Source organism: Pyrococcus woesei (assembly GCF_050496105.1).
Lineage (GTDB): Archaea > Methanobacteriota_B > Thermococci > Thermococcales > Thermococcaceae > Pyrococcus > Pyrococcus furiosus.
Genome location: NZ_CP179867.1, coordinates 1,453,462 through 1,511,132, shown reverse-complemented (window position 1 = coordinate 1,511,132; position 57,671 = coordinate 1,453,462). Strand labels below are relative to the sequence as shown.

53 protein-coding genes, 1 tRNA gene and 2 CRISPR repeat arrays (2 of these 56 only partly in view) are annotated in these 57,671 nt (G+C 40.8%); of the genes, 35 read left to right on the top strand and 19 right to left on the bottom strand.

What is annotated here, in order from left to right; all coding sequences use genetic code 11:
* A CRISPR array of direct repeats spans positions 1-991; the repeat unit is 30 nt; unit sequence GTTCCAATAAGACTACAAAAGAATTGAAGA (it extends 115 nt beyond the left edge of the window).
* A 132-nt stretch (positions 992-1,123) separates the two neighbouring features.
* Positions 1,124-4,078, top strand: a complete 2,955-nt coding sequence (gene infB, locus ACMFNG_RS08330) for an intein-containing translation initiation factor aIF-2 (protein WP_011012277.1) — start codon at positions 1,124-1,126, stop codon at positions 4,076-4,078.
* A gap of 33 nt (positions 4,079-4,111) precedes the next feature.
* Here infB and ACMFNG_RS08325 read toward each other — a convergent pair whose 3' ends face one another.
* The 3 genes from ACMFNG_RS08325 to ACMFNG_RS08315 form a co-directional block, all read right to left on the bottom strand.
* Positions 4,112-6,235 carry a restriction endonuclease gene (locus ACMFNG_RS08325; RefSeq protein ID WP_011012276.1) on the bottom strand — a complete coding sequence of 708 codons (2,124 nt, stop codon included), beginning with the start codon at positions 6,233-6,235 and terminating at the stop codon, positions 4,112-4,114.
* Positions 6,236-6,307: 72 nt separating this feature from the next.
* Positions 6,308-7,177, bottom strand: coding sequence for a zinc metalloprotease HtpX (htpX, locus tag ACMFNG_RS08320; protein ID WP_011012275.1), 870 nt, complete (start codon positions 7,175-7,177; stop codon positions 6,308-6,310).
* Between the two features lie 2 nt (positions 7,178-7,179).
* The gene (locus ACMFNG_RS08315; RefSeq protein WP_011012274.1) at positions 7,180-7,722 is read right to left on the bottom strand and encodes an adenylate kinase family protein; all 543 of its coding nucleotides are present in this window, start codon (positions 7,720-7,722) and stop codon (positions 7,180-7,182) included.
* A gap of 134 nt (positions 7,723-7,856) precedes the next feature.
* On the opposite strand from ACMFNG_RS08315, the gene ACMFNG_RS08310 reads away from it, so the two are divergent.
* The 16 genes from ACMFNG_RS08310 to cas1b all read left to right on the top strand — a co-directional run bounded on the left by ACMFNG_RS08310 (position 7,857) and on the right by cas1b (position 25,798).
* Positions 7,857-8,063 (top strand): hypothetical protein, encoded by a 207-nt coding sequence (locus ACMFNG_RS08310; RefSeq protein ID WP_011012273.1) that lies wholly within the window; start codon positions 7,857-7,859, stop codon positions 8,061-8,063.
* Positions 8,064-8,095: 32 nt separating this feature from the next.
* A complete protein-coding gene (locus tag ACMFNG_RS08305) occupies positions 8,096-9,706 on the top strand; it encodes a carbamoyltransferase family protein (protein WP_011012272.1) in 1,611 nt (536 codons plus the stop codon).
* 108 nt (positions 9,707-9,814) lie between these two features.
* Complete coding sequence (gene cas6 / locus ACMFNG_RS08300; protein WP_014835338.1) at positions 9,815-10,609, top strand: CRISPR-associated endoribonuclease Cas6; 795 nt, start codon at positions 9,815-9,817, stop codon at positions 10,607-10,609.
* 117 nt (positions 10,610-10,726) lie between these two features.
* Entirely contained in the window at positions 10,727-11,740 is a 1,014-nt protein-coding gene (cmr1, locus tag ACMFNG_RS08295) for a type III-B CRISPR module RAMP protein Cmr1 (protein WP_014835337.1), read from the top strand.
* Positions 11,733-14,348 (top strand): type III-B CRISPR-associated protein Cas10/Cmr2, encoded by a 2,616-nt coding sequence (gene cas10, locus ACMFNG_RS08290; protein WP_011012269.1) that lies wholly within the window; start codon positions 11,733-11,735, stop codon positions 14,346-14,348. The genes cmr1 and cas10 overlap by 8 nt, the downstream gene beginning before the upstream one ends.
* Positions 14,345-15,313, top strand: a complete 969-nt coding sequence (gene cmr3, locus ACMFNG_RS08285) for a type III-B CRISPR module-associated protein Cmr3 (RefSeq protein WP_011012268.1) — start codon at positions 14,345-14,347, stop codon at positions 15,311-15,313. Before cas10 ends, cmr3 begins: the two co-directional genes overlap by 4 nt.
* On the top strand, positions 15,310-16,746 hold the full coding sequence (gene csx1 / locus ACMFNG_RS08280) for a CRISPR-associated CARF protein Csx1 (protein WP_288073065.1): 1,437 nt from the start codon (positions 15,310-15,312) through the stop codon (positions 16,744-16,746). The genes cmr3 and csx1 overlap by 4 nt, the downstream gene beginning before the upstream one ends.
* A complete protein-coding gene (gene cmr4 / locus ACMFNG_RS08275; protein WP_011012266.1) occupies positions 16,743-17,630 on the top strand; it encodes a type III-B CRISPR module RAMP protein Cmr4 in 888 nt (295 codons plus the stop codon). Before csx1 ends, cmr4 begins: the two co-directional genes overlap by 4 nt.
* Positions 17,608-18,117 carry a type III-B CRISPR module-associated protein Cmr5 gene (cmr5, locus tag ACMFNG_RS08270; RefSeq protein ID WP_011012265.1) on the top strand — a complete coding sequence of 170 codons (510 nt, stop codon included), beginning with the start codon at positions 17,608-17,610 and terminating at the stop codon, positions 18,115-18,117. The genes cmr4 and cmr5 overlap by 23 nt, the downstream gene beginning before the upstream one ends.
* On the top strand, positions 18,101-19,123 hold the full coding sequence (gene cmr6 / locus ACMFNG_RS08265; protein ID WP_011012264.1) for a type III-B CRISPR module RAMP protein Cmr6: 1,023 nt from the start codon (positions 18,101-18,103) through the stop codon (positions 19,121-19,123). The genes cmr5 and cmr6 overlap by 17 nt, the downstream gene beginning before the upstream one ends.
* Positions 19,116-20,453, top strand: a complete 1,338-nt coding sequence (cas8a1, locus tag ACMFNG_RS08260; protein ID WP_014835335.1) for a type I-B CRISPR-associated protein Cas8b1/Cst1 — start codon at positions 19,116-19,118, stop codon at positions 20,451-20,453. Before cmr6 ends, cas8a1 begins: the two co-directional genes overlap by 8 nt.
* Complete coding sequence (gene cas7i, locus ACMFNG_RS08255; protein ID WP_011012262.1) at positions 20,450-21,505, top strand: type I-B CRISPR-associated protein Cas7/Cst2/DevR; 1,056 nt, start codon at positions 20,450-20,452, stop codon at positions 21,503-21,505. The genes cas8a1 and cas7i overlap by 4 nt, the downstream gene beginning before the upstream one ends.
* 10 nt (positions 21,506-21,515) lie before the next feature.
* Positions 21,516-22,145, top strand: a complete 630-nt coding sequence (cas5b, locus tag ACMFNG_RS08250; RefSeq protein WP_014835334.1) for a type I-B CRISPR-associated protein Cas5b — start codon at positions 21,516-21,518, stop codon at positions 22,143-22,145.
* Complete coding sequence (locus tag ACMFNG_RS08245; RefSeq protein ID WP_014835333.1) at positions 22,142-24,316, top strand: CRISPR-associated helicase/endonuclease Cas3; 2,175 nt, start codon at positions 22,142-22,144, stop codon at positions 24,314-24,316. Before cas5b ends, ACMFNG_RS08245 begins: the two co-directional genes overlap by 4 nt.
* On the top strand, positions 24,316-24,825 hold the full coding sequence (gene cas4, locus ACMFNG_RS08240) for a CRISPR-associated protein Cas4 (protein WP_011012259.1): 510 nt from the start codon (positions 24,316-24,318) through the stop codon (positions 24,823-24,825). The genes ACMFNG_RS08245 and cas4 overlap by 1 nt, the downstream gene beginning before the upstream one ends.
* Before the next feature lie 4 nt (positions 24,826-24,829).
* Entirely contained in the window at positions 24,830-25,798 is a 969-nt protein-coding gene (gene cas1b, locus ACMFNG_RS08235; RefSeq protein ID WP_011012258.1) for a type I-B CRISPR-associated endonuclease Cas1b, read from the top strand.
* Here the strand turns inward: cas1b and cas2 are convergent.
* The 5 genes from cas2 to ACMFNG_RS08210 form a co-directional block, all read right to left on the bottom strand.
* Positions 25,795-26,052: a CRISPR-associated endonuclease Cas2 gene (gene cas2 / locus ACMFNG_RS08230; RefSeq protein ID WP_014835332.1), complete on the bottom strand. Its 258-nt coding sequence runs from the start codon at positions 26,050-26,052 to the stop codon at positions 25,795-25,797. The two genes, cas1b and cas2, sit on opposite strands and share 4 nt — an antisense overlap.
* Before the next feature lie 480 nt (positions 26,053-26,532).
* Positions 26,533-28,903: direct repeats of the CRISPR family, unit length 30 nt; unit sequence GTTCCAATAAGACTACAAAAGAATTGAAAG.
* Between the two features lie 8 nt (positions 28,904-28,911).
* Entirely contained in the window at positions 28,912-29,358 is a 447-nt protein-coding gene (locus ACMFNG_RS08225) for an adenylyltransferase/cytidyltransferase family protein (protein WP_011012256.1), read from the bottom strand.
* On the bottom strand, positions 29,337-29,855 hold the full coding sequence (locus tag ACMFNG_RS08220) for an RNA-binding protein (protein ID WP_011012255.1): 519 nt from the start codon (positions 29,853-29,855) through the stop codon (positions 29,337-29,339). The genes ACMFNG_RS08225 and ACMFNG_RS08220 overlap by 22 nt, the downstream gene beginning before the upstream one ends.
* A complete protein-coding gene (pyrF, locus tag ACMFNG_RS08215; RefSeq protein WP_011012254.1) occupies positions 29,840-30,475 on the bottom strand; it encodes an orotidine-5'-phosphate decarboxylase in 636 nt (211 codons plus the stop codon). Before pyrF ends, ACMFNG_RS08220 begins: the two co-directional genes overlap by 16 nt.
* On the bottom strand, positions 30,472-31,074 hold the full coding sequence (locus ACMFNG_RS08210) for a DUF4443 domain-containing protein (protein WP_430515135.1): 603 nt from the start codon (positions 31,072-31,074) through the stop codon (positions 30,472-30,474). Before ACMFNG_RS08210 ends, pyrF begins: the two co-directional genes overlap by 4 nt.
* A 350-nt stretch (positions 31,075-31,424) precedes the next feature.
* Here ACMFNG_RS08210 and ACMFNG_RS08205 point away from each other — a divergent pair, with 350 nt between their 5' ends.
* The 3 genes from ACMFNG_RS08205 (at position 31,425) to bpsA (ending at position 33,593) form a co-directional block, all read left to right on the top strand.
* Entirely contained in the window at positions 31,425-31,568 is a 144-nt protein-coding gene (locus tag ACMFNG_RS08205; protein ID WP_223208968.1) for a hypothetical protein, read from the top strand.
* Positions 31,569-31,574: 6 nt separating this feature from the next.
* Positions 31,575-32,399 (top strand): hypothetical protein, encoded by an 825-nt coding sequence (locus ACMFNG_RS08200; RefSeq protein ID WP_011012251.1) that lies wholly within the window; start codon positions 31,575-31,577, stop codon positions 32,397-32,399.
* A 144-nt stretch (positions 32,400-32,543) separates the two neighbouring features.
* Positions 32,544-33,593 (top strand): N(4)-bis(aminopropyl)spermidine synthase, encoded by a 1,050-nt coding sequence (bpsA, locus tag ACMFNG_RS08195; RefSeq protein WP_011012250.1) that lies wholly within the window; start codon positions 32,544-32,546, stop codon positions 33,591-33,593.
* A gap of 38 nt (positions 33,594-33,631) precedes the next feature.
* Here the strand turns inward: bpsA and ACMFNG_RS08190 are convergent, their stop codons facing one another.
* The 3 genes from ACMFNG_RS08190 to ACMFNG_RS08180 all read right to left on the bottom strand — a co-directional run bounded on the left by ACMFNG_RS08190 (position 33,632) and on the right by ACMFNG_RS08180 (position 38,419).
* On the bottom strand, positions 33,632-37,030 hold the full coding sequence (locus ACMFNG_RS08190) for a CARDB domain-containing protein (protein ID WP_014835329.1): 3,399 nt from the start codon (positions 37,028-37,030) through the stop codon (positions 33,632-33,634).
* 73 nt (positions 37,031-37,103) lie between these two features.
* A complete protein-coding gene (locus tag ACMFNG_RS08185; RefSeq protein WP_011012247.1) occupies positions 37,104-38,318 on the bottom strand; it encodes an alpha/beta hydrolase-fold protein in 1,215 nt (404 codons plus the stop codon).
* A 23-nt stretch (positions 38,319-38,341) separates the two neighbouring features.
* Positions 38,342-38,419, bottom strand: a tRNA-Tyr gene (locus tag ACMFNG_RS08180).
* A 92-nt stretch (positions 38,420-38,511) separates the two neighbouring features.
* Between ACMFNG_RS08180 and ACMFNG_RS08175 the strand changes: the two genes are divergently transcribed.
* Together ACMFNG_RS08175 and ACMFNG_RS08170 are read left to right on the top strand one after the other, a co-directional pair.
* On the top strand, positions 38,512-38,952 hold the full coding sequence (locus tag ACMFNG_RS08175) for an HIT family protein (RefSeq protein ID WP_011012246.1): 441 nt from the start codon (positions 38,512-38,514) through the stop codon (positions 38,950-38,952).
* Complete coding sequence (locus ACMFNG_RS08170) at positions 38,942-39,922, top strand: AI-2E family transporter (protein WP_011012245.1); 981 nt, start codon at positions 38,942-38,944, stop codon at positions 39,920-39,922. The genes ACMFNG_RS08175 and ACMFNG_RS08170 overlap by 11 nt, the downstream gene beginning before the upstream one ends.
* Here ACMFNG_RS08170 and ACMFNG_RS08165 read toward each other — a convergent pair.
* The gene (locus tag ACMFNG_RS08165) at positions 39,909-40,445 is read right to left on the bottom strand and encodes a nicotinamidase (protein ID WP_011012244.1); all 537 of its coding nucleotides are present in this window, start codon (positions 40,443-40,445) and stop codon (positions 39,909-39,911) included. The genes ACMFNG_RS08170 and ACMFNG_RS08165 overlap by 14 nt on opposite strands.
* A 107-nt stretch (positions 40,446-40,552) precedes the next feature.
* Here ACMFNG_RS08165 and ACMFNG_RS08160 point away from each other — a divergent pair, with 107 nt between their 5' ends.
* Positions 40,553-41,515 (top strand): homoserine dehydrogenase, encoded by a 963-nt coding sequence (locus ACMFNG_RS08160; RefSeq protein WP_011012243.1) that lies wholly within the window; start codon positions 40,553-40,555, stop codon positions 41,513-41,515.
* Here the strand turns inward: ACMFNG_RS08160 and ACMFNG_RS08155 are convergent, their stop codons facing one another.
* The 5 genes from ACMFNG_RS08155 to ACMFNG_RS08135 all read right to left on the bottom strand — a co-directional run bounded on the left by ACMFNG_RS08155 (position 41,516) and on the right by ACMFNG_RS08135 (position 47,166).
* Positions 41,516-42,349: an NAD(+) kinase gene (locus tag ACMFNG_RS08155; RefSeq protein WP_011012242.1), complete on the bottom strand. Its 834-nt coding sequence runs from the start codon at positions 42,347-42,349 to the stop codon at positions 41,516-41,518.
* Positions 42,350-42,412: 63 nt separating this feature from the next.
* On the bottom strand, positions 42,413-43,435 hold the full coding sequence (locus ACMFNG_RS08150) for a polyprenyl synthetase family protein (protein WP_011012241.1): 1,023 nt from the start codon (positions 43,433-43,435) through the stop codon (positions 42,413-42,415).
* Between the two features lie 13 nt (positions 43,436-43,448).
* Complete coding sequence (locus ACMFNG_RS08145; protein ID WP_011012240.1) at positions 43,449-44,768, bottom strand: RNase J family beta-CASP ribonuclease; 1,320 nt, start codon at positions 44,766-44,768, stop codon at positions 43,449-43,451.
* Between the two features lie 96 nt (positions 44,769-44,864).
* The gene (locus tag ACMFNG_RS08140; RefSeq protein WP_223208967.1) at positions 44,865-45,791 is read right to left on the bottom strand and encodes a hypothetical protein; all 927 of its coding nucleotides are present in this window, start codon (positions 45,789-45,791) and stop codon (positions 44,865-44,867) included.
* Positions 45,792-46,284: 493 nt separating this feature from the next.
* Positions 46,285-47,166, bottom strand: a complete 882-nt coding sequence (locus ACMFNG_RS08135; RefSeq protein ID WP_048059052.1) for an acetamidase/formamidase family protein — start codon at positions 47,164-47,166, stop codon at positions 46,285-46,287.
* 49 nt (positions 47,167-47,215) lie between these two features.
* Between ACMFNG_RS08135 and taw3 the strand changes: the two genes are divergently transcribed.
* From taw3 to ileS, 3 genes are all read left to right on the top strand, one after another.
* Positions 47,216-47,818, top strand: a complete 603-nt coding sequence (gene taw3, locus ACMFNG_RS08130; RefSeq protein WP_011012237.1) for a tRNA(Phe) 7-((3-amino-3-carboxypropyl)-4-demethylwyosine(37)-N(4))-methyltransferase Taw3 — start codon at positions 47,216-47,218, stop codon at positions 47,816-47,818.
* Positions 47,819-47,860: 42 nt separating this feature from the next.
* Positions 47,861-48,925: an AAA family ATPase gene (locus ACMFNG_RS08125; RefSeq protein WP_011012236.1), complete on the top strand. Its 1,065-nt coding sequence runs from the start codon at positions 47,861-47,863 to the stop codon at positions 48,923-48,925.
* A gap of 129 nt (positions 48,926-49,054) precedes the next feature.
* The gene (gene ileS / locus ACMFNG_RS08120; RefSeq protein ID WP_011012235.1) at positions 49,055-52,255 is read left to right on the top strand and encodes an isoleucine--tRNA ligase; all 3,201 of its coding nucleotides are present in this window, start codon (positions 49,055-49,057) and stop codon (positions 52,253-52,255) included.
* Between the two features lie 193 nt (positions 52,256-52,448).
* Here the strand turns inward: ileS and ACMFNG_RS08115 are convergent, their stop codons facing one another.
* On the bottom strand, positions 52,449-52,760 hold the full coding sequence (locus tag ACMFNG_RS08115) for a hypothetical protein (protein ID WP_011012234.1): 312 nt from the start codon (positions 52,758-52,760) through the stop codon (positions 52,449-52,451).
* Positions 52,757-53,038, bottom strand: a complete 282-nt coding sequence (locus tag ACMFNG_RS08110) for a hypothetical protein (protein WP_011012233.1) — start codon at positions 53,036-53,038, stop codon at positions 52,757-52,759. The genes ACMFNG_RS08115 and ACMFNG_RS08110 overlap by 4 nt, the downstream gene beginning before the upstream one ends.
* 216 nt (positions 53,039-53,254) lie before the next feature.
* Here ACMFNG_RS08110 and ACMFNG_RS08105 point away from each other — a divergent pair, with 216 nt between their 5' ends.
* From ACMFNG_RS08105 to ACMFNG_RS08065, 9 genes are all read left to right on the top strand, one after another.
* Positions 53,255-53,530 carry a hypothetical protein gene (locus tag ACMFNG_RS08105; protein ID WP_011012231.1) on the top strand — a complete coding sequence of 92 codons (276 nt, stop codon included), beginning with the start codon at positions 53,255-53,257 and terminating at the stop codon, positions 53,528-53,530.
* Positions 53,527-54,657: a hypothetical protein gene (locus ACMFNG_RS08100; RefSeq protein WP_048059051.1), complete on the top strand. Its 1,131-nt coding sequence runs from the start codon at positions 53,527-53,529 to the stop codon at positions 54,655-54,657. The genes ACMFNG_RS08105 and ACMFNG_RS08100 overlap by 4 nt, the downstream gene beginning before the upstream one ends.
* Position 54,658: 1 nt before the next feature.
* The gene (locus ACMFNG_RS08095; protein WP_011012229.1) at positions 54,659-55,087 is read left to right on the top strand and encodes a hypothetical protein; all 429 of its coding nucleotides are present in this window, start codon (positions 54,659-54,661) and stop codon (positions 55,085-55,087) included.
* On the top strand, positions 55,084-55,692 hold the full coding sequence (locus ACMFNG_RS08090; RefSeq protein WP_014835326.1) for an ABC transporter ATP-binding protein: 609 nt from the start codon (positions 55,084-55,086) through the stop codon (positions 55,690-55,692). Before ACMFNG_RS08095 ends, ACMFNG_RS08090 begins: the two co-directional genes overlap by 4 nt.
* A 60-nt stretch (positions 55,693-55,752) precedes the next feature.
* Positions 55,753-56,259 (top strand): hypothetical protein, encoded by a 507-nt coding sequence (locus ACMFNG_RS08085; RefSeq protein WP_014835325.1) that lies wholly within the window; start codon positions 55,753-55,755, stop codon positions 56,257-56,259.
* Positions 56,259-56,561, top strand: a complete 303-nt coding sequence (locus tag ACMFNG_RS08080) for a transcriptional regulator (RefSeq protein ID WP_011012226.1) — start codon at positions 56,259-56,261, stop codon at positions 56,559-56,561. The genes ACMFNG_RS08085 and ACMFNG_RS08080 overlap by 1 nt, the downstream gene beginning before the upstream one ends.
* A gap of 33 nt (positions 56,562-56,594) precedes the next feature.
* Positions 56,595-56,933, top strand: coding sequence for a DNA-binding protein (locus ACMFNG_RS08075; protein ID WP_011012225.1), 339 nt, complete (start codon positions 56,595-56,597; stop codon positions 56,931-56,933).
* A gap of 23 nt (positions 56,934-56,956) precedes the next feature.
* The gene (locus tag ACMFNG_RS08070; RefSeq protein WP_014835324.1) at positions 56,957-57,379 is read left to right on the top strand and encodes a DUF371 domain-containing protein; all 423 of its coding nucleotides are present in this window, start codon (positions 56,957-56,959) and stop codon (positions 57,377-57,379) included.
* Positions 57,380-57,512: 133 nt separating this feature from the next.
* Positions 57,513-57,671 carry the 5' portion of a hypothetical protein gene (locus tag ACMFNG_RS08065; protein ID WP_394295153.1) on the top strand. It continues 39 nt past the right edge of the window, so 159 of the gene's 198 nt are visible here — the first part of the coding sequence; the start codon lies at positions 57,513-57,515; the stop codon falls past the right edge of the window.

The window sequence follows — 57,671 nt, the reverse complement described above, 5'->3', positions numbered from 1 at the left end:
ACAAGCCTCTGCTTAGGCAGTTCCAATAAGACTACAAAAGAATTGAAGATTCTTTCCTTTGAAACAACCAACTCCGCATCGAGCCAGTTCCAATAAGACTACAAAAGAATTGAAGACTGAACAAGAGCCTGTTATATTTCTTGTTAGGTGAGAGTTCCAATAAGACTACAAAAGAATTGAAGAAGTCACTAACGAGGGCTGGCGCCTTCTCAAGGGCTTGTTCCAATAAGACTACAAAAGAATTGAAGATTCTTCAGCTTGATGATAACGCTTGCAGTCGGCCTTGTCTGTTCCAATAAGACTACAAAAGAATTGAAGACGGTGGAACTCGTGCACTAAGGCACCATACGCCCAAACGTTCCAATAAGACTACAAAAGAATTGAAGATGAGCTTCAACCTTCCATTGAACTCTATGAGCTTCCGGTTCCAATAAGACTACAAAAGAATTGAAGAGGACCTCTTTCATAATCCTCAGGGCGTCCTCGTAGCCCGTTCCAATAAGACTACAAAAGAATTGAAGCAGATGAGACGGGAGTGTTTGGGTAGCTTGTACCTAAGTTCCAATAAGACTACAAAAGAATTGAAGCTTGCCCAACCTCTCTAGAAACGCCCACCTTTGTTACGTTCCAATAAGACTACAAAAGAATTGAAGCGCAAATCTCTTTTTAAATCTTTGAGAACGTCTTCGGGGTTACAATAAGACTACAAAAGAATTGAAGTAAAGATACAAGAAACGCCTTCTCCGTCTCAACCTTAAGTTACAATAAGACTACAAAAGAATTGAAGCGAGAATACTGCACCCACTCGTCGTGAACTCTACTGGGTTACAATAAGACTACAAAAGAATTGAAGGGGGACTATGCTGGGAGAATCTGCAGGGTTTTTAACCGTAGGTTTCAATAAGACTACAAAAGAATTGAAAGAACATAGGGAAGGGATTTTATTACATTGAGCTTTCAAGTTCCAACAAGACTAAAAAAGAATTGAGGACTTATTTCATTAAACCTTGGCCCTTAAATGTTTTACTTTGAAACTTCAATTTTTTGGAAAGTTTCTTGTAAGAACGTGTAGATAAGGTTTATAATTTCCCCTACCTTTGGGTTAGCTTGAGAGGTGAGGCATATGAAGAAAATAAGACAACCCATCATTGCAGTTCTAGGTCACGTTGACCACGGAAAATGTCTTCTTCCAGAAGAAAAAGTTGTTTTACCAGAGATTGGACTTGTTACACTGAGAGAACTCTTCGAGCTGGCAAATGAAGTTGTGGTGAAGGATGAGGAGAAGGAAGTTAGAAAGCTGGGGAAGATGTTAACAGGTGTAGATGAAAGAGGAAATGTCAAGCTTCTCAATGCCCTCTACGTGTGGAGAGTTGCACACAAAGGTGAGATGATTAGGGTTAAGGTCAATGGATGGTATTCAGTTACCGTAACTCCTGAGCATCCATTCTTAACTAATAGGGGGTGGGTAAAAGCTGGTGAGCTCAAGGAAGGGGACTACATTGCTATTCCCAGGAGGGTGTATGGGAATGAGGATTTGATGAAGTTCTCAAAAATTGCAAAGGAACTTGGCATAAAGGGTGATGAAAAAGAGTTCTACTTAGCTGGGGCATCATTGGATATCCCCATTAAGGTTCTTTTTTTAGCTCCTTCAAAACTTGTCTCGGCATTCCTAAGGGGTTACTTTGATGCCAAAGGCGTTGTTAGAGAAAACTATATTGAAGTGCCCCTCTTTGAGGATCTCCCATTATTATTGCTTAGGTTTGGAATAGTATCGAGGATTGAAAAATCTACACTCAAGATTTCCGGTAAGAGAAATCTTGAGCTCTTCAGAAAGCACGTTGGGTTTACAGATTCAGAAAAAGCTAAAGCGCTAGACGAACTAATATCAAAAGCAAAGGAGAGCGAGAGATACCCAATATTGGAGGAGCTTAGAAGATTAGGCCTACTCTTTGGGTTCACGAGAAATGAACTTAGAATTGAGGAAAATCCAACTTATGAAGTCTTGATGGAAATTTTAGAGAGAATAGAGAGAGGTTCCCCAAACCTTGCGGAGAAGATAGCTGTCCTAGAAGGAAGAATAAAGGAGGAAAACTACTTAAGAATTCTGGAAGAGGAAGGGCTAATAGAGAATGGAAAGCTTACAGAGCTAGGAAAAGAGCTTCTGGAGGTTTGGCGCAATAGAGAGTTTGATTCAAAGGATGTAGATTATGTAAGGAACATTGTCGAAAACTTAGTCTTCCTTCCAGTTGAAAAAGTTGAGAGAATTGAATACGAGGGGTATGTATACGATGTAACTACTGAAACCCACAACTTCGTGGCCAATGGAATTTTGGTTCACAACACCACTCTTTTGGACAGAATAAGGAAGACAAACGTTGCAGCTAAAGAGGCGGGAGGAATAACTCAGCATATCGGAGCTACGGAAGTCCCAATTGATGTAGTTAAGGAGATAGCGGGTCCTCTAATAAAACTCTGGAAGGCAGAGATAAAGCTTCCAGGTCTTCTCTTCATAGATACACCTGGGCACGAGGCATTTACAAGCTTAAGAGCCAGAGGTGGAAGCTTAGCAGACTTAGCAGTTTTGGTAGTTGACATAAATGAGGGGTTCCAACCCCAGACAATAGAGAGCATAGAGATCCTAAGGAGGTACAAGACCCCATTCGTCGTTGCTGCAAACAAGATAGACAGAATAAAGGGATGGGTGATTCAGGAAGATGAACCCTTCTTGCTAAACAGTAAGAGGCAAGATCAGAGGGCAATTCAAGAACTGGAAACGAAACTTTGGGAGTTAATAGGTAAGTTTTATGAATTTGGATTCCAGGCTAATCGTTTTGATAGGGTTCAGAACTTCACTAGAGAGTTGGCAATAGTCCCAATATCAGCCAAATACGGAATTGGAATAGCTGAACTATTGGTTTTAATCGCTGGATTGAGTCAAAAATACCTGGAAGAGAGGCTCAAGATAGAGGTTGAGGGGCCTGCAAGAGGAACGATTTTAGAGGTTAGAGAAGAGCCTGGGCTGGGGCATACCATCGACGTGATAATCTACGAGGGAACACTACACAAGGACGACACGATAGTTGTTGGAGGAAAAGATAAGGCGATAGTAACAAAGGTTAGAGCTCTACTTAAGCCAAAGCCCTTAGATGAGATTAGGGATCCAAGATTTAGGTTTGATTATGTTGATGAAGTTACCGCGGCGGCTGGTGTGAAGATAGCAGCTCCGGGACTTGAGGAGGCCTTAGCCGGATCTCCAGTGATAGCAGCTCCAACGCCAGAGGCCGTTGAGAAGGCTAAAGAGGAAATTATGAGGCAAATCCAAAGCGTAGTTATAAGCACTGACAAGATGGGAGTTATAATAAAAGCAGACACCCTGGGAAGCCTAGAAGCTTTAAGCAAGGAGTTGCAGGAGAAGGGGATACCAATAAGAAAGGCTGACGTGGGTAATATAAGCAAGACTGATGTAATGGAGGCTCTAAGCGTTAGGGAGGAGGATCCAAAGTACGGTGTCATCATAGGGTTTAACGTGAAGGTCAACGAGGATGCTCAAGAGATAGCGAAGGCCAAGGGCGTTCCAATATTTGTTGGTAACATAATATACAAGCTGATAGAGGATTATGAGGCCTGGGTAAAGGAAGAAGAAGAAAAGAAGAAGAGAGAACTTCTTGCGAAAGTGACATTCCCAGGAGTAATAAGGCTATATCCGGATGAGAGGTATGTATTTAGAAGGAGCAACCCTGCAATAGTTGGAATTGAGGTCATAGAGGGAAGGATAAAGCCAGGAGTTACACTAATAAAGCAGAACGGTCAAAAGGTTGGAACTATTAAGTCAATAAAGAGTAGGGATGAATTCCTTCAGGAAGCTAAGAAGGGCCAGGCAGTGGCGGTTGCAATAGAAGGGGCCATAGTTGGGAGGCACATTCATCCCGGGGAAACCCTTTACGTTGATATCAGTAGGGATGACGCAATAACACTTCTGAAATATCTGAGGGATGTACTTGAGGATAGTGATATAAAGGCTCTTAAGATTATTGCCCAGATAAAAGCAAAGGAAGATCCATTCTGGAGGGCTATTTGAGAGCTTTCTTTTTTTTAAAAATATTAAAAAGGGTTACTTGTACTTAGCATCTAGCTGAAGTTGTTTAATTTTTGCAAGCACACCCTTCTTCGGTGCCTTGTCTTCTTCAATTATTTCTCCTGTCTTTACATCTATTTTTCCATAGTAGATTCCATTGTCTCCAGTAACTTTTATCGTAACTTGCCCTTTATCTTTGTGATGAATTAGCCACTCTGTCTTTAGATTTGACTCTCCATACTTCCTCTTTAGATGCTCATAGAATGTCTTCTCTATCCATAGCTCTGTAAATCTGACATCTCTATTAATGACTTCTCCAGTTGCCCTATGGAGAATTAACGTACCAACTTTATTTGGGCCCGAGAACTTGACTATCCAATTGTCATTTAGCTCTAGACTCTCTAGAACTCCTTCGCTTTCAACTTTCTTTACTGCCTCAATGGCTTTTTCTTTAGCAACTTCTTCTTTCAGAACTCTATCTATTTCCTCCAAAATCTTTCCGTCTTTGCTGACTTTTATCTTGACTTTGTGATTTTCCAAGCTTCCCGTTATTATATATGAACTTTCGTCCTTCTCTACTTTCTCTACCTCAATTTTCCCCGCGTATTTATTCCTTACAAGTTCGCTAGCAACTTTTTCTGAGATCTCAACACTATAATCAAGAACTTCTCCTCTTTCTCCTTCGAGTTTTACTATGGCTTTTCCGTCTTCTCCTTCCAGCGTTATTTCGAGGTATTGATGGTTGAGAATTCTGTACGATTTAAATTCGATGTTCTTAATTGGAAAGTTCTCAATAACGACATTCCTTGCGATTTCAGCACCTTTTTCGGGAGTTGGCAACTTCTTAGCCTCTTTTATTTTTCCAGTTCCAAGATCAACCTCGACTATTAATATTCCATCTTGAGTTAGTAGATCAACTATTGCTGTATTTTTGCCCCTCTCTATCCCTATTATCTCTCCCAGATAGTTTTCCTTGATTATCTCCACTATTGCCTCATCAGTCAGTACTATCTCTTCAGAAAGAACTTCCCCGGTATAGACATTAACAACGAATTCGAACTTGAACCTTTCCGTGCTTCCGTAAACTCTAATTTTCCCTTTTCTCTCCTCTGTTCTAACTCCTTTGACCTCTTCCCCTGTTTTCTCAACAACTATTTCCTTTACTTTCCCTACAAGATACTCCTGGGAAAGTGGAGTTATTTCAACGTTGATTTCTCCAGATTTTAGGTCAATAGTTGCCTTTCCTTCATTATCTCCAATTTTTAACTTAAAATAAGCCTCAACAGGGAGGTAAACTCTCTTTCTATCCACTATTGATATGTCACTCTCAAGGAGGCCTAAATTCTTTGCTGCAAATTCTTTGAAGAGAACAACAGCTTCTGTCAATGTCATTGTCACGTCAATCTCCTTGTCAGTTGCCGTAATTACAGAATAATCATTAAGTAAGGCTTTGGAAACGTTGTTCTTAAGTTTTTCATCCTCCGTGGCGTCAAGGACTATCTCCTCCTTAGAGAGAACTACACCCTTTCCTTTCCTCTCGTTTGCACTCCAAGATAGAATGTACCCCACGGAGAGCTTAACTTTGAGCTCTTCTATACTAACAACTTCTCTCTTTATAGGATATCTAGAACTTAGAAATCCCATAAGTTTTCTAAAGAGATCTTCGGCAGAGACGTCAAATAAGAGGGGAGCATCTAGCTTTATTGGTTTCAACTTTGGCTCTTCTTTTTTTGGTTCTTCCTCCCTCTTTTGTAGGAGTTCTTCTGGAGGCTCTATTCCATATCTTTCAAAGAGAGAAATGAGTTTTTTCCTATCCCAAGTTACTATAAGTCCTTTGTAGTCTCTAGATATTAGAATTCTTGCATCTCTAGTGACTCCATAGGGAACAACTATAATCCCCTTGTCTGCCTTATGCGTTCTAAGGACATCTGCAAAAACGTTCACATCTTTAGAGCTAAGCATTCCACTCGTGTGAATTTTTAAGAGCACTTTTTCAGTTCCGCTCAGGGGATCGTCTCTGATTCCCACTATGTCAAAGCCCCATTCTTCAGAAACCTTTTCGCTTTCTCTGAACCCTGTTCTCTTAAGTAATTCTAGAATCAGGGGTATGAGACTCTCCTTCGATGCATTAATTAAAATATCATCGCTCCACTTACCCATTTAATCACCCTACAAATTATCATCACGAAATAAAAGTATTTAATATTTTAGCTGAAAGAAGAAATCAAAAGATCAAAAGATTATACCCATCTCCATAGCTATCTTCCTTAGCCTTTCAATTCTCTTTTCAGTTGGTGGGTGAGTAGAAAATAGCTCTACAAAGTCCACTCCTCTGAATGGGTTTACTATGAACATGTGGGCTGTGGCTGGATTTCCATTCTTTAGGGGCCTGTACCTCACGGCTTCTTCGATCTTCATTAACGCACTCGCTAGAGCGTGAGGCTTTCCGCTTATCTTGGCTCCCGTTTCATCAGCTAAGTATTCCCTTGATCTGCTTATAGCGAGCTGAATTAGTGTTGCTGCAATTGGAGCAAGGATTATTGCCAAGATTAGAGCTACTATGTTTCCACCATCTCTATCTTCATCGTAAGCCCCGAACCATAAAGACCACCTCGCAAAGTTAACGAGAACCATTATTGCGCCCGCAAGAACAGCTGCTATCGTTTGAATTAGAGTGTCTCTGTTCTTTATATGGCTTATCTCGTGTGCAATAACTCCTTCCAATTCATCCCTATTCAAAATTCTCAGTAATCCCTCAGTCACGGCAACTACCGCATGCTCTGGACTTCTTCCGGTTGCAAATGCATTTGGCACTAATGTTGGGACTATAGCAACTCTGGGCTTGGGAATTCCCGCCTGCATGGCAAGCTTTTCAACTATCCTGTGGAGTTCTGGCGCTTCCTCTTCACTAACTATTCTGGCATTGTACCAACTCAAGACTATTGAGTCACTGAACCAGTAGCTGAAGAAGTTCATGAAAAGGGCTATGGTGAAGGCTATTATCATACCACCTTGACCGCCTATTAGATATCCAATACCCACCAATAGGCCAGTAAGAAATGCCATCAATAATCCAGTTCTCACCCATAATCCAATGCCCACTCTCAATCACCCCCTAACCTTAAATATGGGATAATCTCTTCATAAACTTTAGTCCAATCCACGATACCAACTCTCCTCTTAATCCCTGAGTTTATAAGGTTCAAAATTTCGTTCACAACTTCTTCAGGAGTCTTTCCCGTCGTGTCAACCTCTATGACATTTTCGTGCTCGTCTAAAGCCTCTATTAAGATTACATCAACAAGCTCGGCCTCGACGTTCTCTCCGATTTTATCCTTGGAATAACCCCTCTCTTTAAGCCTTTCTGCGATAGTTTTTGGATGAGCCCTGAGAACAATGACTAGATCAGCGGGCATTAAGTGGCTCAAATGCCCATCTAAAACAACGTTCTTGCCTTTAAACTCCTTCTCAACAAAGTAAGCTAGCTCGTCAACCTCAACTTCAAGCTCATCTCCTTTAACTTCCCCAATACCCTTTTCTAGAGCAAAATCTCTCAAATTTACATACTTACACCCAAGTTTTTCGGCCAATTTCCTAGCAACTGTTGTTTTTCCAACTCCTGGGGTTCCAGTAATAGCTATTATCATCCTCTTCTCCCTCTCTTTAACTTTCCAAGTAAAGTTTAAAAAGATGAATCTCTTCGTCGAAAGTCGAGATTAAGTTCAACATTTACCGAAATACTTTTATATCTAAAAATCCAATAAATTTCCCAGGTGATTATATGGAGGTAAAGTTGCTACTTCAGAGGTTAAATGTTGTAAGAAGGAGGAAAGAGATTCTTTTGCTTGAAGAGGCTAGACTTACAAGGCTTATGAGGCAGAAAAAGCTCCCAAATCCGAATGTTATAAGGATATTAAAGAAGGAGAAGGAACTTATTCTTCGGGAAGAGGCGAAGATTATAAGGGCTCTTAAACAAGCGGGCAGCTAACTTTTTAACCCTATTGTCTTTATTTTTCTCCGATGATAATCCTGGGAATTCATGACGGTCATGATGCAGGGGCTGTTTTGTTTAAAGACGACGAGATCTATGCGGTTAATGAGGAGAGACTTAACAGGATCAAGAAGTACAGAGGATTTCCAGAGCTAAGCTTGAGAAAAGTTTTGGAGATGGGAGAAGTTTACCCTGAAGAAGTTGACATTATAGCAGTTGCTGGACTTTTTAGAAAACAAAAAAGGTTAATTGAGCTTGAAAAGAATCTTAAATCTGTTTTTGGCCCAGGTTTTAAAAGCAAGGTAATATTTGTTGAGCACCATTTGGCTCACGCTGCCTCAGCTTATTATTCTTCAGGATTGAAGGATTCATTAGTTTTAACAATAGATGCTGCAGGAGATGGGTTAAGCTCTACGATAAACATTGGGAGAGAAGGAGAGATTATTAGAATTGCCCAATCAACGTATCTTGACTCCTTGGGAGATTTTTATGCTTCAATAACGGAGTTATTAGGGTTTAAACCAATGAGACACGAAGGAAAAGTCATGAGCCTGGCCGCCTATGGAAAACCGAGCTATGATCTTTCATCAATTATAGAACTCGATGGCCTCAGCTTTGAAAATCATCTAAAGGTCGTGGGTGTAGAGACAACTAAAAAGCTGGCCGAATTCTTTTCATTTCCATTAGAAAAGAGCAAAGAAGTGTCATCTAACTTGAAGAAAGGAATTTTAGGTGGGGAGCTAGAGAAGAAGGCAATTGAGATAGCGGCAAGTGCTCAAGCACACTTGGAAAAGCTTATGGAGGAGTTGGGGATTAGGTTGAAGTCTTATAACCTTCCAATTTCTTACGCTGGAGGAGTTGCTCAAAATGTAAAGGCCAACGCAGTTTTAAGACGAATATTTGGAGATATCTGGGTCTTTCCTGCTATGGACGATGCTGGTTTGGCTTTTGGTGCAGCTGTCTATGTAAAGGCCCAGGTGGAGAGGTTGGAAGGGAAGTGGAAGCCATTTAAAATGGAACATGTATATCTTGGACCTAGTTACTCTAAGTCTGAAGTTGAAGAGGAAGTCAACAAAGAAGGGTTAGAATGGGAAGAAGTCGATGACGTTCCATCTTTCGTTGCTGATATGCTTGAGGAAGGAAAAATCGTTGGATTTTTCCAAGGAAAAATGGAATATGGACCGAGAGCATTGGGAAATAGGTCAATACTTGCCGATCCCAGGGATGAAAATGTTAAGGAAAAGCTTAACATTGCGCTAAAAAGAGATGTCTTTCAGCCATTTGCCCCGTCCATACTTGAGGAGCGAGCGGAAGAATACCTGGCAGACCTTACGGGCGAGCCCAACAGGTTCATGACAATGAGTTATTTAGCCTCTGATGAATTCAAGAGCTTAGCTCCAGCTGTTGTTCATGTCGATGGAAGTACAAGACCTCAGGCCGTAAATTACATGCACAATCCGGTCTATTACAAAATTATAAAGGAATTTGAGAAGAGAACTGGAGTAGGGGCTGTTTTGAATACATCCTTCAACATGCATGGGGAGCCAATTGTTTGCTCTCCAAAAGATGCAATAAAAACCTTCAAATTAGCAAAGCTAGACTTGCTGGTAGCTGAAGGATTGGTTGTGTGGCAAACTTAACCTCTTAGTAATTATGTTTATTTTGAATTAGTATCATTGTTCTTTCCATAAACTTTATAAAAATTAAGTGACTAAAGTTCTTGGAGGTAGGTTCACGTGGTGGTATAAATGAGGTTTTTAATAAGACTAGTTCCAGAGGATAAGGATAGGGCATTTAAAGTACCCTACAATCATCAATACTACCTCCAGGGTTTAATATACAACGCTATTAAATCTTCCAATCCGAAGCTTGCAACATATCTCCATGAAGTTAAGGGCCCTAAACTCTTTACGTATTCACTTTTTATGGCCGAAAAAAGAGAACATCCCAAAGGCTTGCCATATTTCCTAGGATATAAAAAAGGATTTTTCTACTTTTCTACTTGCGTCCCTGAGATAGCTGAGGCCTTGGTGAATGGATTGTTAATGAACCCAGAAGTTAGGCTGTGGGATGAGAGGTTTTATCTTCATGAAATTAAGGTTTTAAGAGAGCCCAAGAAGTTCAACGGTTCAACCTTTGTAACGCTCTCCCCAATAGCCGTTACAGTAGTAAGAAACGGCAAGTCATATGACGTTCCCCCAATGGAAAAAGAGTTCTACTCTATTATAAAAGACGACCTGCAGGATAAGTACGTTATGGCCTATGGAGATAAACCTCCCAGTGAATTTGAAATGGAGGTTTTAATTGCAAAACCAAAGCGATTTAGAATAAAACCGGGGATTTACCAGACTGCGTGGCATTTGGTGTTTAGGGCTTATGGAAATGATGACCTCCTAAAAGTTGGATACGAAGTAGGGTTCGGAGAAAAGAATTCCCTGGGCTTCGGAATGGTTAAGGTTGAGGGCAATAAAACGACGAAGGAGGCTGAAGAGCAAGAAAAGATAACATTCAACAGTAGAGAGGAATTAAAAACTGGAGTATAATTACTTTGTTAAGGTTTAAAAAATTCTAATTTTTTCTTTCAGCTTTTTCTCTGGTTATATTAATAGAAATTTTTAAAAACTTTTGTAGATACACTTTATTTGGCTCGGTGAGGTAGCATGTTTATTGAAGAATTTGAAATTGAGTTCATAACTCCAGCATTTATTAGAGGTGCTGACCAGAGAATACCAGAAGTGAGAAGTCCTTCAATAAAGGGAGCAATGAGATGGTGGTTCAGAGCTTTGGCTGGCTCATATTTTGGAGACGATGCTCAAAAACTTAAAGAAATAGAAAACCAAGTTTTTGGGAGCACAAAGGAAAGAAGCAGAGTAAAAATTTCTGTTACACCGCTTAGTTCTCCAAAAAGATTAAACCTTAAAGAGTTTAAGGATAAAAATGTTGGGTACATCTGGTTTTCAATAAATCTGCTCGGAAAAAGAGGGACTATAACTCACTATTATCCTCCTGGGAGCAGATTTAGAGTAGTTCTAGAATCACCTAGCGAAAGGGTTATTAAGCTGGCAACTTTATCTCTCTGGGCTCTTGTGAGCTTAGGTAGTGTTGGATTTAGAAGTAGACGGGGAACAGGTTCAATGAAAATCGTTAGGGCAAGTAGCGAAGTTCTGGAGGATTTGGGACTCACAACAGAATTCAATTCTATAGATGAATTTAAAGATTCTTTGAAAAGGGTGTTAGATGTCACAGGCGAAATTTTAGGAGTAAAAAATAGCGAAACTAATAAGTCCCTCCCTTCTTACGCTACTTTAAAGTTTTCAGACGTTGAAGTATTTGGGCCAGGGAAGAATACTTGGGAGGTATTAGCTCAGTTCAACAACTCTTACAAGGAATACCTAAGGAGGAGAATTAAGAAGTATCAAAGGATAATATTTGGATTGCCTCGATTTAAGCTTAGAGGCGTGAGGAAAGACCTAAGGAGAGCTTCTCCCCTTTGGTTTGGCGTTGTAGAGATAGGCGGAAAGCCATATGGAAGGATAATCAAGTTCTTCCAATCTACATTTCATCCAGAAGTAAGAAGCAAACATATAGTTGATTGGAACGTTCTTTCAAATTTTGATTGGTTTATATCCTCTAGACTTCCTGTGACTAAGGTGTGGGGTGGTTGGAGTGGTTAACATCAAAGAGAAACTTTTTGTATACCTTCATGATCCACCAGACAAGGCTCTAAAAATTGAAAATCATGAGGAAAGGTCAAAAAAGATATTAAGTTCTGGCAATATCCAGTACTCGAGAACGGACAAAGTTAAACAAGCAGATGCACTTTCTTCTAAGACTCAGAGATTTATAATTCGAACAAAGGAAAATAAAGAGCCAGTAATAGATTTTTTGGGTAGATCTTCAGGAAAGTACTTCCATGTTGGATATCCTGTTTTTATACACCCCATATCCACAGAAATTAAGAGGTATGAAACACTTGAAAAGTACATAGACCTTGGCAGGAGTAATAGAGGGGAAAGATTTGTTAACGAGTTTTTGGAAAGGGTTTCAAAGCTTGAAGGCGATGTTCTCAAAGAGGTCTTTGAAGATGCTAGTAACAAATTTAAAGGAGAAGAGAGTAAACAGTGGGCCTACATCTGGCAGTTTTATCCCGTAAAACTCAAAGAAGGAGTCAAGGAATTTGCCAAGTCAGAGTTAAAACTTAAAGAGGAAGAAGCAGAAAAGTTTGCAGAGGAATTTGTTAACCTCCCAGCTGATACAAGATTTCCAGATCATGCAATTTGGACCCATTTAGACTTAACTTCCGCATTATCCGTTAAGGATCCCACTTTGCTCAGGATCAAAATAGTTCCAGTTCAACCTTTTATTGCCAATTCAAGAAAGCAGTTAGATCTCTGGGCCTCCAGTCATCTCCTTTCAATGCTTATGTATAAAGCTTTAGAGGTGATAGTGGACAAGTTCGGGCCAGAACATGTAATCTATCCATCTCTAAGGGATCAACCCTTCTTCTTGAAGTTCTACCTGGGGGAAAACATAGGTGATGAAATCTTAGTTGCAAACTTGCCTAACAAAGCGCTTGCAATAGTCTCAGGAAAGGAGGCTGAAAAGATTGAAGAAGAAATCAAGAAAAGAATTAGGGATTTCCTACTCCAACTGTACAGAGAAGCTGTTGATTGGGCAGTTGAAAATGGAGTAGTAAAAGTGGATAGAAGTGAAAAGGATAGCATGCTCAAGGAAGCATATCTTAAAATTGTGAGGGAGTACTTCACCGTCTCGATAACCTGGGTATCTCTTTCCGAAAAGGAGGATATCTATCAAGTAACAGAGAACGCGGGTCTCTCGGATGAAGATGTTAAGAAGTGGCTAAAGTTTGCAGAAAAGAAAGAAAATAGTAGAGTTCTCGAGAGGATTGCAATATACCCACTTTTGGTAAAGATATTGGATAGCCTGGGAGAGAGAAAAGTTACAGAAGAAAGGTTCGAAAAAAGCGAACAACTCAAAGGATGGAAGTGCCACGTTTGTGGTGAGAATCTTGCAATTTTTGGAGACATGTACGATCACGATAATCTTAAGAGTTTGTGGCTTGATGAGGAACCATTATGTCCCATGTGTTTGATAAAAAGGTATTATCCAGTGTGGATTAGGAGTAAAACTGGACAGAAAATAAGGTTTGAGTCGGTGGTAGATGTTGCACTTCTGTACAAGAACTGGAGGAAGATATTTGACGAGAAGTATGGAAAAGACCTAGTCTCAAAGGCTAGGGAAGTTAGTGAAGACTTCGTAAAGGACAATATGCTAGTAGATTCGGATCTATACTATTCTTCAACCTGGGAATCTGGACTTTCTAAAAAGCTCAAAAATAAGAAAGAGATTGATGAGGAAAAAGTTAAGGAAGTTGTTGACTTCTTAAATGCGGCTTATAAAGAAATCGGTAATCCACCAAAGTACTATGCTATTCTAGTTATGGATGGCGACGATATGGGGAAAGTTATTTCAGGAGAGGTGCTTGGAGAAATATCAACTAGAATTCATCCAAATATTAGGGATTACGTTGAAATTCCAGAAGCAAAATATTACTCCACCCCGCAGGTTCACGTGGCTATAAGCCAAGCATTGGCTAACTTTTCGATAAGGGAAGTTAGATCCGTAGTTAAAGACGAGGGATTGCTAATATACGCTGGAGGGGATGATGTCCTAGCAATTTTGCCAGTCGACAAAGCTTTAGAAGTTGCATATAAGATAAGGAAAGAATTTGGCAAGAGCTTTGAAAATGGTTCTCTTCTCCCAGGTTGGAAGTTGAGTGCTGGAATTTTGATAGTCCATTATAAGCATCCATTGTATGACGCCCTAGAAAAGGCAAGAGATCTTCTCAATAATAAAGCAAAAAACGTTCCAGGAAAAGATACACTAGCTATAGGCCTACTTAAGAGGAGTGGTTCCTACTATATCTCCCTAGTGGGATGGGAATTAATTAGGGTCTTCTACAACTCAGAGCTGAGGAAAAAGCTATTGGAAGAGAAAGGTGGAGTGGGAAAGAGGTTCATTTATCATGTGCTCAGAGAAGTTGATACTTGGCCAAAAGTTGGAATAGACGAGATGCTTAAGTTTGAGGTGATTAGACATATCAGGGGAAGGAACAAAGAAGAAACTAAAGAGCTCAGAGAAAAGATCTATGGAGAAATAAAGGATCTTCTTGAGCATGTAAGAGGGAACAATGAAGTTGAAAAAGTTAGAGGCTTATTCACATTTCTAAAAATAATCACGGACGCGGAGGTGTTTCCATGATTGAGGTTACTTTTACTCCTTATGATGTCCTCTTATTTAGAGAAAGTAGGCCTTTTGATGCAGGAAGTGAAAGTGTGGCAAGATCAATTATTCCTCTTCCCCAAACAGTCGCTGGCGCTATAAGGACTCTTTTATTCTACAAAGGCCTCAAGAATTGTGTTGGAGTGGGTGAGGAGGAACCCGAATTTACGTTAGTTGGGATTGCAATTGGAACAGAGAAAGGCAGAATTTACCCCCTTCCCTTCAATATCATAAAAAGCGAGAAATTCTACAAAGTTGTCAACCCAGGTAGATTTTTAGGGAAGTTAATTCTTCCTCCAAAAGGAAAGTACAAGAGTGGCTATGTAACTGAAAGCATATTGGAAAAGTATTTGAAGGGAGAATTAAAAGAAGTAGAAGAAAATAAAGTAATAAGGATTGAAAAGGAAAAAAGGATTGGCATTAAGCTTTCTAGAGAGAAGAAAGTAGTTGAAGAGGGAATGCTATATACTGTTGAATTCCTAAGAATTGAGAAAATTTACGCTTGGATAGAAGACCCAGGATGCGGAATCAAAGATATTTTGTCATCATATGAGTTCTTAACGTTAGGAGGAGAAAGTAGAGTTGCTTTTGTGGAAGTGGACGACAAAACACCCGATATATTTAATAGAGAATTAGGATCAACAAAGAAAGCCCTCTTCTATTTCTCAACTCCCACAATAGGGAAAGTTGGAGAAATAGTACAAGAACTTGAGAAAAGATTGAATGCAAAAATTGATGATTATCTTCTTGTTTCCTCTAGACCTACAGCAATTTCTGGGTGGGATATGCATGAAAAGAAGCCAAAAGGTACTAAATTTGCGATACCTCCTGGTTCAGTTCTCTTTGTAGAGTTTAAGGAGGAAGTAGAAGTTCCCCCCTACATTAAGCTTGGTAAGTTAAAGAAACTTGGCTATGGGCTTGCTTTAGGAGGGATATGGGAATGAGAGTTTTGGTAACTACATGGGGTAATCCCTTCCAGTGGGAACCAATAACATATGAATACAGAGGAATCAAAGTTAAAAGCAGAAATACCTTGCCAATTCTAGTCAAGACTCTTGAGCCAGAGAGGATTCTAATCCTTGTGGCTGATACAATGGCCAACTACTATGATTCAGGAAAAAATAAGCCAGAAATAGAAGAAAAATCGTTTTCGTCTTATTCGGAAGTTGTGGAAGATACAAAAGAAAGGATACTATGGCACATAAAAGAGGAGGTCATTGAAGAACTCCGTGAGGAAGATCCTGAGCTTGCTAAGAAAATTGAGAATATGTTAAAAGATGAAAGAATTACAATTGAAGTTCTTCCCGGCGTTGGAGTCTTTGGCAACATTACAGTAGAGGGAGAAATGCTTGACTTCTATTATTATGCCACATACAAGTTGGCCGAATGGTTGCCAGTTCAGAACAATTTAGAGGTTTACTTAGACCTAACTCATGGGATAAATTTCATGCCCACCTTTACTTACAGAGCCCTAAGAAACTTGCTTGGATTGTTGGCCTACTTGTACAATGTAAAGTTTGAGATAGTTAATTCAGAACCTTATCCCCTGGGGGTTTCACAAGAAATAAGGGAGAACACAATTCTCCATATTAGGGAAATTGGAGAGGGAGTAGTTCGTCCTAGACCACAGTATTCTCCAGTAGAAGGAAAGCTTTACTGGAATGCATTTATAAGCTCTGTAGCCAATGGCTTCCCGTTAGTCTTTGCCAGCTTTTATCCAAATATTCGGGACGTAGAAGATTACCTTAACAAAAAGCTTGAGGAATTCCTGGTGGGAATTGAGGTTGGGGAGAGAGAAGATGGAAAACCTTATGTTAAAAGAGAGAAAGCTCTTGACAGGAGCTTTAAGAATGCTTCTAAGCTCTACTATGCTTTAAGAGTGTTCAATACAAAATTCCAAAACTATCCAAAAAAAGAAGTTCCTATTGAAGAAATAATGGAGATATCAAAGATATTCGAGTCTCTTCCCAGGATTGGAATTATTTTAGAGAGGCAAGTAGAGTGGCTAAGAAATTTAGTATATGGAAGATTATGGTATGAAAATGGAGAACAGAAAATAAAGAAGGGTCTTTTAGAGATTATCAAGGATAAGAAGGATAAAAGGAAAGAGGCCGAAGCTCTTAAAAAAGGGAAGACAATATCTTTAGCCGAAGCTGCAAAGCTTACAAGAATATTTTCTCCGAGTGGAGAAAGAATAGAGACAATAGAATCTCCAAATGTTGTTCGTAACTTTATAGCACATTCTGGATTTGAGTATAACATTGTCTATGTGAAATATGATAGACTAAGTGATAGGCTGTACTTTTTCTATAAGGATAAAGAAAAAGCTGCAAATCTCGCTTATGAAGCCCTTTTATATAGGGGTGAAAAAGAATGAAGGCATATTTAGTTGGGTTATATACCTTAACTCCAACCCACCCGGGAAGTGGAACTGAGCTTGGAGTGGTAGACCAACCAATTCAGAGAGAAAGACACACAGGATTTCCAGTAATTTGGGGCCAGAGTCTCAAGGGTGTATTAAGGAGCTACCTTAAATTGGTAGAAAAGGTTGATGAGGAGAAGATAAACAAAATATTTGGCCCACCGACAGAAAAAGCTCATGAGCAGGCTGGGCTAATAAGTGTCGGAGATGCAAAGATACTATTCTTCCCTGTTAGAAGTCTAAAAGGTGTTTACGCATACGTAACTTCTCCACTAGTTCTTAACAGGTTCAAAAGAGACTTAGAGCTAGCTGGGGTTAAGAATTTTCAGACAGAAATTCCCGAGTTAACAGATACCGCAATTGCAAGTGAAGAAATTACAGTTGATAACAAGGTGATTCTTGAAGAATTTGCAATTCTCATTCAAAAGGATGACAAAGGAATTTTGGAAAGTGTAGTTAAAGCTATTGAACAAGCCTTTGGAAATGAAATGGCAGAGAAAATAAAGGGTAGAATTGCCATAATCCCAGATGACGTGTTTAGAGATTTAGTGGAGCTGTCGACAGAAATAGTAGCTAGGATAAGAATTAATGCTGAGACAGGAACTGTAGAAACTGGAGGACTGTGGTATGAGGAGTATATTCCTTCGGACACATTGTTCTACTCACTAATACTTGTAACTCCCAGGGCAAAGGATAATGATATGGCCCTAATCAAAGAAGTTCTAGGAAAGATTAACGGCAAATATCTCCAGATTGGAGGTAATGAAACCGTTGGGAAGGGCTTCGTCAAAGTTACTCTTAAAGAGGTGACCAACAATGGAGGTACACATGCTAAGTAAAGATAACAAGAAAAGCATAAGAAAAACTCTAGAACAGCGGAGGGGCGAGTATGCTTACTATGTGATAAAAGAAGTGGCAGATCTTAATGACAAGCAACTTGAGGAAAAGTATGCCTCCCTAGTTAAGAAAGCCCCAGTCATGATATTGTCCAATGGTCTCCTTCAGACGCTTGCATTTTTACTTGCAAAGGCCGAGACTTCACCAGAAAAAGCTAATCAGATCTTGAGTAGAGTCAATGAATACCCACCTAGGTTCATCGAAAAGCTTGGGAATGACAAAGACGAGCACCTTCTCCTGTACCTTCACATAGTCTACTGGTTGAGGGAAAATGTAGACAGAAACATCGATGTGAAAACTCTATTATCCCAGGATTATTCAAAAGTTCTGTGGGCAACAAAAGAAGCAATAGCGCTCCTGAACTGGATGAGGAGATTCGCTGTTGCAATGCTCAAGGAAGAGGGGAAAGAGAATGAAGGAAGTAGTTAAATTGGTTCTCCTGGGGGAGAGACAGAACTCCCTTAACCTCTCACTATACTTCAACAAATATCCTCCAACCATAATCTATCCAGAGGTACTGGAAGATAGGAACAAGAAACTTGCTTCACCCTCAGGATCACAGAGAAAGATATCCCTCTTGGTCTTAAATCAAGGGGTTCTTCAGTTTAACAAAATAAAAGAGACAATAGAAAAGTCGTTGCCAATTGAAACTAAGGTAAAACTTCCTCAAAAAGCATATGAATTGTACAAGAAATACTACCAGGATTACACTGACATGCTTAACTCATTACACGCCATTACTGGAAAGTTTAAGACTCAATCAAGGCTCGTAGTTGGGCTTGGTGATGAAAGCGTTTATGAGACAAGCATAAGGCTTCTTAGAAACTATGGAGTGCCTTACATTCCTGGGTCCGCAATTAAGGGAGTTACTAGGCACTTAACTTACTACGTTCTAGCAGAATTTATCAATGAAGGAAATGATTTCTATAAGAGGGCAAAGACTGTTCAGGATGCATTTATGAAAGGTGATCCTAAAGAAATTCTTTCCAATGCTAAGGTACCGGAAAGGTGTAGTAGGCTTTGTAAAGAATTTCTCAGAATATTTGGAGAGAAAAAGGTTCCAGAGATTATAGATGAACTCATAAGAATCTTCGGAACCCAGAAAAAAGAAGGAGAAGTTGTATTCTTTGATGCAATACCCATAGCTGAAGAGATAGCAGATAAGCCGATCTTGGAGTTAGACATAATGAATCCTCACTATGGGCCGTATTATCAAAGTGGAGAGAAAAATGTCCCACCTCCTGGGGACTGGTATGATCCCATCCCAATATTCTTCCTCACAGTACCAAAGGATGTCCCCTTCCTAGTTGCCGTTGGTGGCAGAGATAGAGAACTTACAGAAAAGGCCTTTAGCCTCGTTAAGTTGGCCCTTAGAGACCTTGGTGTTGGTGCAAAAACTTCTCTTGGCTATGGGAGGCTTGTTGAATATGTTTAGCTGGACGGGACACCCCTTTGTTGACGGGGGCTTAGCAGCTCTTCTTTTATATTCCGAAAAAACTAGACCGGAAGAGTTAACCCAGGAAGACATTGAAAAAGCCATAAAATTTGCATCTGAACTATACGCCAGAAAAGATTGGAGTTCAAGTTATCTCCACGCCCTCCTCTTTCCAAATAGTGGTCTTTTAATGGCTAACCCAAGCATGGCAAAGAAAAGAACTCCTGAAAATATAGCAAAAAACTTAGAAAGCCTACTTAATGAAAAGGAAGACCCCAATGCACCAATTTGTGAAATCTGTGGGAGGAGACACTCACGTAGCAAGCCCGTTTATCGCTCTGAATTCCCTCTCATTGGGAGTGGAGGAGTTCCAAACTATTTCCCCTCAGGAAAAGAGGGTGCGAACATCTGCTCTCATTGTTTGTTCCTTGTACAATTCTTACCACTAATTCTCTACCGCCTTCGTAGATTACTTCTCATCCACACATATCCCCCAGAGCTGATGTTGGAACTTCACAGAGAAGCGTTAAAAGATGTTCGTCTTACCAAGTTAGTTTCCTCTGGGAGAGGGTACCAAAGGCCCGAAAATTTCTTGTTTACCCTTCTCACTGAGGTTACCATTAAAACAGAAAGAGAGGAACTTTGGGAAAATGCATCAATTACCCTTTACTACTTCACAAATCCAAACAGAGAAAGACCGAAAATGATGATAATTCACGTTCCTTCTTCTGTGACTAGATTTGTGGCTCACGCGGCTAGGCATGATTTAAGTGGATGGAAGAGAATAGTGGCCATGGGATGGAAAAAAGGTAGTGATGAGAAAAGCAGTCCAAACGAGGTCTATCTGAAGCTTTTGAATGGCGAAAGCATTCTACCCTACTTCATTAATGTTGCTAAAAGGAGAACAAATGCTAGCTGGGATCTTCTCTCCTTTTATTGTACGGAGGTGTTAGGATTGGATGAAAAGGCCCTCGAATTTATTAAAGAGGTAGGGGATAGGATAGTTGAAACTCTAAAAGAGCTCCCAGACAATAAGCTGTCTGCAAGGGTTAGAGAGCTCGAAAGGGCAGAAAAGCTCTATCAGTTTGAGGCATTTTTTGTAAACTTAGAAAAACTTCGCCAGAGGTTGGGCCTTAAAGATCCACTATTGACGTTTGATGAGTTTGCAAGAGTACTAACAATTTATGGAGAAGATTTGGAAATTTCTTGGAGAACTGTCCGGAACCTTTTGCTTTTTAGGATTTATGAAAAGCTCCACGACAGACTTGCTAAGATTGAAGCTTCTGAAGAAGCTGAATTTTATGGAGCTGGAGAGGAGGTGGAAGAATGAAGTTTGCTGCAGGTTTTGTCTTGATTGACGCCCCCCACTCTGCCCTGAACATGTTGGGGATTGACGAAAATCTGCCCGACAGAAACGTTACGAGAGTAAAAACCCTCAGAAGGGGAGGAAACAGATACGTATATGTCTCTCCACAGGCATGGAGATACTGGTGGAGAACCACACTTAAAGAGTATTTCAAGTGGGAACTCTCTCCGCTGTTTAGGGAAGAGAAACAAGTGTTTACAGCGGCAAATCCAATTAAATACCCAGATGATGATGTTTTTGGATATATGAGGGCTTATAAGAAAAACAACGTAAATGTCACTGTTACGAGGGTTTCTCCACTAAAAAACACGCCTCTAATTTCAGTACTTCCTGACAGGAGCTCTCTAACAATAGATGAAGGCTACGCCTCTAGGCATGAGGGGGATCCCGTTCCCTACAGCCAAGAATTTTATTCAACAGTTCTCAAGGGAGCATTTTCACTTGACTTGGATTTGGTGGGTAGATTTACAACTAAGAACAAGGCTGGATATAAGAACCTACTTACAAGAAGCGACATTCCAAAGAAGGGAAAGGCCGGAGAGATAGTTAAAGAAATTGAAGAATTAGAAAAGTTGGCTAGGGAGATTGGAGTGGAGATTAAGGAAGAGGAGTGGATAATGCCTAAAGAGGTTAGAAAAAAGAGAGCAGTAGAAACTATAAAGGCCCTTCGCTACTTGACTGGAGGGGCAAAACAGACTCAATATCACACTGACGTTACTCCAAAGTTCTTCCTGGGGATAATTGTCAACGGTGGCATAAACCCATTCATTAGTGGAATTGTCAGGGAAGAAAAAGGAGAAATAATTTTAGATGCTGAAGCGTTAGCTACAAGGTTGGAAGACTTCTCGGAGATAATAGATTCTGAGCTGTTTCTAGGATACGACAAGGGATTTGTAAAAGAGCTAGGACTGGACATAGAGGCATTGAAGTCTGCTGTTAGCATTGAAGTAATGGAAGGAAAAGTTGGAGAGGTTATTGAGAGTTTTGCGGAAGAAGCTGGGAAGTATTATTTGTAAAGGTGAGGCAATGATAAGGGTAAAACTGAAGTCCTGGACGGCTTCATTTCGTTATCCCACCTTTCAAGCTGGAAATCAACCTACCCTTCCAGTTCCCCCTCCCTCCACTATTCAGGGAATACTTTCCGCTGCAAAGGGCGAGCCTGTATATCTCTCTGAACTCCCTTACGTTGGCTATGTTTTCAAAAGTGAAGGTAGGGGAGTTGACTTAGAGAGGATATATTCCCTCTCTAAGGAAGAAACAGATGTTATTGCAAGAGAAGTTCTTTATAATGCGGAACTCAACCTCTACCTTCCAGATGAGTGGGAGAGGTATTTCAGAAAGCCTAGATACCAGCTTCTCCTGGGAAGATCAAGCGATCTAGCAACCGTGGAGGAAATTAAGAAAGTGGAGCTTGAGGAGAAAAAAGCTCCAATAGGAGGGACAGTTGTGCCAATAGACCTGGGCATACCTGGGATAGTTCACGCACTGGTTGTTGAGTATGACTATTCAACGATTCCCAGGAAGCCAAGACTAATTAAACCCTTTGTAATTCTTCCCTTCCCTAGAAATATGGGAGAAAGGAAAAGACAAACGGCAAAGGCCTTATATGATCCTGATTTAGACATAGGAGTTTATCTGCATAGGTGGAGGCCATGAAACCGTGCTTTGCAAAATTTCTTCCACATGACTTCCTAGAGTGTCACGTCATGGACATAATAAATGTTCTCAAAAGCATGAAAGTAGCTTTCCCCTGGTTGGAGGGTATATTCCCAGAAGTCTGGACGCTGGCATTTTACGCAATTGTTCTCCACGACCTGGGAAAGTGTGCTTTAGGTTTCCAAAAGAACCCAAAAAAGTGGGGATATAGGCATGAGATTCTCTCCACCCCATTTATTCAATTTTTGGACTTCAAGGACGAGCACAAAATGTTGATAGGCTTGTCTATTCTAACCCACCATAGACCGATAAGCGAGGTAAAGAATTACATTCCGATTGAAGGGTACAGGGAAGCATATGAAGAAAAAGTTGAAGAGCTACTTGAAAATAGAGAGTACATCGAACTGTACTTCTCAAGAGTTCCTCTTTGGGAAATATACGTGTTTGGAGAAAGGAAGGATTTCTTTGTATTGCCAAAGAATTGGGAGGAGAAGATAAGAAACTTTCGGTTTGAGGAGTTATTGGATTGGTACGAGGATAAAGTAAATGAGTTTAAGGATTATATGACAGTTTTAAAGGGCCTATTAAATGCTTGTGACCATCTAGCCTCTGCAGGAGAAACCACAATAAGATTCCTTCCAGACATAGAGGAACTTGTAGAGATGAAAATCCCAAGGGGAAAGTGGAGACCTCTCCAACTTTTATCCTCTACAACAGAGGGGAACGCAATTCTTTATGCTCCAACAGGTTATGGAAAGACTGAAGCGGCCCTTCTATGGGCAAATAAAAATGCTCACAAAGTTAAGAAGGGGATATCAAGCAGAATATTCTACATTCTTCCCTATAAGGCCAGCATAAATGCCATGCATAGAAGGTTGTTGGAGATGTTTAAAGACCCAGGATTAGTTGGCCTTCTCCACAGCTCATCAGGGATTTATCTTTATTCATCTTCATTGGAACACAAAAGGTTGCAATCTCTCTATGGAAAGATCTACTCCCCACTGAAGATCACAACACCTTTCCAAATAATGAAGGCATTTTTTGGAGTTGGATTCTTTGAAATAACATTAGTGGAGCTAATGAACTCTCTATTAATTTTTGACGAGATTCACGCATATGAGCCCAACATCCTGGGAATTATACTAGCTATGCTAGAACTGCTAAAGGATAAAAACGTGAAAGTTCTCGTAATGACGGCTACTTTTCCAAAATTTTTGGAAGAGCTAATAAAATCGGTCTTAAATCCTAAAGAGCTCAAAACACCTCCAGAAGAGGCCGATAAATTCACGAGACATAGGGTGAACATAATTGAAGGAGATATACAGAGTCTAGACTCGGAGGAATTTTCTGGGCCAAGGCCTACATTGATTGCTTGTAACACCGTTAACACTGCCATAGATGTGTATTCAAGACTCAAAGAGAGCGGAGCAAACGTCATGCTAATCCATGGGAGATTTACATACGGTGATAGAGAAGAGAAAGAAAAAAGGCTAATGAGCTCTCTAAATAATTATGACTTCGTAGTTGCTACTCAAGTGATAGAGGTTTCTCTCGACATAGACTTTGGAAGCATCATTACAGAACCGGCCCCACTTGACGCTCTAATTCAAAGGTTTGGAAGGGTAAACAGAAGAGGATTTGGGAATCCTAGAGATGTTTATGTGTTGACGAAGGGGAGTGAGGATGATAAGAAAGTGTACAAACCCTACGAAGTTGTTGAGGAGACCGTAAAGATACTTAGAGATTTAGATGGGAAGGAGCTTAAAGAGTCCTTAATTCCATCATTGATAACTGAAGCATACGAGAAAGAAGAGAAGAAAATAGTCAGTAAAGTCCTTGAGTACAAAGAAGATGCTCTAAATCTGTTTAAGGATATAAGACCTATGGATAGTTATATAAAGGGAGAAACCGCATTCTACGAACTATTTGGTGGACTTGAAGCAATTCCAGGAGCTTATCAGCATAAGGCAGATGAACTCCTAAAGAAGGGATATTACATGGAAGTTCACAAGTATCTGGTCCCTATTCCATATTGGCTATTCTTTTCTGAGCAGGAAAACTTTCATAGACTCTCAGATAGAGGGCCTGGGAGATATTTACTTGTTGCTGAATTAGATTATTCACCCGAAATGGGTTTATTAAGAAAACCCCGTGAGGGGGATATTCTCTAATGGAAGAGTACGCCTTAGAGGAGCTGTTTGTTAGGGGAATTGAGATCAACTATCTCTATGTTTGTCCAACTAAGCTATGGTTTTTTACACATGGGATAACTATGGAGCAAGAGAGCGAGTGGGTAGACTTGGGCAAGTTTCTTCATGAGCAGAGGTACGAAAATGAAGAAAAAGAAGTTCTAATAGGCCCAATAAGAATTGATTTTATCAGCAGGGGAGATGTTATTGAGGTTCATGAAGTAAAGCTTGGAAAGAGAATGGAGAGAGCTCATGAGATGCAGGCTCTCTACTATCTCTATTACCTTAAGAAGCACGGTATAAAAGCAAAGGCAATACTCCATTATCCAAAGCTGAACGAGAAAAGGGAAGTTACACTGGAGGGGAGAGAAAGAGAGGTTGAGGAAGCTATAGTGGAAGTCGAGGTAATAAAATCCTCTTCTAAGCCTCCCAAGCCCAGGAAGAGTAAGATTTGTAGAAAATGTGCGTATAAGGAACTTTGTTGGGGGTAGAGAAATGAGAAAAAAGTCTTTAACAATTTTTTCTGACGGAACGCTGTTGAGAAGGGAAAATACATTGTACTTTGAAAATGTGAATGGGAGAAAGCCCCTGGCAATAGAGGGAATATATGATATTTATATATACGGACACGTGAACATAACTTCCCAGGCCCTACATTACATAGCTCAAAAGGGAATACTTATTCACTTCTTCAACCACTATGGCTACTATGACGGAACTTTTTACCCTAGGGAAACCCTTCTCTCTGGAGATTTAATCATAAAACAGGCTGAGCACTATTTAGATAAGAACAAAAGACTTTTTCTCGCAAAATCCTTTGTGGTTGGAGGAGCCAAGAACATGGAGAAGAACTTGAAAAATTGGGGCATTAGTTCAGACTTTAGTAACCATCTAAAGGAACTTCAAGGGGCTAAGAAAGTAACTGAAATTATGAATGTTGAGGGAAGAATTAGGCAGGAATATTACGCTAGGTGGGATGAATCACTACCTGGGGAATTTAGAATTGGTAAGAGAACAAGAAGACCACCTAAAAACGAAATGAATGCGTTGATAAGCTTTCTAAACTCGAGACTCTATGCGACTATGATAAGTGAGATCTACAACACTCAACTTGCCCCCACAATTAGCTATTTGCACGAGCCTAGTGAAAGGAGATTTTCTCTAGCTTTGGACTTAAGCGAAATATTTAAGCCAATAATTGCCGATAGAATAGCAAATAGACTCGTTAAAAAAGGCATCATTAAGAAGGATCACTTTAGAGAAGATTTAAACGGTGTTCTCCTTACAGATGAAGGCATGAAGATTGTAACTAAAGCTTACAACCAAGAACTCGAGAAAACAGTTAAGCATCCAAAGCTTGGAAAGGGAGTTACGAGGCGGAGATTAATACGGCTTGAAGCTTATAAGATAATAAAACATTTAGTGGGGGTTGAGGAGTACAGCCCCCTTGTCGCGTGGTTTTAAATTATTTCCTCTATTGGATTCTTTTCGATTCCTAAAGTTTCTCTTGGTGGCATGGAGCGAAGTTTATAAATTATTACAGAATCACTATTTTCATCTATAATCTTCTTGAGCCCCTCTTTTATTCTCTCGAACTCCGCAAGTGTAACTTCGCCCTCAAAGACACTGTTTTGAACCCAATTAAGATGCATTCTAAGGAACTTCTTCACTTTGTTTACTCTCTCAACTCCCACATCGTAGACAACTACAATGTACATGTGAAACACCCAAAAATTTTTCGATACACGCTAATTTAACTTTTTTCCCAAAAATATCTATGAAAAAGTTAGAAAATTGAAAATAAAGGTTTTTGAGGGATTAGGGTTTGATTTAGTAACTCAAAGTTAGTATTTTCCTTGTGTTATAGTTTTACTATTTACTTGTTACGAAAGTTTTTCGAAAACTATCGAATAATATTTTAAGAGGAGATTTTTGGAAAGAGTTTGAGGGATTCTGTTGAATTCTTGTGAAGAGCTAAGAATTCGCCCAGTTAATCTAGTTAAGTCTTCTCCTTGGATAGGGTGTGAAAGCAGTGTTTTATTCCCAGGGTGTTCGTGGGAGTTTTTTGATTTAAAGTCCCAGGGGGAGTTGGTTTGTTTATAAATGGGGGGTTCTGGGGTAAGGTTGATGCCCCGTAAGGCTTATAAATTCGAGTGATGTAGTTACTCCGTAGGAGGATTGGGGCAAAAAAGCCCCCTGTTCCAATAAGACTACAAAAGAATTGAAAGACTTTCCAACTCTTCCAAACCAAATAACCTTCACCCAGGTTCCAATAAGACTACAAAAGAATTGAAAGGCCTTCTTGGCCTGTTGCTGAGTTACGCGGCAAAGAAGTTCCAATAAGACTACAAAAGAATTGAAAGCGAGGCTCTTCTTGTCGGGCTCGATTCTCATGTCATGTTCCAATAAGACTACAAAAGAATTGAAAGAGAGGCTGGCTTGGCCAGGCTTAACTTCTTCTACTTTCAGTTCCAATAAGACTACAAAAGAATTGAAAGAGCTCAAGAGTCTTGAAGTAAGTAGGCACAGTTCACCGTTCCAATAAGACTACAAAAGAATTGAAAGTCGTTATCTCTTACGAAGTCTTCGATTAGTGAAAACAGTTCCAATAAGACTACAAAAGAATTGAAAGAGGAGGTGGGACAATGACAGACATTGAAAAAATATTGGTTCCAATAAGACTACAAAAGAATTGAAAGTTAAACTTTTCGTTCCTTGTTATTATCCTACGAACTCGTTCCAATAAGACTACAAAAGAATTGAAAGTGACTGCCTCCCTCAGAACCTTAATGATATCCACTGGCAAGTTCCAATAAGACTACAAAAGAATTGAAAGGTTATTTCTTCAACATTTACGTCAATCTCGTCCACAAGTTCCAATAAGACTACAAAAGAATTGAAAGTTTTCCGTTTTTGACAAAATTTCTGTTCTCTGCCACTGTTCCAATAAGACTACAAAAGAATTGAAAGAACTTCGATCGCTGAAGCTCTGACATTTAATCTTATAGATATTCCTACAGTTCCAATAAGACTACAAAAGAATTGAAAGCTGGAACTTGGCAAACGTAAAGGTGTGTTTCCACTGGAGCAAGTGGAGAGTTCCAATAAGACTACAAAAGAATTGAAAGGAGCTCTACCCATACGCAATAGAGTGGCTTAAGTTCAAGGTTCCAATAAGACTACAAAAGAATTGAAAGTTTCATTTCTTCCATCTCCCACCTCCTTGTTACTTCTGTTCCAATAAGACTACAAAAGAATTGAAAGCTAATCTTCTGTATCTTCTACCCTCCATCTTACCCAAGTTCCAATAAGACTACAAAAGAATTGAAAGTAAGTTCTTTTACAGAAGCCTTAACCTTTTGATAGTTCCAATAAGACTACAAAAGAATTGAAAGGGAGTTGGGATTCTATGAGGATTTAGCCAATCACTTAGTTCCAATAAGACTACAAAAGAATTGAAAGGAGTTTCCAATGATGATCACCCCGAGCTCTCGCTCGGGGTTCCAATAAGACTACAAAAGAATTGAAAGTTTGAACTCAACTGGAGCAACTTTAACGTTCCACAAGGTTCCAATAAGACTACAAAAGAATTGAAAGTTGGCCAAAAAGTGAAAGGCGCATTGGAGTGGGTGGCCAGTTCCAATAAGACTACAAAAGAATTGAAAGTTAACCTCCTTGGCTGGTTTAGAGGGAGCCTTCCTCGGTTCCAATAAGACTACAAAAGAATTGAAAGTTTGCTGGCTTCATCTGTCTGGAGGAACTTAATTGGCGTTCCAATAAGACTACAAAAGAATTGAAAGAGGGTACAGAAGTTTACGTGAAGGCAGAGAATGCTGGAAGGTTCCAATAAGACTACAAAAGAATTGAAAGGAAGAAGGGCTACAAAGTTCTAAGGGACTACGGGGACGTTCCAATAAGACTACAAAAGAATTGAAAGTCAAGAGTTCTATCCTGCTTCACAACACCCATATAAGGGTTCCAATAAGACTACAAAAGAATTGAAAGACGATGGGAAGTACTACTACGAGGGGAGGGTTGTAGCGTTCCAATAAGACTACAAAAGAATTGAAAGGGACTTTAGATATGTTGTTGTTATTGTATAAGTCTCTAAAGTCAGGTTCCAATAAGACTACAAAAGAATTGAAAGCTTTTTGCGGGCGATGACGGGGGGTGGGCTCTACTATGCCGTTGGCAAACAACTTCCTGGTTCCAATAAGACTACAAAAGAATTGAAAGACATAAGACGTGTGGCCGTCGAAGTACCTTATTCTCCTGTTCCAATAAGACTACAAAAGAATTGAAAGGCTGTCATCTACCCGGATCTCAGCGAGGTAGGCCGTGGTTCCAATAAGACTACAAAAGAATTGAAAGTTCCTTATCATTTCTACTGCAACTCTATCTCCAAAGTTCCAATAAGACTACAAAAGAATTGAAAGTGTGAAACGCTAATAGCTGTTATTCTAACCTCTCTTCGTTCCAATAAGACTACAAAAGAATTGAAAGGAGTTGTGTCAAGAGGATGATTAGGTAGAGCCTCCGGTTCCAATAAGACTACAAAAGAATTGAAAGTTTGGACTTCATTCACAAAACGTCTCGATTATTCTCTGAATTATCTTACTTGTCTTTGCCCTATCGGACTTATACAAGTAGGGCAACCTGATAACCTCCGCATTTATTCCCTCTTTTCTGAGCCTCTTCTTTAACTCCTCGCAACTAAAATCTTGATCTGGTCCCAAGGCTATTACGTCCGGCTTCAGCCTTTTTATCAAATCTATACTTATTTCACCCGGTTCTCCAATCACAACATCATCCACATACCTAATACTCTTGAGCAGTTCTGCCCTGTCTTCAGCTGGATTAATAGGAGGTCTTCCTTTTCTCCTCTTCACGGTTTCATCATGGGCAACAATAACTATTAACTCATCACCCAACTCCTTAGCCATCTTCAAAAAGTGGACATGGCCGACGTGGAGGATGTCGAAAACACCTCCCACCACAACCCTTACCTTGCGGTTATCTCCCATATCTTATCCCTCGCGTGGTGGATGACTTTCACTGCCTTTCCCCTGTTCTTCTCTTTCATTGCTTTTCCACTCATGAGTGCTATTCCAATGGCTAGAGGTCTTCCGTAGTTTTCCTCAACTACAAATACGAAGTCACCCTCTTTTATGTTCTCATCTGCATCGACAATCCCAGGGGCCATAACATCTGCACCATTTAGGATATGAGGCACAGCTCCCTCATCCACAACTACTCTCTTGGGCCACTTCCTAAGATCTTCCTTATCAGAGAGCTCGTAAAGAGCTATTACCAAGGGGAAAATTAGGTCTTTTCTCTTTATGAACATCGGCCTGTCATTTACCAAGATTATCTCAGTGGTCTTATCGAACTCCGCAACCTTAACCTCATCTTTCTTTGTGAGCATCTTGCTTGCAATTTCCTCTCCAAACATCTGAGAGAGGACGTTGATTATCTCTTTAACATCCTTCTTGCTTAGGGGGTGCTTTATCTTGAGCTCCATTCTTTCACCTCCTCGAAAATCTTCTTAGCGGCTTCCCTGGGCCTTTCAGCATTGTATATGGCCCTTCCAATGATGATGTAATCTGCTCCAGCTTTCAACGCCTCCACTGGCGATCCTCCTTGGGCTCCAATTCCTGGGGTAAGCACTTTTATGTCTTTACTCAGCCTCTCTCTAATGTATCTAATTCTCTCTGGCCTGGTTCCTGGCGCTATGACGCCGAAAGGCTTTATTTCATTGGCCATGTCTATGAACTTGTCGGTGAGTGGGTTTATGAATTCTAAGGCCCCAGGATGGCTCATCTCAACTATCATTATAATTTCTCCTAGCTCCTTCACTGCCTTTACGCTGTCCCTCCCTACAAAGGAATGGAGTATTATATAATCCGCCCCAGCATCATAAACTTTCTTTGCTATCAACCTATTTGTGTTTGGGATGTCTGCCAGCTTTAGATCCGCTATTATCGGGAGGCCTGTTTTCTTCTTTAGCTCTGAAATAACTCCAAGACCACTTCCAATTATCAGGGGCCAGTTCACCTTTATCATTGAAATGTAATCTTTAACATCTTCCGCTATGCTTAAGGCCTTTTCTCTCTCATACACGTCCAACGCTAGTACAATCATTCAGCCACCTCCAATATTTCCCTGGGGAGTTGGTCTCCCTTTAAGACGACTGCAACGTGAAGGGCTGCTTTAAGCGCCCTTCCAATTTTATCTGCCCAAGTAATCACTATTAAGTCCCCCTCTTCATAATCATAGAGTCTCTTGACAATCTCTGGATACATCTCTTTTAGAGGTCTTGAATCCTCTGGAAATACTATTTCCCCGTTCTTTACGGTTAAAATCATGGCCCCTTTTGCGTCGAACTTTATTGCCTCGTCTCTAAGCTCAAGAGATTTAAACCCCCCTGGATTTTTAACTATAATCGCAACTCCTGGGAACCCGTCAACGGTAACCTCAATAGGTTCCGAAAATAGTTCTTCTATTTTCTTTTTGACTTCATGTCCCCAGGTAGTTAGAAAGTGTCCTCTCTGCTTTGATCTTATTAAATCCTTCTTTGTTAATCTTCCCAAAAGTGTCCTTACGCTTCCCTCTCCAAGCTCGAGTATTTCGGATATCTGTTTTCTTCCAATTGGTTCCTTCGCCAGAAACAAAACGGCAAGTGCATCCTCCAAAGTGTACTCTGGGTAAGCACCCCTTCTCCTAACCACCTGGCCCACCATAACTTTTCTCTGCTTTGGAGCTAAATAAGTTTTAGGCTTAGTTGAATACTTTACCATTAAGTGAGAGTTACTTTTTTGTGATTATTTTTGTGAGGAAGTAAAATGGCCTCGCTAAACTTAATTAAGTTAAAACTTTAATTTTGATAATAAGTTTATTAATATTAAATCATTCAAACGGGATTTATATAATATATCCACGTGGAGAGAAAATTTTATAAATAATAAAATTTATTTCAATTGTGACAAATTTATGAGGGAAAAATACAAATGCACTAGCAACAGGCAATATTCTCTCAATGGCAATAAAGGAGAATAAAGTTATTGTAGTTTCTAGTCTTAATAATCAAACTATGATGTTAGAAGGAGAAGTCAAGAAAGTAGAGGATTTCAAATTTAAAGCACTCTACAAATTTGCAGTAGAAAATGGAGTCGACATAAAGAAGTTTATGGAATATTTAAGTAATTATTCATGGAACAATATAGGAGGTAGGTGATTGGTGGTGAGGTATCTTATTTTTACCTTAACTGTTTTTATTTTTATAGTGGGGATAACCTTAGCTTTTCTCTACACCGCTTATCATTCTCAACCCCCTGCACAACAAAAAGAAGGGTGTCTTATAACTAGTGATTCTCGTGTTTTCACTCTCGACTGGGGTTCAGTTGTTCTTCAGGAAGTGAACGATACGAAGGAAGTTCCTTTAGTGAAGTTTATCGTTGACTCCCAAGGCAAGACAAACATCACAGTTGAGAACGTCACAGCTAAAGTGCCAGTTGTCGTTTTGAAGGCTTGTAGCAAGGATGGGGAGCTTCTATGGAGGATGGAGTTTCCAAGTTATTTGTGGGCTTATGAGGACAGCTACGGGAAAGAGAACGGAACTGCAGTTCCAAAAGTTCTAGCAACTCACTCCTATACCTATCTCTACATCATCGTGTATCAGACTGCTCCTCGAGCATATCAAGAATTTAGGGCAAAAGCTCCAAATGACTACCTCTACATCCTGGGAGAGAATGGAACTGTTAAGGTTATTGACTTGGGTAGTAACGTTGTCCCCATTAGAAACGTCTTTCTAACTTCTAATGGCAATTACGTACTAATAGGATTTGAAAAGCCTCAACCCGATGGCTCACCCTATTCTGGTGAAATTATAATCTTAAACAAGACTGAAGTCCTCTTTAGAAAGACCTTCTTCATAAAAGATCCATCCTGCCTCTGTAACATTATACCCGGATGGGGAAGAATAAACAGAGATGGGTGTGCTGTCTTTGGGCTTTATAATGGAAGAGGAGAATACTGCAATGGAAAATTCACATACAAAGAGAGATAGCTCCAGTTTTGTTTTTAATTTTATTCATATGTTTTCTAAAATCGTTTTTTCTAGAGGGGAGATATCTTTAATAGAGTATTCAGAAACCTTTAAAAAGAGGACAGAAAAAGTAAACTAAAAAAGCATTTTTGGAGGTGTTTGGGGATGAAAGAAATTGTAGAAAGGGTAAAAACAAAAACTAAGATCCCCGTTTATGAGAGAAGCGTTGAAAACGTTCTATCGGCAGTTTTGGCAAGTGACGACATATGGAGAATCGTGGACTTAAGCGAAGAACCACTTCCCCTTGTCGTTGCAATTTTAGAGAGTCTTAACGAGCTTGGATATGTAACTTTCGAGGATGGAGTTAAGCTTACGGAAAAGGGAGAAGAGCTAGTGGCGGAATACGGAATTGGAAAGAGGTACGACTTTACTTGTCCTCACTGTCAGGGTAAGACCGTCGACCTCCAAGCCTTTGCCGACTTGCTTGAGCAGTTTAGGGAGATAGTTAAGGACAGGCCGGAACCGCTCCACGAGTTCGACCAAGCTTATGTAACACCGGAGACTACAGTAGCAAGGGTAATTCTAATGCACACTAGGGGAGACTTAGAGAACAAGGATATCTTTGTTCTGGGCGATGATGATCTAACAAGTATTGCTCTAATGCTCTCAGGCCTTCCAAAAAGGATTGCTGTGCTGGATATAGATGAAAGGCTAACGAAGTTCATCGAGAAGGCTGCCAACGAGATTGGGTATGAGGACATAGAGATCTTTACCTTTGACTTGAGGAAGCCCTTGCCAGACTATGCCCTCCACAAGTTTGACACCTTTATTACCGATCCCCCAGAGACCCTCGAGGCCATTAGGGCCTTCGTGGGTAGAGGAATTGCCACCCTTAAAGGCCCAAGATGTGCAGGATACTTTGGAATAACGAGGAGAGAGAGTTCCCTAGACAAGTGGAGGGAGATACAAAAGTTGCTCTTAAATGAATTTAACGTTGTTATAACGGACATAATCAGAAACTTCAACGAGTACGTGAACTGGGGTTACGCTGAGGAAACTAGGGCGTGGAAGCTAATCCCAATTAAGAAGCTCCCTGAGTACAACTGGTATAAGAGCTACATGTTCAGAATTGAAACCTTAGAGGGATCAAGAGGTTACGAAGACGAGATTCCAGAAGAGGACATCTACAACGACGAAGAGTCCTCCACAACTTGACTTCTCTTTTTTTAAAAATTTTAAAGAAGGGAAAGAAATCACTTAATTAGGACTTCTGCAAACTTTGTGAACTTATCAACATCTCCCCACTCGTTGTCGCTGTCCTTGACTGCATCCTGAAGTGGTAGTGAATCCACTGCTGAATCTCCTGCTCCCTGTCCGGTTATGTAGACAACAATTGCTATCTTCTCTGGCTTTCCACCAAGTACTTCCCATGGAACTGCAATTTCCAAGCTCTGGAGTCCATTGCTTCCTCCCTTGTATGCATAGAATCCAACTTTGTCAAGTTGCATGTACTCCCAGGTGCCGTTCTTCCATAGTATTAGGTCGGCAGATGTTATACTGTCCGTTCCTGGGTTTCCAAAGAATTCTCCGTTCCAGAAGAAGTACAGCTGTGCATCAATTCCTCTCTCGAATTCCACTTTTCTCTGCCATCCATCCTGTCCGGTTGTGTATCCCCCCTCCTTGTAGTCCAAGGCAACTCCATATGCTATTCTCCATGATGCTTTGTTGTCCGTTGTGAATGCTATGTAGAGGAAGTTGTCGTCGTAGTCCACGTACAACTCCTTAAGGTTTGCACCATCCTGACCGTACCCTTCTGTATCTACGGCAACTGGATCAACGCTCCAGTCTGAGAGATCTCCGTCAATTGTCTTTGTGAGCTTGCCCCTCATCTCCTCCAACCACTTCTGTCTCTCGAGCTCTCCAGAGGCTATTGCCTGGATGATTTCCTTAAGCCTCTGATTAACCTTTATCATTCCTGTATATGCCCTGTATAGCTTAATTGCATCTGCTAAGCTCATCATTCCCTCCTCTGCAACTTCCTTTCCTTCCTTGTAGAGGGAGAACAGCTCGTCAACCTTCTTCCTTATCTCAATTATCTCTTCCTTGAACTCTTCTGGGATATCCATGTTCGTTATGTTGTTCATGAGCTCTAGATATGTGGCGTATTCTTTCTTGAACCTTGGAATTCCGTAATACTTGGAGATCGTCATGAAGGACTTCACTGCGGCTTGTTGTTGCATCATTATTCTCTCTTCTCTGTAATTAATGACGTCTGCCCCTTCAACTAGATATGTGCCTAGCAGTAGCTTTACATAGTAGTCTGGGATGTTGTCTGAAAGCTCTTCCTCAGTGCCAGCCTCGCTTATCGTGTCCACTATATCGCTCACATCATCGTTTGCAAATGGATCTCCAAAGTTCCATACTGCTGGCCCATAGCTGAAGCCAGTGGCAAGCTGAAGCCTTATCTCATCAGAATTCTCAATGAAGCTTAGTGGAATTCTGACCTCTACTGTGTTGGCATCGAGGTTCACTCCCACCATTGCGTCATCACTTGTAATGAAACTTCCGTCAGCGGATAGAACGTAGAAGAGTGATTCATAGCTTGAACCAGCTTTTGTTGTTGCAACCCTCTCACCACTGAACTGGCTTGAGGCTAAGTTGACTACAACTTGGATGTCCCATTCTAGTATGCTCTTAGTATCCATCTCGCCAGCAAACTCTGTTGCTCCTCCTTCCTTGAAGTCAATTGGAACTGCTATGAAGGTTGCTCCGTTATCTCCGATCTTTATGTTGCTCATGTTCTTGAAGACGAAAAGGAAGTACAGATATCTCTCGTCTTTTGCCACGCCAAATTTAATTAAGTCTGCATGAGATGAAGTTCCTCCTGGGAGGTAGGGATCCTTCTCCGTTCTCTGATCATCTGGAGCATCGCTCCATATGAATACTCCATTCTGTAAGGTAAAGGTGTTGTTGTTAAGGCTTACTTCCGGCCAGTCGCTTGGATCTCCATCGACGCTTATCTTTCCAACCCAGACAACACTAACATCAAATGTTGCAACGTTATTGTTTTCGTTGAGCTCAACGACGGTATTTTCTTCATCTACAGTGGCGTTGATTCTGTACATTCCTTCCTGAGTTGGTGTCCAGTTAAATGTTAGAACTTTCTCTTCTTTTGGTCCAAGAGATACTGTCCAGTTCTTATAGAGTGTTCCGTTTATGTAAACCCTAACTTTTGTTGAAGGAACTCCTATTCCACCAAGGTTCTTCACATGCACCTCATACTCTGCAAGCTTATTCACTCCAACAACATCTGGACCCTTAATCTCGACAGTCAAGTCAGGGAACTCAAATGTTGTTGCCAAGTTAGAGAGCTTGTCATAATCTGTCCATGAGTCTCCTGGAGGCACTTCGGAGTCTGAGGGAGCTGTGTCAACTGCGCTACTTCCATCTCCACCAGCAATCCAAGCAATTATGGCAAATTTTCTTGTAATTCCACCCAATGCGTCCCATGGTATTGCTATTTCTAGGGTTTGTAGTCCTTGGCTTGTGTCTCCAGTGTATGCGAAGCTTCCTCCGACATCACTAATGCTCTTGTAGTCCCATCCTGAGCCAGTCCAGTTTATGAAGTTGTCAGCAGTAATTCCACTACCACCACTCCACCAGAAGTAAATCTCGTAGTCAACTGCAAATCCTTGGAATCCAATCTTCCTACCCCAAGCATCTGTGTCTCCGGTGTATCCGTTTCCACTTCCTGGGTCTACGTCAATTCCAATTCCATAAGCAACATCCCAGCTTGCAGTGTTGTTAGTCTTTATGGCAATATAGAGATAATTACTGTCCCAGGAGACATATAGGCTCTCTAGGTCAGCTCCAGGATACCCACTTGGAAGTGAAGAGCCAACCTTTTCATAGTCTGCCCAATCATCTAAGCTTCCATCGATATTCTTTGGAGATAGCATTATTACACTTAGGTTCGTGAATACATCTTGATCAACCCACTCGTTATCGCTGTCTACAATGGTGTCATCAACGGGTAGTGAATCAACTGCGCTACTTCCATCTCCACCAGCAATCCAAGCAATTATGGCAAATTTTCTTGTAATTCCACCCAATGCGTCCCATGGTATTGCTATTTCTAGGGTTTGTAGTCCTTGGCTTGTGTCTCCAGTGTATGCGAAGCTTCCTCCGACATCACTAATGCTCTTGTAGTCCCATCCTGAGCCAGTCCAGTTTATGAAGTTGTCAGCAGTAATTCCACTACCACCACTCCACCAGAAGTAAATCTCATAATCTATGGCATAGTTGTTTCCAAAGGCTATTTTTCTTCCCCATGCGTCTGAGTCTCCGGTGTATCCGTTTCCACTTCCTGGGTCTACGTCAATTCCAATTCCATAAGCTAGGTCCCAACTCTGGGTATTGTTAGTCTTTATGGCAATGTAAAGATAGTTGTCATCCCAGGCAATGTACAATTTGTCAAGGTTTGCTCCTGGAAGGCCGGAGTCTCTTCCATAAGCAATAGCATCTGCTTTGATCCATTCCTCTAAGTTTCCATCTATTGAAAACGGTGTTGGAGTGTACAGTGCAAGCGCCTTGGGAATTCCTGAAAGTACTAATAAGAGCACCATAGCAAAGACCTGGGCATTCCTTCTCATGGTGTCACCTCAAGTGATATTTAGTCACTGAGAAGTTTAAATATTTTGTTGGGTCTAAATATGTGCATAAAAGCTACTCTTCAAAGAGCCACAGAACGGCTTGAGGGAATCTCTTTCCCCAATAGTACTCGTTATGTAATCCTCCTTTGTCAATCACAACTTTAAGGTTGAATTCCTCCCTATAACCCTTCTCTTTTAAGATTTTGACCATTTTCTCATTGCTTTCAGAAAATGCCTTTGGGTTTCTCCCTTCATTCGTTCCCCAATCAATGTAAATTTTTTCTGGCCCTTTCTTTGCTTCTCTCACGAAGTCATATATCTCGGGATTAAACCAGAATGCCGAGCTCATTGCTCCAACGTATCGGAAGACTTCTGGATATGAAAAGCCTGCATATATAGCCATTAGTCCACCTAGTGAAGATCCCATTATTCCAGTTTTTTCTGGATCTGTCCTATAGTGAGCATCAATATAGGGCTTTAAAGTCTCTACTATGAACTTCACCGTAGCGTTTCCAAGTCCTCCCCTTCTATAATCTCTATTTACCCAGGGAGCATATTCGTCTATTCTCCTATCTCCTCCATTGTCTATCCCAACTACTATGATTGAGAAGTTCTTTTCTTTGTATAGCTTTTCTAAGGCTTCATCAACTCCCCATTCTCCAGCAAAAGAAGTAGCAGCATCAAAAAGATTTTGACCGTCGAACATGTACAGTACGGGATACCTCTTGGTTGAATAGTTATAATCCGGAGGTAAATATATCCATATTCTTCTTGTCGTGTTTAATTGAGGAATAAACATTTCAAAAGTTATCACATTTCCAGTTATGGTGTGCTTTACGTTTTTCTCCACAAAATCTCTCCAGTTATGAACTTTAAACTCGTAAGTTCCAGACTTGGTAAAGGTGAATCGTCTATTTGGTATTTCTTCTCCATTTATTCCTTTTTCCACAGTTTCCCACGAGCCACGGGTAAACTTAAATTGTATCGTTTTTCCATAGGGAAATGTTAAAGTTATTTTCCATCGTCCATCTGGAAGTTTGACGAGCTTATATCTTTCGTCTTTTGGGTTCCAGTTGTTAAAGTCTCCAGCTATGTATATGGAATCATTTTCAGGTGTATATTCTGGAACAGAGACTATAAAAGTGACCGTTATCTGTGGAGAAGTTGTGGTTGTTGTTTGTGTAGGAGAATTTGATTCTAAAGTTTGGGTTTGAGTTTGTTCACTTATACACCCACTCACCACAGCTATCAAAAGAACTGTCGAAAGATACATGATCATTCTCTTCATCTAATCACCGAGAATAATTTTGGTGGTCCCGCGGCCCGGATTTGAACCGGGGACCTGCGGATCTACAGTCCGCCGCCACTACCAGGCTAGGCTACCGCGGGACCCTACTGTGAACCCCAATGGATTTTCATCAGATATGGATTTATAAACTTTTCGCGATGCCTATTTAAGCATATTCACATCTAATCCTTTCATGCCGTGTCCATTTTGCAATCCTCCAGCCGAGAACATTGTCTATGAAGATGATAAAATAAGAATTCTCTTAGACAGCTTTCCCGCTAATCCTGGACATCTTTTAGTCGTCCCAAAGAGGCACATAACCAACATTGAGGGGCTTAATGAGGAGGAAAAAGTTATGCTTATGAAGGGAGTTGAGATGGCAATCAAAGCCTTGAAAGAAGCATTAAATCCAGATGGATTTAATGTGGGAATAAATTTGGGAAAGGCTGCTGGCCAAACGGTTTCTCATCTTCATGTCCATGTTATTCCCAGGTACAAGGGAGATTGTAAGCATCCTGAGGGTGGTATCAGAAAGGCCGTTTTAAATGCGAAGGATGAGAACTTAGGAAGGCAGGATAAGAGGCTTGAAAGTAAGTACGTCGAAATCCTGAGGGGGCTACTTAATGAGAAGTAGCATAGTTTTTGGAGCTCTAGGGGCTGTAATCTTGATTTTAGTTAGTCTAACAGTTAAGCCGTTCTTCTCTTCCTTTTTCTTTGCATTTGTAACAGCTTATGTTCTCTCCCCACTCCACACAAAGCTTTCGGGGAGGTTTGGAGAGAGGCAAAGTGCACTACTTCTCATTTTCGTTCTCCTAGCTGGGGCGGTTGTATTGATGATAATTCTCATATACACCTTAAATCCCGTGCTGAATCAAGCATATGTGTACCTTCAAGATATAGATTCTCTGATATCCCGTGCTCCTCTCCCAAAATCAATATCCGATGCCTTCTTGGGAATCTACCATCAATTAGCACCTAGAGTTCAGGAGTACATCCTTTCTTTCACTTTCTCCATTCCAAAGTACATTCTCCAAGTTGCCGCATACTTGGCATTTGTCTACTACTTCCTTCTTCACGAGAAAGATATTGCTAAATTAATTCCCTTTGAAAGTGATGAAAAAATGAAGAAAATTCTATACAGGGGGAACTTAACGCTCCAGGCTTTAATAAAGGCGTGGCTTCTTCTTAATATTGCCAAGGGGATACTCATGACGATTGGCTTCATAATATTTGATGTTTCCAGTTTACCAACTGCCATACTTGCAGGGATTGTTACGATACTATTTTCTTTTATCCCACTCTTCGAAGGATGGATGGTTTGGCTGGCTGGGTCAATTTACCTCCTTAATTCAGGACATTTTATTAGAGCTATACTTTTGGCTGCATATGGAGCTGCTCTAGTTTCTCCCTTGCCAGATTTCACAATTAGACCAAAAATAGTTGCGAAAGAGGCAAAGTTCGATGAAACTCTCGTGTTGATTGGAATGATTGGAGGAGTATGGGCCATGGGATTAAAGGGACTAATTATAGGCCCAATAGTCCTAAACGTTGCAGTGGAAATGCTGAGGGAGTGGCAAAAACTAAATAGAGCTAGAGAATCTTAACTCCTTTCTCCTCTAACTCCCTCAGGACTTTCTTTTCGTCTTCGGGGTTTATTCCCTTCACGGCATCTTTGAGAAGATAAACTTCGAAACCATGCTTTAGGGCATCTAAGGCCGTAGCTCTCACACAGTATTCAGTTGCAACACCGCAGATGTAAACCCTCTTTACGCCATTCTTCTTGAGGATCTCAGCTAAGTTAGTCCCCTCAAATCCTGAATATGCCTCCTTATCTGGCTCAGTGGCCTTTGAAATTATTATTGCATCCTCCGGAAGATCGACCACTATCTCCGCTCCTGGGGTATTCTGAACACAGTGCTTTGGCCATGGTCCACCTCTTTCCTTAAAGCTTATATGATTTTCAGGGTGCCAGTCTCTCGTCGCAACTATCAAAGCTCCCTTCTCCTTGAATTCTTTTATGTAGTCATTTATTCTGGGAATTATTTTGTCACCTTCAGGTACTGGAAGAGCCCCACCGGGCATGAAGTCTCTTTGCATGTCAACAATAATGAGGGCTTCCTCTGGCATTATGACCACCTCATATGCATTTACCTTTTGTTCTATTTTTAGTTTATGGTCACGGCATCCAAATTATTCCCTAAACATTTTTATTTTTGCTTTGCCACTCTCCATTCATGAAGGAGGTCAAAATTTCTATTTTCGGTTTTGGAACAGTTGGCAGGGCTTTGGCTGAAATAGTTGCCGAAAACTCAGAAGTTTACGGGATTAAGTTGAAGGTAGTCTCAATAACTGACAGGAGCGGGACTCTCTGGGGGGACTTTGACCTACTTGAGGCCAAGGAAGTTAAGGAAGCAACTGGGAAGATAAGTAACATAGGAGATTACGAAGTCTATTATCTTAAGCCAGAAGAGATAATTGAGGAGATAAGACCAGATATCTTTGTTGATGTCAGTAGTTGGGATGATGCGGCGAGGGTTTATGAGTTCGCATTAAAGGAGGGGGTAAGCGTAGTAACAAGCAATAAGCCACCTATTGCCGAAAGTTATGATAAGTTGCTAAAAGCTTCCCAAGAGGGGAATGCTGGATTATTCTTCGAAGCTACCGTGATGGCAGGAACGCCGATTATAGGACTTTTGAGGGAGAACCTGCTCGGAGAGAAGATAGAGGAGATCAAGGCAGTTGTTAATGCAAGTACAACTTTTATTCTCACAAGAATGGAGCAAGGAAAGACATTTGAAGAAGCTTTTAATGAAGCTAAATCCCTGGGAGTGTTAGAGGAGGATCCTTCTAAGGACATAGATGGAATTGATGCCTTCTATAAGGCAAAGATTCTTCACTGGGTGTCATATGGAGCTCCTCCAGAGTTTGAGGAAAGAGTTGGGATTCGAGAAGTTAAGGATGCAAGAAATGTTAGATTGGTGGCTCAAGTCTCTGAAGGAAGAATAAGTGTGAAGCCCATCAAACTCCCGGAGAATAGCCCATTATTGGTTGAAGGAGTACAAAATGCTGCAATAATAAAGACGGACAATTTGGGGGAAGTTGTTCTTAAAGGCCCAGGGGGAGGAGGAAGAGTTACTGCGAGCGGAGTTTTCACAGATATAATCAAAGCTGCCCTAAGGTTTCCAAAGGCTAGGTAATTAATGCCTCTCCTTTATTTTCATCGTGTACTTAGGGTATATCTCTTTTGTAAACCTAACGAACTTTGTTTTCCTGGGGCTTTTTACTACCGTTATCTCAACATCTGGGGGTAAGTATTCGTAGTACTGGCCATCTATAGCAAGTATTATCTCCCTGTCACTAACCAGTGTAATGTCGACCCTTGAGCTCCCTGGGATTACCATTGGGACTGAGGTTTTAGGGAGGGGGAGAAGAGGAACCACGAGGATTACATCGAGCCTTGGATCTACAAATGGACCTCCAGCGGACATTGCATAACCAGTAGAGCCGGTAGGAGTTGAAACAACTAATCCATCTGCCCTAACTTCATCCGCTAATCCTCCGTCTACGTAATACTTTAGGTGAATTATCTTTCCTGGGATTCCAGTTAATATTGCAACTTCATTTAATGCATCAGGAACTCTGTTTTCCCCGTTTATATAAGTTCTGACCTTAATTCTCTCATCTATGTAGTATTCTCCTTCTATCAGCCTGCTTAATGCAAAAAAGGTGTCTGAGGGCTCAACTTCTGTAAGAAAGCCAAGAGTTCCCATATTTACGCTCAATATTGGAATATCTTTTTTTGTCATGTGTTCTATTCTGAGTATCGTTCCATCTCCACCAATCGCTATTATGAAATCTACATCGAATTCTTCCAGAGGTATTACGTCTCTCTCATTAAAATATGGGAAATGCTCGTAAGTATCTTTGTCTACAACTACATCATATCCACTAACTTTAAGAAAATCATAGACCCTGTAGGCGAGCTTTAGAGCCTCCTCTTTATCCCTCCTTGCAACTATTCCAAACTTCATGAGAATCGTTTATTTAAGAAATCTTAGACTTAAAAAGATTTATGGAACGTGCAAAAAGGAAAGTTAATACTCCCTTTCAACAATGAATCTAGCTAGCAGTTCTAAATCTTTCCTAGCCTCACTCTCAGGAAGAACCTTAAGGGCTTCATTTGCCTTCTTTACCATCTCTCTAGCAATGTTGGCGGCATAATCTATACTTCCATATTTCTTAAGCAAATCTATTGCCTCCATGACTTCTGCCTTGATGTCTTCCTCTATTATCCCCTCCCCCTTTACATCTCCAGCGTACTTTCCGAAAACTTTCAGGAACTTCTGCTTATCTTTTTCATCGGCGTTTTCGAAGAAGTGGGCAACTATTAGGGTTTTCTTGCCCTTTCTAATATCGCTCCCCACAGGCTTTCCGAGCTTCTCCTCGTCGGCAATCAAGTCAAGGACATCGTCCCAAATCTGAAAGGCTATTCCAACGTTTCTTCCCCAAGTTGATAGTGCATTAATGTATTCTTCGTTGTCAGTCCCAACTATTCCTCCAACCTTTGCAGATGCATCAAACAAAGCCCCTGTCTTCCCACTTATCATCCTCATGTACTCTTCTATTGTTACGGTGTCCCTCTTCTCAAATTCTAAATCCATAGCTTGACCTTCACAAAGCTCATTTGATGCCTTTACAACTGTTTCAAGAACTCTTGCCTTCTTTTCCGGTGGTATCTCTGCCCTCGAAATAGCCTCAAAGGCCTTGCTGAAGAGCAGATCTCCAGCTAATATTGCCATGTTGATTCCCCAAACCTTATGAACTGTGGGCCTTCCCCTCCTAGTTTCATCCATATCCATAATATCGTCATGCACTAAGGAGTAATTATGAATTAGTTCTATAGCTACAGCTGGGTATATTGCCTTTTCCCACTCTCCCCCCACAGCTTCAGTTGCCGTTAAAACAACAAATGGCCTAACCCTTTTTCCACCAGCCAGGGGATAGTGCCTTGCGGCTTCATAAAGAATCTTTGGTTCCTTTTCAGGGATTAGAGAGAGCAGTTTTTCATCAACAAACTTAGCCTTCTCCTTTATCTTTTTAAAAAGCTCATCATACATCTAATTCACCCCCCTAAATTGTTATTGCATGACCGTTTCTTGAAATGAAAACATCCTTGCCAATCATATATCCTTCCTCTTCTGCCAATTCTGCATAGTGCGTGAGCATCCTGAACTCCCCATGCGCGGGAACTATGTTCTCTGGGTTGAGCATCCTTATTAAATACCTGTGATCCTCCTTGCTTGCATGACCACTTACGTGCAAATTCTTTATCATTCTTACCCCTTTCATCCTTAACTTTGTCTCTAGGGCATACCTCTGAGCTATATTTAAGGGGTTCGGTATGACTCCTGCCGAAAAGACAACTGTATCCCTCGGCCCTATATCATAGAGCTCTCCGTTAGCCATTCTTGTTAGTATTGCCCCCGGCTCACCCTGATGACCAGTTACCACGAGAAGATAATTTTCTCTCGCCTGTGAAACTTCCTTTAAAACCTTGCTTATTGCATTTGGGCTCCTCAAAACTCTGGAACCTTTCATCTTTATCAAGCCCAACTGCTTTGCTATTCCAGTATACTTGGCTAGAGACCTTCCTATGAATACAGCTTGCCTTCCCATCTTATTTGCTATCTCTATCAGCGCTTGAAGCCTCGTTATGTGGCTCGCAAAGGTTGTAGCTATAAGTCCATCGGCCTCCATCCCCTCATATAGGAAGAAGTCTTCGAGGAGCATCTTCGCAACGGCCTCGCTTGGAGTTTTTGTTTCTTCAGCGACCCTCGTTGATTCAGCTATTAAAACCTTAACTCCTTCTTTTCCAAGCTCTTTTAGCCTTTTGTAGTCGGGTTTCTCCCCGTAGGGGTGATTGTTGTCAAATTTGTAGTCGCAAGCGTAAACGACAGCTCCCTCTGGGGTGTGGATTACAACTATCGAAGAGTGAGGAATTGAATGGGTTATCTGGACAAATTCTATGGCCAGATTCTCGCTTACTTGGACAATCTCCCCATAATTGGTCTCATAGAGTGGGTTTGTGACCTCAAAATACTCTTCTCCCTTTATTTCGCTCTTCGCTAACCTAATCGTGTAGGGGGTTCCATATATTGGAACGTCAGGATAGTGGGGGGCTAGCTTTCCCACTGCCCCTATGTGATCCAAGTGCCCGTGGGAGAGTGCTATTGCAACCACTTTCTTATCCCTGATTGGCCTGTCGTCCGGTATTGCTCCAAGCTTCCTTAGCTCTTTTGAGCTCATCTTCTGGAACTCAACGTCTTCGTGAATCAAAACCCTGTCGAGCCTTATTCCCATGTCTATTATCACTATCTCCCCTTCGTATTCAACAGCAGTCATGTTCTTTCCGACTTCCTCGTAACCCCCGAGAGTGTAGATTTTTATCATGCTCTCTCCTCCCTTATCTCCCCGAGCCACTTGGGCACGGGGAAGAACTGAATTGTTGTTTGAGTTTTGGTTTAAAAAGATGTGGGAGAAAAAGTTTCACTCTCTTGGGATATACTTAAAGGTGCCATTGTAATAAACTCCCACTCCTTCGAAAAGTCCAAACTCCACGTACCCATTGGGAAGAACTTTAGCCTTTCCTGTAAGTAAGTCCATAAGGACAGAGGGATTATCTCTCACAAAGCTCTTTCTAAAGATAATCTTGGAACCTTGGAAAATTAACACTTCGGCATAGTGAGGAGTATTATCTCCGTAGGGAATTTCTATACCAAAGGCCGTGTAATTTCCTGCTGAAATTAGAAAGACGTCCGTTGCCCTATATAGGTTAGAGAAAACAAACTTTTGGATTAATCCCCTTTCTCCGTAGACATACAAGCAGTTTTGCGTAACATTTCTTAGGAGGGGTGGGAGATCGGGGGACTTTCCCCCAATTCCTTGAGGGATTTCAGCTATAAAGAACACTTCGCTATTGTTGGAGAAAAGTATGCGAGGGTAATGTAAAATAGCTCTCCACTTATACGGTGGTTGAGGTTTGTGCTCCCACAAGAGACTCCCGTTGTAGCTGTACGCTTTAATCTTTGTTACCTCGACAACTTCAGTTACGTTCTCAACTCCTTCCTTAATAACTACTTCTACACCTTTGATTGTATCATTTGAGCCTTCTATCCTTCTATAGGTCGTTGTAGTTGTTCTTGTGTAGATGTAAACTGGAATGGTCAAATTTTCATAAGTTTTTTCAATTACTACAAACCCCCAGGGGAAGAAATAAGCCTTTGAAGCGTTGAGGAAGAATCTAGAGTTATTTATGTATATTATATATCCCCGAGTAGCTTTTGCCACTTTAACATTTCCATACTCTCCAATAAGCCCCGTTTCATTTACATCTTCCGGAATTTTCGAAAGAATGGTAATAGGTGTTTCGTGATTCCTGGTATTTGTGTGAGGAGCATTAATACAGCCTAGCAATAAAGGAAAAAAGAAGAGCAGTGTTAATAAAATACTGATTTTTTTATTGATTTTTTTCATGACCACCAGTCCCCCAATCCATGTAACAATTCTTGATGCCAAATATGGGAGCCTAAAGTTATGGTTAGCCCAGTTTCACTCGTCGAACCAAAACTACGAGTTGCAAACATTGGAAATGGTGTATAGAAAGGATATCCAGTTGCTGTTATACTAGCTAATATTACAATTATAATTATTCCTACCTGGAAATATTTTATTCATTGTTAAGTCACCATTATTTATTGAATTTGTAAAATTATATAAAAACTTATTGTTTAAGTTTTTGAATTTTTGTCATATTGAAGTAGGATTTCTATGGCTCTTCTCATAAGTCTTAAAGGTTTAGCTCTGGGGCTTATATTGGGATCGAAAGCTTGTTCTGAATAAGACTAAAATAGAATTGAAAAATGCAATCTCTCTCACCTGTTCTATAAGAGTATAAAAGAACAAAGAACTAGAATAAGGACATCTTAAGATATTGCTTTGGAATTCTAACCCTCACTGTTTTTCTAGGATCAACAAGCTGACTTATTTGGACATCCATAATTAAGCTTGCTAACATATAAGCCTCATCCCAGCTTAGTTCATTTGCTCTTCTCAGAATATCAACGCCCTGCTTTACCGCTTCCCTAACAGCATCTTCAAGGTCTTCCTCTGAAACCAGGATATAGTAAGCATCACTAGTTTCCACTATCGGCCACTCTATGCTCCCACTTAAAACTTCAGTCTTAACTGTAACCTTTCCACTAACTTCACATGCAGAAACACAAACCTCTCCATCGGCCATAACTGCATGTAAGTCACCTAATGCCAAATAAGCTCCATCTTTAAAGATCGGGAAGTAAACCGTTGAGCCCTCAGTTATTAAGTTCGTGTCCATATTTCCCCCATGCCTTCCTGGGGTTCCGGTTGGTATTTCTTCTGGAGAAGCAACGCCTATGACTCCTATCATCGGTCTTACGGGAATCTTAAACTCTCCAAACTGAACAAAGCCATTAGCAATTCTGCATACCTTTGTTTTTGGGGCTTTTACAAGATCTCCAAGAACTCCAGCTCCTGGGGCTGTGACTATAACTCCTCGATCATTAACTTCAATTTCAAGAATCTTAACCTTCAAAATCTTTCCTTTTTCAGCACCTTCAATGTACACTGGCCCTGTGGCAGGATTAACTCTCGAAAAATCTATCTTCTCAACAGTATCTTCTTCACTCCTTATTTGCCCACCAAGTGCATCGAGGGTTTCAAACACTATTATTTCTCCAGGCTTAGCTCTGGCAACTTCCTTCATATCTGGGCCGAAAGAGTACACATGCTTTTCCTTTGGGATAAATATCATGGCTTTCACCATAAATGCTAGGTAGGTTATCTTTAAAAGCTCCGCCTGAATGCTTTTATACATGCAGTTTAGTGAGAACTTCGAAAGGGCAAAAAAGGAGGCTTTAATAAGCCTTGAAATTGCCCTAAGAAAAGGGGAGGTTGACGAAGACATAATCCCTCTTTTAAAGAAAATTAACTCTCTAGACAACTATTTCACTACCTCATCTTGCTCTGGAAGAATCTCCGTAATGGAGATGCCTCATTTTGGAGACAAGGTGAACGCCAAGTGGCTTGGGAAGTGGCACAGAGAGGTTTCCCTCGATGAAGTTTTGGGGGCTATTAAAAAGCATAGGAGTGGACAGCTGTGGTTTCTTGTGAGAAGTCCCATTCTTCACGTTGGGGCTAAGACTCTGGAAGATGCAATAAGGCTTGTAAACTTGGCCGTTTCCTGCGGATTTAAGTATTCTAACATAAAGAGCATAAGCAACAAAAAGCTAATCGTTGAAATTAGATCTACGGAGAGAATGGACGTTCTCCTAGGAGAAAATGGAAGAATACTCGTTGGAGAAGAATATTTGAGGAAGATAGTTGAGATAGCTAATGCCCAGGTGAGAAGGTTTAAGGAGAAGTTAAAGAGACTTGAGTCAAATATTGATGCGCTAAATCGATAAGTATATAACTTACGCCCCCATAAGTTACTTATGGTGGCATAAGTGCTTTTTGACTTAAGACCTAAAGAGAGAAGGGAGGACATCTTTGACAGAGAAAAAGAATTCAAAAAACTTGAGAAAAGTATTGAAGATTACTCAATGACTCTTCTCCTGGGAATTAGGAGGGTAGGTAAAAGCTCCCTTTTAAAAGCTTATCTATCCGAAAACCCAGGAATTCTGATAGACTGCAGAGAGCTCTATGGGGAAAGGGGCCATATTACAAGAAATGATTTAATAAGAAAGCTTCAAGAGAGAGGTAATCTTCTTCAAAAATTACTCTCAAAGTTTAAAGTGTCCTTTGATCTTAAGTTCCTAAAAATTGAGCCCAAAGAAGTTTCCCTTCTGGATATATTTGAGAGTCTTAATGAAGTGGGAAAGAAGATGGGAAAGTTTGTTTTAGCCTTCGATGAAGCTCAATACTTGAGATTTTATGGTTCCAGGGGAGGAAGAGATTTGCTAGCCCTTTTTGCTTATGCATATGACAATTTAGAGAATCTCAAAATAGTGCTCACAGGGTCTGAAGTTGGCCTTCTTCACGATTTTCTTGGTATAAGTGATTATGAAAGCCCTCTATACGGGAGGATTGCAGGAGAGGTCTACGTGGAGCCATTTGATTCTCACTTATCCAAAGAATTCTTAAAGGCAGGATTTAGGGAAGTTAACCTAAACGTTGAGGATGAAATCATAGAAAAGGCAGTCGAAATGTTAGATGGAATTCCAGGGTGGCTTGTCCTCTTTGGAGTGGTGTATATGAAAGAGAAAGACTACGAAAAAGCCATGAAGAGAACTTTTGAGATTGCAAGGGGACTAATACTCGGAGAACTCAAAGAGCTCGAGAAAAGAAGTCGTCGCTATCTTGAAATTTTAAGAGGAATAGCATTGGGTTACAACAGGTGGAGTCTTATCCGTGATTACCTTAGCGTTAAAGGAATTCCCACTCCCGAGCCAAGGCTTTACGAACTTCTCAGTAACCTCAAGAAGATGGGGTGGATCAAGGAAGTTGAAGGTAAATACATGCTGAGTGATCCTCTCGTTAAGGTTGCCTTGAGTGAACGGAAAACCTTATAAAGTAGGATGAGTGAAGGTTAGGCGATATCGATGAGGGGGGATTTATTTATCTCCAGCTCAAATGTTGCCTGAGCTTTCTACACGCTGTTCTAGGTTATTCTTCAATATAAATCCCAGGAGGGTTCTGAGATGATAAAGGAGCCAGAGTTTAGAGACTACACTCCGGGAAAGCTTGAAGAAAAAATAGAGCAATTCTGGAAGGAGAGCAACATATACCAGAAGGTTAAGGAGCTAAGAAAGAACGGACCAAAGTACTACTTCTTGGATGGGCCTCCGTATGTAAGTGGAGCAATTCACTTAGGCACTGCTTGGAACAAGATAATCAAAGATATGATAATAAGATTCAGAACAATGCAGGGCTATAACGTTTGGAGGCAGCCCGGTTACGACATGCACGGGCTTCCAATTGAGGTAAAGGTTGAACAGGCTTTGGGGTTAAAGACGAAGAAGGAGATAGAAGAAAAGATCGGAGTTGAGAACTTCATCCAGAAGTGTAAGGAATTCGCATTAAACAATCTCAGGATAATGACAGAACAATTCAAGATGCTGGGCGTTTGGATGGACTGGGATAATCCCTACATGACCATAAAGAATGAGTACATTGAATCAGCATGGTTCACGCTAAAGAGGGCTTGGGAAAAGGGTTTGCTGGAGAAGGACAAGCGCGTCCTTCACTGGTGTCCCAGATGTGAGACGGCTTTAGCTGAGCACGAGGTAAGGGGAGAGTACAAGCTGAGAAAGGATCCAAGCATCTACGTGAAGTTCCCAGTTGAGGGGAAGGAAAATGAGTACTTGCTAATTTGGACAACCACCCCATGGACCCTCCCAGCGAACTTAGCTGTTTCCGCCCACCCAGATTACGATTATGTAAAGGTGAGGGTTGATCTTAACGGTAGGGAGGAGTACTGGATATTGGCTAAGGCATTAGTAGAGAAGGTTCTGGGAGATATTGGTGTCAAAGGTGAAGTTGTGGAGGAGTTCAAGGGTAAAGAGCTTGAAGGTTTGAGATACGTCCATATCTTAATGGACGAGTACCCAAGGCAGAAGGAGTTCAGGGAGAAGTACGAGTGGGTCCATAGAGTAATACTAGCTGACTTCGTGACGTTGGAGGAAGGTACTGGGCTTGTCCACACAGCTCCTGGGCATGGTGAGGAAGACTTTGAAGTTGGGCAGAAGTATGGACTACCAGTTTACAGTCCGGTAGATGACCAAGGAAAGTACGTGGAGGGCAAGTGGAAGGGAGTATATGTTAAGGAGGCAGATCCTCAAATAATAGAGCATCTCAAAGAGAAGGGCTACCTAGTTAAGGCTGGAGAAATAGAGCACAAGTACCCCCACTGTTGGCGTTGTAAGACGCCACTAATCTTTAGGGCCACAGACCAGTGGTTCCTCAAAGTTAGCAAAGTTAAGGAGAAGATAATCAAGGAGAACGACGAAAAAGTAACTTGGTATCCTGAGTGGGTTAAGATAAGGTTCGACAATGGAGTAAGGGACAGCGGTGACTGGGTGATAAGCAGGCAACGTTACTGGGGAATCCCACTTCCAATATGGCAGAGCGAGGACGGAGAAATATATGTAGTCGGCTCCTGGAAGGAGTTGGTTGAGCTGGCTGTTGCAATAGAGGTCAACGGTGAAAGAATAGACTTGCCAGAGAGCTATGAGGAGAAGCTCAAGGTTATAGAAGAGAAGCTGGGCCCAGAAGACCTCCACAGGCCCTACGTTGATGCATTCATAATAAAGGTCAACGGAAAAGAGATGAGAAGGGTAAAGGATGTGGTTGACGTTTGGTTCGACAGTGGAATAGCGAGCTGGGCCTCCCTGGGATATCCCAGGAACAAGGAGCTGTTCGAAAAGCTTTGGCCTGCTGATTTCATAGTTGAGGGTGAAGATCAAGTTACAAAGTGGTTCTATTCTCAACAAGCTGCCTCAGTGATAGCCTTCGACACAGTCCCATATAGGGCAGTTGCAATGCACGGTTACGTTCTTGACGAGAAAGGAGATAAGATGAGTAAGAGCCTTGGGAACATAATAAGGCCTGAAGAGGTAGTTGAAAAGGCTGGAAGAGATACATTTAGATTTTACATGCTCTGGGCAACCAACCCCTGGGAGAACCTCAAGTTCAGCTGGAAGGGTGTTGAGCAGGTAAGGAGGATGCTCAACATACTCTGGAACGTTTACGTTCTCTCAGCAACTTACATGAGCCTAGACAACTTTGATCCAAGAAATGTTAAGGTAGAGGAACTGGAATTCAGAGAAGAGGATAAGTGGATACTGAGTAGGGTCAACAACTTGATAAAGGAAGTAGAGAACGGAATAGAGACGTTCTACCTAACGAAGGCTACAAGGGCATTATACAACTTCGTGGTTGAGGATTTGAGCAGGTGGTACGTGAGGCTGATAAGGAAGAGGCTCTGGGTTGAGGGTGATGATCCAGATAAGCTGGCAGCGTACTACACTCTCTGGAAGGTCTTTGATGTTCTGCTAAGGCTTATGGCACCGTTCACTCCCTACATAACCGAGGAGATCTACCAGAATATAATGAGGCCATTCACCGGCATCGAGAGCGTTCACATGCTTGACTGGCCAAAGCCAGATGAGAGTGCAGTAGATGAAGAGCTTGAGAGGGAGATGGAATTCATAAGGAGAATCGTTGAGGCGGGCTCAGCCGCAAGGCAGAAGGCCAAGATAAAGTTAAGGTACCCCGTCAGGAAGATAATAATTGAAACCCAGGACGATACTGTAAAGAAGGCAGTGGAGAGGTTAAACTACATACTTAGGGATCAGCTCAATGCCAAGGAAGTCGTCGTTGGAAATGTTGAGAGAGAAATTACCGTTAAACCGAACTTTGCCAAGGTTGGTCCAGAGTTCAAGGGAGATGCAAGGTTGGTGGCTAAGTGGATAAGCGAGCACGGTCTTGAGCTCTACGAGAAGGGAGAAGTCGATGTTGAGATAGAGGGCAAGAAGTTCCACTTAACAAGGGAGCATATAATTGTGGAAGAGAACATCCCAGACTTCCTCGTTGCAGAGGACTTCGAGGGAGGAAGGGTCTACGTCGACAAGACCCTTACAAGAGAATTGCTCGCTGAAGGATTGGCTAGGGAGTTCGTTAGAAGAATTCAAGAGATGAGAAAGAGGCTCGACCTTGACGTCAATGATAGAATTGTTGTCACAATAGAGACCACAGAGGAGAACCGCGAACTCTTGCAAGAGAATCTAGAGTATATAATGCGTGAGACTAGAGCTATCGAGGTTCGCTTTGAAGAGGCCAAGGGTTACGTTGTGGAGTGGCCAGAGGTTCAGGCAAAGATAGGAATTGAGAAGATTGAATGATTTTTTCCTCTTTTCTTTCCTCTAAAAATATTTTAACATCAGCCCGAATTGAAAGAGAAAAAGCTTGAATTAATTGAGTTGAATCTCAAGGATATTTGCTATAGGGCAATAGAAGAATTCTATCTGAGGCAAGAGTAATAGAGGAAGTGAAAAGAACAACCATTTATTTCAGGTAAAGTTAGAATCTCTCGGATTATTGTCCAAGGATAAGGCCTATTAGCGAGATTATAATTCCAATGAGAGATATTTTAATTAGTGATATTGCTTTCTTCTGTTGATCTTTTCTAAGCTTTGAAACTAGTTCCTGCTCCAAAGAGTTAGCAATACGTCCAAGATCTTCTGGAAGGGTGGGAGGAATTTCTCTCTCACTTACTTTGTCGGGGTTTAAAATAACGACTCTCATGGTTTTGTGAATCTTTGGCTTCGAATAGTACCTATACACTCCAGTGGTAAATAGAGATAGAGACAAACCCAGGAGAGAGGCAAATATAGCTGAGAGATTCATTTTCTTTCACCTCTTTGCTCCATAGTTAGACCAATGACCGCTGTAATTACAACTACAATTAACCATGTCCAGGCCACAATTCCCAGGAATGTGGGGGCTCTTTCACTACGAGTTAAGGCTAGGGAGGCAATTAGTATCATAAAGAGTGCCATCTCAAGCTGGAGTATCCATGAAATTTTCCTGCGGTTTGTAAGGACATTTCTAAAGGCTAATAGAATCATGAGGTATACAATCCCTCCAATTATTCCCGCATATGCTCCATCCTCCAACAAAGACATATTTATTCCTCCATTTAATTCTCAAATTGCCCGATTTCTTTCTAACTATATCTGCCATTGTCATTAACGTTAGTAAAATATTTAAAGTTACTTCTTATAAAATAACCAAACAACTGACAAAATTTATTGCAATAATTTAAGGCGCAACTTTTTAAAAGTTACTTATGATAATGTAATTAAAGTACTATTGGAAATTAAAGGAGGGGGTGTTAATTAATGAACTTAAAAATCATCTTGGGGATCATTTCTGTTGTATTGGGCGGAATTGCTTTGGGTTATATGATAAGAATGGCGATATTATATGGTCTAGCGACTTTGATAATAGCAACAAAAAGCGTTCCTCCTGGAAATGGGATATTATTTGAGGCTTCATACTCCATAGAAAGACTATCAATAAAACTAACGCCTCTCACAATCTCTTTATCCTTTGCCTTAGGATTTATTATTGCATGGAGGCTTTTCAGAAAGTACTATGGGGGATTAAGAAAATGAAAGCACTAGGAGGTGTGATTTGGTACCACGTTAACCTTACCATGAGGAACATTAGGTACTGGATAACTACCCTTACCTTCGCTATTTTTATCTTTTATTTGTGGCATAAAGGGGCAATTTTTGATGATCCATCTGTTTTCGTAACATTGGGAATTGCAGTTCTAATGTATTCCCACCTATTCAACCCTGTTAAAATCGGAAAATTGCTCTATTATAAGCCGAATTCGGGTGCTATTGCAATTCTTATCTCAATTATAGCGACTTTTCCCGTGATATTTATGTTTAGCTATGTATATCCTAATTCCTTCTTATTGAACTTTGTAGTCTTTTCTTTGCTGGCTTTACTCCCACTTTCAACTTCCCTAAGGCTTAGAATGGGAATTTCTCTATTTGGAGCGTTTCTCCTACTAATCCTCGATAAGAAGAATATGTTAATTGGATATTTTGTGTTATTGGCACTATATCTAACTGTGATTGTGATCAAAAACAGAATGGTGGGAGTGTACTTTGTTGGAAGTTCATATATCTCTACATTATCTGCAGAAGTAAGGTTGTTGTTACTCATCTTTTCAGTTGCCTATATAGTGGTTGTAGGGTATATAGAAAGTCTTGGAATACCTTTCAGGTGTGGCTTCTGGGAATGTGAAACCAGGTGGCCTCCATGGGTAATTTTAGACCCAAGAAATTATATTTACGTAAAGATTACAGCAATCTTGGCTGCTATTTGCCTTTCTACGCCTTTGCTCTGGCCTTTCCTCCTGGGAATTGACTATTACATGGATTATCATCTTATCTATCTTCATTACCTTAGACCCGAGGGCTACCTAAGAAGATTATTTAAAGAGGTCGTGCTCTTTTCCCTTTCCCTAATCTTGCCAATTATCTTCTATTCTTCCTCTATATCTGTGAATACTCTAGCTGGATTGATTATTACATTTGGTTTTGCGAGAGTTGTGATGTCTCTGATCCTTACAAACTTCGAGGATAACGCTTTCTTAGTTCTATACTCAATCATCGTCGTAGCCCCTTTTATCTGGGCAAAATTCTTTAGTCCATGGCTGGCAATCATTGGAGTTTTTCTAGCCCCTCTTGCTTATAAAGTGAGACTTCAACTGGAGGGAGAGTGAAATGAAGCATTACGTAAGCTTTTTTAAGTCCCTAACATTTTTCACTATCTATCTGGCTGGTCTAATTACAGTAATACCTTTAGGGATCACATATATAGTTGGAGTTAGAACTTTAAGCTGCGTTCTCTCATTCATACTCAAAAATTTTACAATTCCAGTAATTGGAGCTGTTTATCTTCATGAAGTTGCTCAATACCTTCCGATATCCTCACCTGTAGAAGTGAGAATTGACTATAAAAAGTTAGCATTTATATGGATTCCTCAAACTGATATTCCAAACCAGAGATACATTATAGGATGGATCCTTGGATTTTTGTTGCCCTTTGTTTTTGGATTGCTACTTATAGAGATAGGATACGGACTCACTGGTATTATATTTTTGATAATCTCTCTTTCTGGCCTAAGAGGTCTTTGGGAGGGAGCAAAATGAAGCTTGAAATAAGAGAGCTAAGCGTTGGCTACAAGAGGCCCCTTCTAGAAGATATTACACTTGAGCTGGAAAATGGTGATGCAGTAAACTTCTATGGCCCCAACGGGATAGGGAAAACCACCCTTCTAAAAACAATAGCCACTTATCTAAAACCTCTAAAAGGGGAGATTCTCTACAATGGTGCTCCAATAAGGAAGGTTAGAGGGAAGATATTCTTCCTCCCCGAGAGTATTTTGGTCCCAAATAAGGTAAGGGCTAGAGACTATCTTAAGGCAGTAGCCAGTTTATATGGTGTAAACCCAAGTATGGAGGAAGTGGTAAGGGCTCTTGATTTGGTTGGTATTTCCGACGAGAATATAAAGTTTGAAAAATGTTCCCAGGGGATGAAGAGGAGAATTCAGTTGGCTTCAGCTCTACTCGTCAATGCCGAAATATTTGTTCTAGACGATCCGGTTGTAGCTATAGATGAAGACTCAAAGCACGAAATATTAAAGGGAATTGTTGATACTCTTAAGAAGAGGGGCATCGTAATCATATCTTCCAGAGAAAAACTTCCATACTTTCCCATTAATGAGGATGTTGTAAAGTACAAACCTAAGCTCTGAACTACAGAGTTTGACCTGAGTATAAATACCTCTACCTCCATTTAATTTTTGGTGGGATTTATGGAGGGGGTTAAAGAACTAAAAGAAGTACTTGACAAGGTTGAGAAGAAGCTTATGGCCACTTTTCATATATACACTGCCTTGATTTATTCAGCTTGGCTAGCGGGCATGGGAGGCTACCTTTTGGTATTTTTCCTGGCACCTAAATATACGGGCATTTACTGGCCTATCACAATAGCCCTAATAATTCTTGTAACTGTGAAGGTTTACAACAAATATCTAAAAGTTGAGGCCAGTGAGGGAAAAGTAAGCTACGGTTGGATAATTGGTTGGATAATTGGTGGCGTTGCCTTTGGCCTTCTAGGAGATGCAAGAGGGCTAGCCTCTATGATAGCACTTGGCCACCTGGGAATGTACATGTCCTTCAGAGAGAACAGCATGTTAATCCCTCTGTTGGTAATTTTAACGTTTGTAAGTCCCACTTGGGAACTTGCGACAGCATTAATAATCCTTACATACTCAGTTGTGACGTTAATTAACCTATACAAGACCTTTAGGGTGATCTAATGGAAGAAATCAAAGAGATCATGAAATCTCACACCCTGGGAAATCCTGTTAGGCTGGGAATTATGATATATCTCTTTCCCAGGAGGAGAGCTCCTTTTTCTCATATTCAAAAGGCTCTCGACCTAACTCCTGGAAATCTTGATTCCCACATTAAAGTGCTTGAGAAGCATGGATTCGTGAGAACATACAAGGTGATAGCGGACAGGCCTAGGACTATGGTGGAGATAACCGATTATGGCATGGAAGAAACCAGGAAATTCTTGAGTCACTTGAAGACAGTAATCGATGCAATACATTTTTAATTGTTGTTAACAATGTAGAGGTAGGTGAGAGAGATGGCTGAGGACATTGAGGAGATTAGGAGAAGGAAGCTCATGGAATTGCAGAAGAAATACTTAGAGCAGCAAAAGGCTCAAGAAGAAGCAGAGAGGCAACAGGCGTTAATTGAAGCTCAAATCCAGGCGATATTGAGGAGAATTCTAACTCCTGAGGCGAGAGAAAGGTTGGCCAGAGTTAAGCTCGTGAAGCCTGAGCTTGCGAGGCAGGTTGAGCTTATACTTGTCCAGCTTTACCAGGCAGGCCAGATAACCGAGAAGATAGACGATGCAAAAATGAAGAAGATTCTGGCCCAAATAGAGGCGAGAACAAGGAGAGAATTTAGAATTAAATGGTGAACCTTGATTTCCCTTTTTCGCCTATGATAAGGGAAATTATTATATGCAAAGGTCACAGAAACGTCAAGGCGACCCACCGCTCCACTTTTGAGATAACCAGAGAAGATTACCTAACGGAGAGGGGAGACTGTATTATCTGCATATCTGCAGATAAGGCTCTTAAAGATTTATCTCAGGAAGTTAAGGAGGCTATAAGGTCTGGAAAGAAAATTAAAATATTAATTAGAGTTGGCGAGCTTGTTGATGAGGTTACAGCCTATGGGGATCCCAGGCTAACTCTGGAAAGCGAAACTTCTATGGTTATAAGAAAAAGCAACTGGATAGATGGGAGAACGCTTGCAATTAAAGCCAACAAGGCTGCTAAAGATATAGATAGGAGGATCGTTGAAAGGCTTAAAGATCCAAACACCACTGCAGTTATAGAGATTATTGTGGATGATGAGTAGTCAGAAGGCTGAGTTGATGATGAAGGACGCCCACGCCTGACTCTTTTCTATATATTGCTATATAGACTATTGTCTATTACATATTCTATTTTCGAAATGTTTATATATGTATATGGTATCACTTCTAGTGGTGATGGAAATGGAGAGGTATGAGAGCAAAATAGTAATCCTACCACAGTTTTGGAGGATGCTCAACAAGTTCCTCCCAGGAAGAGAAGAGAAGGAAGAGCAAGAAGTAGCCCAACCAGTGGGGCCACCAAACGAAGTGGCAGTGGAATATGAAAAAGCAAAG

Bases quoted from the DNA above. Each gene is read 5' to 3' on its own strand.
- cas7i (WP_011012262.1), top strand. From the start codon at position 20,450: ATGAAGTTTGCTGCAGGTTTTGTCTTGATTGACGCCCCCCACTCTGCC.
- cmr1 (WP_014835337.1), top strand. From the start codon at position 10,727: ATGTTTATTGAAGAATTTGAAATTGAGTTCATAACTCCAGCATTTATT.
- cmr3 (WP_011012268.1), top strand. From the start codon at position 14,345: ATGATTGAGGTTACTTTTACTCCTTATGATGTCCTCTTATTTAGAGAA.
- ACMFNG_RS08210 (WP_430515135.1), bottom strand. From the start codon at position 31,074: ATGGTGGGCCAGGTGGTTAGGAGAAGGGGTGCTTACCCAGAGTACACT.
- ACMFNG_RS08315 (WP_011012274.1), bottom strand. From the start codon at position 7,722: ATGATAATAGCTATTACTGGAACCCCAGGAGTTGGAAAAACAACAGTT.
- ACMFNG_RS08115 (WP_011012234.1), bottom strand. From the start codon at position 52,760: ATGAATCTCTCAGCTATATTTGCCTCTCTCCTGGGTTTGTCTCTATCT.
- infB (WP_011012277.1), top strand. From the start codon at position 1,124: ATGAAGAAAATAAGACAACCCATCATTGCAGTTCTAGGTCACGTTGAC.
- ACMFNG_RS08190 (WP_014835329.1), bottom strand. From the start codon at position 37,030: ATGAGAAGGAATGCCCAGGTCTTTGCTATGGTGCTCTTATTAGTACTT.
- ACMFNG_RS08105 (WP_011012231.1), top strand. From the start codon at position 53,255: ATGAACTTAAAAATCATCTTGGGGATCATTTCTGTTGTATTGGGCGGA.
- ACMFNG_RS08110 (WP_011012233.1), bottom strand. From the start codon at position 53,038: ATGTCTTTGTTGGAGGATGGAGCATATGCGGGAATAATTGGAGGGATT.
- ACMFNG_RS08220 (WP_011012255.1), bottom strand. From the start codon at position 29,855: ATGGAGCTCAAGATAAAGCACCCCCTAAGCAAGAAGGATGTTAAAGAG.
- ACMFNG_RS08205 (WP_223208968.1), top strand. From the start codon at position 31,425: ATGATGTTAGAAGGAGAAGTCAAGAAAGTAGAGGATTTCAAATTTAAA.
- cmr4 (WP_011012266.1), top strand. From the start codon at position 16,743: ATGAAGGCATATTTAGTTGGGTTATATACCTTAACTCCAACCCACCCG.
- cmr6 (WP_011012264.1), top strand. From the start codon at position 18,101: ATGAAGGAAGTAGTTAAATTGGTTCTCCTGGGGGAGAGACAGAACTCC.
- ACMFNG_RS08245 (WP_014835333.1), top strand. From the start codon at position 22,142: ATGAAACCGTGCTTTGCAAAATTTCTTCCACATGACTTCCTAGAGTGT.
- bpsA (WP_011012250.1), top strand. From the start codon at position 32,544: ATGAAAGAAATTGTAGAAAGGGTAAAAACAAAAACTAAGATCCCCGTT.
- pyrF (WP_011012254.1), bottom strand. From the start codon at position 30,475: ATGATTGTACTAGCGTTGGACGTGTATGAGAGAGAAAAGGCCTTAAGC.
- ACMFNG_RS08155 (WP_011012242.1), bottom strand. From the start codon at position 42,349: ATGAAGTTTGGAATAGTTGCAAGGAGGGATAAAGAGGAGGCTCTAAAG.
- ACMFNG_RS08310 (WP_011012273.1), top strand. From the start codon at position 7,857: ATGGAGGTAAAGTTGCTACTTCAGAGGTTAAATGTTGTAAGAAGGAGG.
- ACMFNG_RS08225 (WP_011012256.1), bottom strand. From the start codon at position 29,358: ATGGGAGATAACCGCAAGGTAAGGGTTGTGGTGGGAGGTGTTTTCGAC.
- cas1b (WP_011012258.1), top strand. From the start codon at position 24,830: ATGAGAAAAAAGTCTTTAACAATTTTTTCTGACGGAACGCTGTTGAGA.
- ACMFNG_RS08135 (WP_048059052.1), bottom strand. From the start codon at position 47,166: ATGATATTTATCCCAAAGGAAAAGCATGTGTACTCTTTCGGCCCAGAT.
- cas8a1 (WP_014835335.1), top strand. From the start codon at position 19,116: ATGTTTAGCTGGACGGGACACCCCTTTGTTGACGGGGGCTTAGCAGCT.
- ACMFNG_RS08080 (WP_011012226.1), top strand. From the start codon at position 56,259: ATGGAAGAAATCAAAGAGATCATGAAATCTCACACCCTGGGAAATCCT.
- cas6 (WP_014835338.1), top strand. From the start codon at position 9,815: ATGAGGTTTTTAATAAGACTAGTTCCAGAGGATAAGGATAGGGCATTT.
- ACMFNG_RS08170 (WP_011012245.1), top strand. From the start codon at position 38,942: ATGAGAAGTAGCATAGTTTTTGGAGCTCTAGGGGCTGTAATCTTGATT.
- ACMFNG_RS08305 (WP_011012272.1), top strand. From the start codon at position 8,096: ATGATAATCCTGGGAATTCATGACGGTCATGATGCAGGGGCTGTTTTG.
- ACMFNG_RS08095 (WP_011012229.1), top strand. From the start codon at position 54,659: ATGAAGCATTACGTAAGCTTTTTTAAGTCCCTAACATTTTTCACTATC.
- cas5b (WP_014835334.1), top strand. From the start codon at position 21,516: ATGATAAGGGTAAAACTGAAGTCCTGGACGGCTTCATTTCGTTATCCC.
- ACMFNG_RS08165 (WP_011012244.1), bottom strand. From the start codon at position 40,445: ATGCCAGAGGAAGCCCTCATTATTGTTGACATGCAAAGAGACTTCATG.
- ACMFNG_RS08100 (WP_048059051.1), top strand. From the start codon at position 53,527: ATGAAAGCACTAGGAGGTGTGATTTGGTACCACGTTAACCTTACCATG.
- ACMFNG_RS08070 (WP_014835324.1), top strand. From the start codon at position 56,957: ATGATAAGGGAAATTATTATATGCAAAGGTCACAGAAACGTCAAGGCG.
- ACMFNG_RS08160 (WP_011012243.1), top strand. From the start codon at position 40,553: ATGAAGGAGGTCAAAATTTCTATTTTCGGTTTTGGAACAGTTGGCAGG.
- ACMFNG_RS08145 (WP_011012240.1), bottom strand. From the start codon at position 44,768: ATGATAAAAATCTACACTCTCGGGGGTTACGAGGAAGTCGGAAAGAAC.
- ACMFNG_RS08075 (WP_011012225.1), top strand. From the start codon at position 56,595: ATGGCTGAGGACATTGAGGAGATTAGGAGAAGGAAGCTCATGGAATTG.
- taw3 (WP_011012237.1), top strand. From the start codon at position 47,216: ATGCTTTTATACATGCAGTTTAGTGAGAACTTCGAAAGGGCAAAAAAG.
- ACMFNG_RS08185 (WP_011012247.1), bottom strand. From the start codon at position 38,318: ATGAAGAGAATGATCATGTATCTTTCGACAGTTCTTTTGATAGCTGTG.
- ACMFNG_RS08175 (WP_011012246.1), top strand. From the start codon at position 38,512: ATGCCGTGTCCATTTTGCAATCCTCCAGCCGAGAACATTGTCTATGAA.
- csx1 (WP_288073065.1), top strand. From the start codon at position 15,310: ATGAGAGTTTTGGTAACTACATGGGGTAATCCCTTCCAGTGGGAACCA.
- ACMFNG_RS08085 (WP_014835325.1), top strand. From the start codon at position 55,753: ATGGAGGGGGTTAAAGAACTAAAAGAAGTACTTGACAAGGTTGAGAAG.
- ACMFNG_RS08325 (WP_011012276.1), bottom strand. From the start codon at position 6,235: ATGGGTAAGTGGAGCGATGATATTTTAATTAATGCATCGAAGGAGAGT.
- cmr5 (WP_011012265.1), top strand. From the start codon at position 17,608: ATGGAGGTACACATGCTAAGTAAAGATAACAAGAAAAGCATAAGAAAA.
- ileS (WP_011012235.1), top strand. From the start codon at position 49,055: ATGATAAAGGAGCCAGAGTTTAGAGACTACACTCCGGGAAAGCTTGAA.
- ACMFNG_RS08150 (WP_011012241.1), bottom strand. From the start codon at position 43,435: ATGTATGATGAGCTTTTTAAAAAGATAAAGGAGAAGGCTAAGTTTGTT.
- cas4 (WP_011012259.1), top strand. From the start codon at position 24,316: ATGGAAGAGTACGCCTTAGAGGAGCTGTTTGTTAGGGGAATTGAGATC.
- ACMFNG_RS08090 (WP_014835326.1), top strand. From the start codon at position 55,084: ATGAAGCTTGAAATAAGAGAGCTAAGCGTTGGCTACAAGAGGCCCCTT.
- cas2 (WP_014835332.1), bottom strand. From the start codon at position 26,052: ATGTACATTGTAGTTGTCTACGATGTGGGAGTTGAGAGAGTAAACAAA.